This window comes from Photobacterium angustum, from assembly GCF_003026365.1.
Lineage (GTDB): Bacteria > Pseudomonadota > Gammaproteobacteria > Enterobacterales > Vibrionaceae > Photobacterium > Photobacterium angustum.
Window position 1 is genome coordinate 288,358 of the sequence record NZ_PYOM01000003.1, and the last position, 44,088, is coordinate 332,445.

The 44,088-nt window shown below is 37.6% G+C and carries 39 protein-coding genes, 4 tRNA genes and 1 riboswitch; of the genes, 24 read left to right on the forward strand and 19 right to left on the reverse strand.

Annotated elements, in window-relative coordinates:
* Positions 1-31: 31 nt before the first annotated feature.
* Positions 32-1,228 (reverse strand): 3-phenylpropionate MFS transporter, encoded by a 1,197-nt coding sequence (locus CTN01_RS04800; RefSeq protein WP_045083468.1) that lies wholly within the window; start codon positions 1,226-1,228, stop codon positions 32-34.
* Positions 1,229-1,491: 263 nt separating this feature from the next.
* On the opposite strand from CTN01_RS04800, the gene CTN01_RS04805 reads away from it, so the two are divergent.
* From CTN01_RS04805 to CTN01_RS04830, 6 genes are all read left to right on the forward strand, one after another.
* Positions 1,492-1,854, forward strand: coding sequence for a c-type cytochrome (locus CTN01_RS04805; protein WP_045148641.1), 363 nt, complete (start codon positions 1,492-1,494; stop codon positions 1,852-1,854).
* A 27-nt stretch (positions 1,855-1,881) separates the two neighbouring features.
* Positions 1,882-3,315, forward strand: a complete 1,434-nt coding sequence (gene ccoN, locus CTN01_RS04810) for a cytochrome-c oxidase, cbb3-type subunit I (RefSeq protein ID WP_045148643.1) — start codon at positions 1,882-1,884, stop codon at positions 3,313-3,315.
* Positions 3,308-3,916: a cytochrome-c oxidase, cbb3-type subunit II gene (gene ccoO / locus CTN01_RS04815; RefSeq protein ID WP_005368320.1), complete on the forward strand. Its 609-nt coding sequence runs from the start codon at positions 3,308-3,310 to the stop codon at positions 3,914-3,916. The genes ccoN and ccoO overlap by 8 nt, the downstream gene beginning before the upstream one ends.
* A complete protein-coding gene (ccoP, locus tag CTN01_RS04820; protein ID WP_045148645.1) occupies positions 3,913-6,111 on the forward strand; it encodes a cytochrome-c oxidase, cbb3-type subunit III in 2,199 nt (732 codons plus the stop codon). The genes ccoO and ccoP overlap by 4 nt, the downstream gene beginning before the upstream one ends.
* 136 nt (positions 6,112-6,247) lie before the next feature.
* A riboswitch (Lysine riboswitch) is annotated at positions 6,248-6,421 on the forward strand.
* A gap of 82 nt (positions 6,422-6,503) precedes the next feature.
* Positions 6,504-8,087, forward strand: coding sequence for a Na+/H+ antiporter NhaC family protein (locus CTN01_RS04825; RefSeq protein WP_045148647.1), 1,584 nt, complete (start codon positions 6,504-6,506; stop codon positions 8,085-8,087).
* Between the two features lie 113 nt (positions 8,088-8,200).
* Positions 8,201-8,641 carry a VOC family protein gene (locus CTN01_RS04830; RefSeq protein ID WP_005368323.1) on the forward strand — a complete coding sequence of 147 codons (441 nt, stop codon included), beginning with the start codon at positions 8,201-8,203 and terminating at the stop codon, positions 8,639-8,641.
* Positions 8,642-8,702: 61 nt separating this feature from the next.
* Here CTN01_RS04830 and CTN01_RS04835 read toward each other — a convergent pair whose 3' ends face one another.
* The 4 genes from CTN01_RS04835 to CTN01_RS04850 all read right to left on the reverse strand — a co-directional run bounded on the left by CTN01_RS04835 (position 8,703) and on the right by CTN01_RS04850 (position 10,849).
* The gene (locus tag CTN01_RS04835) at positions 8,703-9,353 is read right to left on the reverse strand and encodes a Qnr family pentapeptide repeat protein (RefSeq protein WP_045083472.1); all 651 of its coding nucleotides are present in this window, start codon (positions 9,351-9,353) and stop codon (positions 8,703-8,705) included.
* A gap of 100 nt (positions 9,354-9,453) precedes the next feature.
* Positions 9,454-9,846, reverse strand: a complete 393-nt coding sequence (locus CTN01_RS04840; protein ID WP_045148649.1) for a cystatin domain-containing protein — start codon at positions 9,844-9,846, stop codon at positions 9,454-9,456.
* A gap of 125 nt (positions 9,847-9,971) precedes the next feature.
* Positions 9,972-10,313 carry a 5-carboxymethyl-2-hydroxymuconate Delta-isomerase gene (locus CTN01_RS04845; protein ID WP_005368326.1) on the reverse strand — a complete coding sequence of 114 codons (342 nt, stop codon included), beginning with the start codon at positions 10,311-10,313 and terminating at the stop codon, positions 9,972-9,974.
* A 179-nt stretch (positions 10,314-10,492) separates the two neighbouring features.
* On the reverse strand, positions 10,493-10,849 hold the full coding sequence (locus CTN01_RS04850) for a DsrE/DsrF/TusD sulfur relay family protein (RefSeq protein ID WP_045148651.1): 357 nt from the start codon (positions 10,847-10,849) through the stop codon (positions 10,493-10,495).
* 313 nt (positions 10,850-11,162) lie between these two features.
* On the opposite strand from CTN01_RS04850, the gene CTN01_RS04855 reads away from it, so the two are divergent.
* The 12 genes from CTN01_RS04855 (at position 11,163) to tusE (ending at position 24,988) form a co-directional block, all read left to right on the forward strand.
* Positions 11,163-11,687, forward strand: a complete 525-nt coding sequence (locus CTN01_RS04855; protein WP_045148653.1) for a hypothetical protein — start codon at positions 11,163-11,165, stop codon at positions 11,685-11,687.
* 190 nt (positions 11,688-11,877) lie between these two features.
* Positions 11,878-13,395, forward strand: coding sequence for a PAS domain-containing protein (locus tag CTN01_RS22975; RefSeq protein ID WP_249033673.1), 1,518 nt, complete (start codon positions 11,878-11,880; stop codon positions 13,393-13,395).
* Positions 13,396-13,678: 283 nt separating this feature from the next.
* Complete coding sequence (locus tag CTN01_RS22980) at positions 13,679-14,941, forward strand: putative bifunctional diguanylate cyclase/phosphodiesterase (protein ID WP_052666601.1); 1,263 nt, start codon at positions 13,679-13,681, stop codon at positions 14,939-14,941.
* Between the two features lie 70 nt (positions 14,942-15,011).
* On the forward strand, positions 15,012-15,353 hold the full coding sequence (locus CTN01_RS04865) for a hypothetical protein (RefSeq protein WP_005368330.1): 342 nt from the start codon (positions 15,012-15,014) through the stop codon (positions 15,351-15,353).
* Between the two features lie 653 nt (positions 15,354-16,006).
* The gene (gltS, locus tag CTN01_RS04870; protein ID WP_005368331.1) at positions 16,007-17,233 is read left to right on the forward strand and encodes a sodium/glutamate symporter; all 1,227 of its coding nucleotides are present in this window, start codon (positions 16,007-16,009) and stop codon (positions 17,231-17,233) included.
* A 311-nt stretch (positions 17,234-17,544) separates the two neighbouring features.
* Entirely contained in the window at positions 17,545-18,774 is a 1,230-nt protein-coding gene (locus CTN01_RS04875) for an L-lactate MFS transporter (protein ID WP_045083476.1), read from the forward strand.
* Between the two features lie 586 nt (positions 18,775-19,360).
* A complete protein-coding gene (locus CTN01_RS04880; RefSeq protein WP_005368334.1) occupies positions 19,361-20,389 on the forward strand; it encodes an amino acid ABC transporter substrate-binding protein in 1,029 nt (342 codons plus the stop codon).
* A gap of 108 nt (positions 20,390-20,497) precedes the next feature.
* Entirely contained in the window at positions 20,498-21,697 is a 1,200-nt protein-coding gene (locus tag CTN01_RS04885) for an amino acid ABC transporter permease (protein ID WP_045128264.1), read from the forward strand.
* A gap of 4 nt (positions 21,698-21,701) precedes the next feature.
* On the forward strand, positions 21,702-22,799 hold the full coding sequence (locus tag CTN01_RS04890; RefSeq protein ID WP_045128265.1) for an amino acid ABC transporter permease: 1,098 nt from the start codon (positions 21,702-21,704) through the stop codon (positions 22,797-22,799).
* Between the two features lie 13 nt (positions 22,800-22,812).
* Complete coding sequence (locus CTN01_RS04895; RefSeq protein WP_369917481.1) at positions 22,813-23,589, forward strand: amino acid ABC transporter ATP-binding protein; 777 nt, start codon at positions 22,813-22,815, stop codon at positions 23,587-23,589.
* A 248-nt stretch (positions 23,590-23,837) separates the two neighbouring features.
* Positions 23,838-24,506 carry a Bax inhibitor-1/YccA family protein gene (locus CTN01_RS04900; RefSeq protein ID WP_005368338.1) on the forward strand — a complete coding sequence of 223 codons (669 nt, stop codon included), beginning with the start codon at positions 23,838-23,840 and terminating at the stop codon, positions 24,504-24,506.
* 152 nt (positions 24,507-24,658) lie between these two features.
* Positions 24,659-24,988, forward strand: a complete 330-nt coding sequence (tusE, locus tag CTN01_RS04905; protein ID WP_045148655.1) for a sulfurtransferase TusE — start codon at positions 24,659-24,661, stop codon at positions 24,986-24,988.
* Positions 24,989-25,070: 82 nt separating this feature from the next.
* Here the strand turns inward: tusE and yccX are convergent, their stop codons facing one another.
* Positions 25,071-25,343 (reverse strand): acylphosphatase, encoded by a 273-nt coding sequence (gene yccX / locus CTN01_RS04910; RefSeq protein WP_045128266.1) that lies wholly within the window; start codon positions 25,341-25,343, stop codon positions 25,071-25,073.
* Positions 25,344-25,441: 98 nt separating this feature from the next.
* On the opposite strand from yccX, the gene CTN01_RS04915 reads away from it, so the two are divergent.
* From CTN01_RS04915 to CTN01_RS04940, 6 genes are all read left to right on the forward strand, one after another.
* Positions 25,442-26,848 (forward strand): methyl-accepting chemotaxis protein, encoded by a 1,407-nt coding sequence (locus tag CTN01_RS04915; protein ID WP_045148656.1) that lies wholly within the window; start codon positions 25,442-25,444, stop codon positions 26,846-26,848.
* Positions 26,849-26,983: 135 nt separating this feature from the next.
* The gene (locus CTN01_RS04920) at positions 26,984-28,174 is read left to right on the forward strand and encodes a class I SAM-dependent methyltransferase (RefSeq protein ID WP_005368343.1); all 1,191 of its coding nucleotides are present in this window, start codon (positions 26,984-26,986) and stop codon (positions 28,172-28,174) included.
* 191 nt (positions 28,175-28,365) lie between these two features.
* Positions 28,366-28,989, forward strand: a complete 624-nt coding sequence (locus tag CTN01_RS04925) for a YccT family protein (protein ID WP_005368344.1) — start codon at positions 28,366-28,368, stop codon at positions 28,987-28,989.
* 342 nt (positions 28,990-29,331) lie between these two features.
* Positions 29,332-32,532 carry a chitinase C-terminal domain-containing protein gene (locus tag CTN01_RS04930; RefSeq protein ID WP_045148658.1) on the forward strand — a complete coding sequence of 1,067 codons (3,201 nt, stop codon included), beginning with the start codon at positions 29,332-29,334 and terminating at the stop codon, positions 32,530-32,532.
* Between the two features lie 464 nt (positions 32,533-32,996).
* The gene (locus CTN01_RS04935; protein WP_181318105.1) at positions 32,997-33,632 is read left to right on the forward strand and encodes a murein L,D-transpeptidase catalytic domain family protein; all 636 of its coding nucleotides are present in this window, start codon (positions 32,997-32,999) and stop codon (positions 33,630-33,632) included.
* Between the two features lie 166 nt (positions 33,633-33,798).
* A complete protein-coding gene (locus tag CTN01_RS04940) occupies positions 33,799-34,368 on the forward strand; it encodes a cysteine hydrolase family protein (protein ID WP_045148660.1) in 570 nt (189 codons plus the stop codon).
* A 92-nt stretch (positions 34,369-34,460) separates the two neighbouring features.
* Here the strand turns inward: CTN01_RS04940 and CTN01_RS04945 are convergent, their stop codons facing one another.
* From CTN01_RS04945 to CTN01_RS05005, 13 genes are all read right to left on the reverse strand, one after another.
* Positions 34,461-34,727, reverse strand: a complete 267-nt coding sequence (locus tag CTN01_RS04945) for a hypothetical protein (protein WP_005368348.1) — start codon at positions 34,725-34,727, stop codon at positions 34,461-34,463.
* 90 nt (positions 34,728-34,817) lie between these two features.
* A complete protein-coding gene (locus CTN01_RS04950) occupies positions 34,818-35,471 on the reverse strand; it encodes an HAD family hydrolase (RefSeq protein WP_045148661.1) in 654 nt (217 codons plus the stop codon).
* A gap of 69 nt (positions 35,472-35,540) precedes the next feature.
* Positions 35,541-38,495, reverse strand: coding sequence for a bifunctional diguanylate cyclase/phosphodiesterase (locus CTN01_RS04955; RefSeq protein WP_052666604.1), 2,955 nt, complete (start codon positions 38,493-38,495; stop codon positions 35,541-35,543).
* Between the two features lie 402 nt (positions 38,496-38,897).
* Positions 38,898-39,506, reverse strand: coding sequence for a 2OG-Fe(II) oxygenase (locus tag CTN01_RS04960; RefSeq protein ID WP_045083484.1), 609 nt, complete (start codon positions 39,504-39,506; stop codon positions 38,898-38,900).
* A gap of 137 nt (positions 39,507-39,643) precedes the next feature.
* Positions 39,644-39,973, reverse strand: a complete 330-nt coding sequence (locus CTN01_RS04965; protein WP_045133066.1) for a hypothetical protein — start codon at positions 39,971-39,973, stop codon at positions 39,644-39,646.
* 9 nt (positions 39,974-39,982) lie between these two features.
* Positions 39,983-40,303, reverse strand: coding sequence for a hypothetical protein (locus tag CTN01_RS04970; protein ID WP_045130836.1), 321 nt, complete (start codon positions 40,301-40,303; stop codon positions 39,983-39,985).
* Positions 40,304-40,464: 161 nt separating this feature from the next.
* Positions 40,465-40,977: an RNA methyltransferase gene (locus CTN01_RS04975; protein ID WP_045148663.1), complete on the reverse strand. Its 513-nt coding sequence runs from the start codon at positions 40,975-40,977 to the stop codon at positions 40,465-40,467.
* A 109-nt stretch (positions 40,978-41,086) separates the two neighbouring features.
* Positions 41,087-41,944, reverse strand: a complete 858-nt coding sequence (locus tag CTN01_RS04980; protein ID WP_045148665.1) for a DUF2608 domain-containing protein — start codon at positions 41,942-41,944, stop codon at positions 41,087-41,089.
* A 409-nt stretch (positions 41,945-42,353) separates the two neighbouring features.
* Complete coding sequence (locus tag CTN01_RS04985; RefSeq protein WP_045148667.1) at positions 42,354-43,211, reverse strand: PA4780 family RIO1-like protein kinase; 858 nt, start codon at positions 43,209-43,211, stop codon at positions 42,354-42,356.
* Positions 43,212-43,665: 454 nt separating this feature from the next.
* Positions 43,666-43,750: transfer RNA gene (locus CTN01_RS04990), tRNA-Leu, on the reverse strand.
* A gap of 16 nt (positions 43,751-43,766) precedes the next feature.
* Positions 43,767-43,840, reverse strand: a tRNA-Cys gene (locus CTN01_RS04995).
* 20 nt (positions 43,841-43,860) lie between these two features.
* A tRNA-Leu gene (locus CTN01_RS05000) sits at positions 43,861-43,947 on the reverse strand.
* A gap of 63 nt (positions 43,948-44,010) precedes the next feature.
* Positions 44,011-44,086 (reverse strand) — tRNA-Gly (locus tag CTN01_RS05005).
* Positions 44,087-44,088 lie beyond the last annotated feature (2 nt).

The window sequence follows — 44,088 nt, forward strand, 5'->3', positions numbered from 1 at the left end:
TTTCATTATCGGCTTTTTTTATTTTTGTACATTATGCTGAAGCAAATGCTTCATTTCTCAATGGTTGTTCTTCTTTTTTATTTGGCACAGTGTCTTTTACTTTTAAGAAGATACAAGGTACACCCATCGCAGCCATAAACCAGAACATATTTATTTCAGAATGATGCATTAACCATCCGCAAAGTGCAGATACAAGTGCTAATACAAAACCTGCAGGAATTGCATGGTATAACGACTGTAAAGAAACATAATTATGTTTTCGATTTTCTTCGACATAACGAACAGAAGATAAAATCGTACCAGAGAACGTAATACCATGTAGAATCTGACAGAAAACAAGAACATATATGTCATTTGTCGCTGCAGTTAATCCCCAGCGAAGCACTACAGCAATTGCAGCAAGTCTAAATAATGTTGACACTTTCCACTTAGCGAACGCTTTACGACTAATTAAGTAAAAAACGATCACAGAAACTGTCGATAGACTCCATAAATAACCAATCGTATCTGAGTCTAGTCCCTGTTCTTTCCAGTAGACTGTACTGAAGAAATAATAACCACCATGGCTTCCCTCTAACAAAGAAGCGACCAATAAAAATAACAGTGTTTCTTTACAACATAATACTTTGAAAATATTCTTTCTTTTTTGCTCATCATGGTGGCATACCATAGGTACAGTTGGCTTCATTAGAGTACCTAGTAATGTTGCACCCAAGCCAATAGCTCCCATGATTGGTACAGAACTTACACCAAAGTTCTTAACAACCCATCCCATACAAGCCGACGCAACCGTTAATGCAACCGCTCCCCATAAGCGAGTGTAGCCATAATCTAGTCGATCATCTCGAGCATAGTGATTTGATATTGCATCCGAAATAGCTACCGCAGGACCAATCGCTAAATTAAATAACACCAGTAGTAATGCAAGTACCCAAAATGTTGGCGTAATCGTACCTATCCAGATAAAAGCAATAAAGCCGAGTAAGCTTAAAAACATTGACCAACGAAGGAACGGTATGAGGTGCCCAACTTTGTGAAATAAAGGTGTTAATGTAAAGTTGATTACACAACGAGCGGCAAGTCCAAAACCGATCAACATCCCAATATCGGCATCTGAGATCCCTAATTTTTCTAACCATAATCCTCTAAAGGGTAAATAAACCCCATACGAGAACCAGAACATAAATTGATACGTTGACATCCAAACTGATGGTCGACAATTAAACATTCGCACTATTACTCCTTTCAATGTTTTAGTAACAGTAACGAAAATAGTTATCATTAACAATTTGAAGAAATACCATAAAATATTCAAAAACAGTCACAAGTAATGACTGTTTTTAGAATAAATTGGAATATATTTGGATTTATTCCTTTAATTAATGATGATATTTTTAAAAACTAATGTTGCGAAATTGTAAAATCATCTATCTTTATTAGTGTACGTTTGTATTACGACTTCTATAAATAAAATAAAAAAGGGGGATGAGCATGTCTTTAATCCTATGCATTAAACGTTTTTTGTTTGTGGGTTTAGTTGTAACTCCTTTTATTTCTTCTGCAGAAGAAATGATCCCCGAACAACAATTTGAGATCGGAAAACAAAAAGCCCTTGTTTGTATTACTTGTCATGGTGCCGATGGTATTTCTGCAACAGAAACCTACCCCAACTTACAGGGGCAAAAGCAACAATATTTGGTCGCAGCACTTAAAGCATATAAACAAAATCAACGTGTTGATGGTTTAGCCATATTAATGCAGGGTTATGCAAAAGACTTAAGTGATCAAGATATGAAGGATCTCGCGTATTACTTTAGTAACGTAAAAACAGATACCACTCATCAATCACAATAAACGGCAATAGTTTTTAAGGTTATGTCGATGGATACTCAGTATAATTATAAAATCGTTAAGTATTTTATGATCGCTAGTGTTAGTTGGGCGTTCATTGCAATGTTAATTGGTGTTATTTTAGCAGCACAACTTTATTGGCCTGCTCTTAATCTAAATTCTGAATACTTTCAATTTGGTCGTCTTCGTCCATTGCATACTAATGGCGTCATTTTTGGCTTTGTCGTTAATCTTTTAATGGGGACATCCTTTTATATTGTTCAACGCACTTGTAAAACCCCGCTATATAACAATGCCGCTGCTTGGTCTGTCTTTTGGGGATGGCAATTTATCCTTCTTCTCGCCCTTATCACCCTCCCGCTAGGTTTTACTACTTCGAAAGAATACGCTGAACTTGAATGGCCGATTGATATCTTAATTGCTGTTATCTGGGTGATGTACGCCATTGTGTTTTTTATGACCGTTGCCAAACGTACCGTTCATCATATCTTTGTTGCTAACTGGTTTTACGGTGCGTTTATTATTGTTATTGCGATGATTTTTATTGCTAACAACCTCGAATTGCCTGTCACGATGTGGAAGTCCTATTCTATTTACTCTGGGGCTGAAGATGCCATCGTACAATGGTGGTGGGGACATAATGCGGTTGGCTTTTTATTAACTGCAGGCATCATTGGTATGAACTATTACTTCATTCCGAAGGTTGCTGAACGCCCTATTTATTCTTACCGTTTATCTGTTATTCACTTTTGGGGCTTAGTCGGCTTTTATACTTGGGCCGGCACACACCATCTTATTTACTCTTCTGTTCCTGATTGGTTACAAAATCTCGGCATTGTGATGTCGTTAATTCTATGGCTTCCCTCTTGGGGTGGCGCATTTAATAGCATCATGACCTTGCTTAACAACAAGCAGAAACTTAAACACGACTACATTATGTGGTTCTTCTTTTCTGCCATTGTTTACTATGCATTAGCAACTTTTGAAGGACCTCTATTAGCCATTCGCTGGTTTAATATGATTGCTCATAATACCGACTGGATTATAGGGCATGTGCATTCAGGTGCCTTGGGCTGGGTTGGCATGTCTGCCATTGCCGTATTCTATTACTTTATCCCTCGTTTATATGGTCACGAGCAATTGTGGTCAAACCGTTTAGTTAAATGGCATTTCTGGTTTGCGCATATTGGGATTGTACTATATGCCGTTGCACTGTGGATTGCTGGGATCGGACAAGGCTATATGTGGCTTAAAGAAGATTCTAATGGTTCACTTAGCTATAGTTTTGTCGAAGCGATGAACTTCAGTGCACCGTGGATGTTAGTTCGCTTTATCGGTGGCGCGTTGTTTGTACTAGGTATAGTTTTAATGATTTATAACCTATACAGAACGCTAAAACAGCCAAAACCTAGATCGGTTAAGCACCAGAATGCAGCAACAGAAAAGGTAGATACTCATGATTAATAAAGATTTTACCTCATCTGTAGTGATCCTCATTGTTTCAACAACTTTGGTTGCCGCCTTTTCGTTCTTAGTATGGGTACTTCCTACATTTTTTTACCAAGATAAGTTAATTGCAGAATCAAGCGCGAAACCATTAACCGCGTTAGAGGTCGCTGGTCGAGATATTTATATCAGTGAAGGTTGTCATACTTGCCATACCATGATGGTTCGTCCATTAAATGCAGAAATTAAACGTTATGGACGATATAGCCGAGAAAGTGACGATATTTATGAACATCCCAATTTATGGGGTTCAAAACGAACCGGACCAGATCTCACCAATCTTGGTCGGAAATATTCAGATCAATGGCATATCATCCACTTAAGAAATCCTCGCGATGTTGTACCCACTTCAATCATGCCCTCTTATCCTTGGCTCTTTGAGCAAGTGCTCGATGGTGAAGATATTGATGCAAAACTAATAGCGTTACGTAAGCTTGGTGTACCTTACAGTGATAAGGAAATTAAACAGGCACGACTAGAAGTAAATGGTAAAACAAAGGCACAGGCACTAATCGCCTATCTACAAAGTCTGGGACAAGATCAAGGAGTACGACCATGAGTACTTTTTGGAGTGGTTGGGTCATTATCCTAACCCTGATTTTTCTCGCAATTATGATCGTCGTTGTTGCGTACTACTGGAAGAAAAACAGTGCAGCCAACGCTAATCGAACCGTCGATAGCTTTGATGGTATTGATGAAAACGATGCCGGCGTACCAAATCTTTTACTCCTTTCTTATCTTCTTGCTTTCATTATTGCTGCCGTTTTTTTGGTGCTCTATCCTGGCATGGGAAACTGGCAAGGACTTATGAAGTGGCAATCAAGTAGTGAAGCTGCTTCAACCTCTCCCACCTCGTTAGCCAAGCAAATTAGCCAAGTACCTAATGGAGATACATCATTTCAAGCATTAAGTACTTCGCCTGAAGTTGTGGTCGCGGGTCGTGCTTTATTTCAAACACATTGTGCGGCTTGCCATTTAAATCAAGCACAAGGACAACTTCATTTCCCTAATTTAAGTGATGCTGTGTGGCTCTATGGTGGCAGTGATGAGGCGATCCATCATTCGATTGTGAAAGGTCGTAACGGGGTCATGGCTGGTTGGAAAGATATTCTGACTGAAGAAGAAATTGAGAATGTTTCATATTATGTCGCTTCACTTGAAAAAAACCGCATTATCTCAGAGCCAGCGGTCAAGCTTGAACTCGGTAAAACCGTATTTGATGCTAACTGTACGGCTTGTCATGGCAGTAATGCAAAAGGTAATACTGCGATTGGTGCGCCAAATCTAACTGATAATATCTGGCTTCACGATGGCAGCGTTGAAGGTATTATTTCAACGGTAAAATATGGCTTAAACAATCTTATGCCTGCTTTTGAAGAGCAACTCAGCGATAGCGAAATTCAAGCATTAGGTGCTTATATTCGCCATCAAGGTAATAGACAAAACGAGAAACTCGCAACGCTTGATCCGGATATGGTCAGTAAAGGGAAATATCTTGCTTATGCAGGAGATTGTATTGCTTGTCACACTGGTGAAGGCGGCGAACCGTTTGGCGGCGGTTTAGGATTTTTAACGCCATTTGGTACGCTTTATTCAACCAATATTTCAGCACATCCAACCTATGGTATTGGGGATTACACCTACGATGAATTTTATGATGCGCTACATAAGGGTAAAGGCAAACATGGTTACCTTTATCCAGCTATGCCCTACTCGTCTTATCAGTATGTAACAGATGAAGACACCCAAGCACTTTGGGCTTATATGCAATCGCTTAATTTTGTGAATACTCGTAATGAAGAAAACAAGATGATGTTCCCAAGTAATATCCGGTTAGGACTACTTGGCTGGAATATTGCCTTTCTTAATACCGAGCCTTTGCAATACCCAGCCGATGCCACCGAACAATGGAAACGGGGTAAATATTTAACCATGGGATTAGGACACTGTTCGGAATGTCATACTCCACGTAATGTTGCACAAGCCTTGATAGAAAAAGAGCTCTTCCAAGGTAACTTAATTGATGGCTGGAAAGCCCCGAATATTACCGCAACAGAGCTTTATCAAGATCGGTGGGATGTAAAAACGTTAACTGACTTTTTAAAAACTGGTCATTCAGATAAGGGAACCGCATTTGGTGGTATGGCTGAAGTGGTACAAAACAGTACCCGTTTCTTGACAGAACAAGACGTCGCAGCCATTTCGGAATATTTGATCACTGGCGATAAATATAACGAGTTAGATAGATCGGTTCCACAGCTCAACCCACCTGGTTTTGGTGACTTAGTGCCAGCTAATGTTGATATTCAAACCGTTGAACTAAAACCGTTGAGTAGCAACGATCCTGAAAACGAAGCCAAACTATATGGTTTATATGTTCAAACTTGTGGCGCATGCCATGGTAAAGACGGAAAAGGTAGAAAAGGTATCGCCCCTACACTGCTTAACAACGGGATAATCATGCACAGTGATCCTTACGATACCATTGCCGTTACCATTCGTGGATTATCGCCAAACTTCATGGAACAAGACAGTAACTTTATGCCGATGAGTAGCTTTAACTCGGTGATCAGTGATGCCAACCTCGCTAAGTTAATTAGCTTTGTCCGCAATAAGTTAGGTGATAGAACTGTACCTGTGACCCTAGAAGAAGTGGCTGGGGTAAGAAAAGATTTAATTAAAGGTGGCTATGCTGGAAATATACATGCCACAACAACACCAGAACAAAATCAGCCGAATAGCGTAATAGAATAAGCGATTATCTAAATGGAATATAACGCTTCTAATTGGTTAACATACCATCAAGCGTAACAATATTTACAATTAATATGCATTTTCTGTCTGCTTTTTATTGCCTAAGCAAAATTAATAGGTATTATCCAACTTCAATCCTTTGAGTAGAGGCGCGCTGCCTAAAAGTATCCAGATGGAGGGTGACACCTTTGAAGTCTGGGGAAAGGAGTCGGCGCCGAAGTGTTTGTTGTGTCGTCAACAATCGCTGGGTCTGCATTAAATAAGTGCAGAACTGCCATAGTTATTTTGTCTATGGAGCGCTACCCTAAGGGATAAGAAGTATTTTTTCTCCTGAAATTTGTTTCTCTATCCTTTCGGTAGATCTCCACCTAATATAGGTGTTTAAGAGATCCATGAATCTTGTTCAATATTCTGACTCCCTGTTATCTGTAATACCACCCTTGCTGGCTGTTGTTTTAGCTATCACTACACGACGTGTATTGTTATCACTTGGCCTTGGTATTGTTGCTGGCGCAATCCTTTTAAATGATTACAGCCCTTTAGCTGCGCTTCAATACATTATAAATAAGGTTATTGGCCTTGTTTGGTCCGATGGTGCAATTAACCACAGTAACACAGATATGCTTATCTTCATGTTGTTATTGGGAGGCTTGATTAGCCTTATGACAGCTACAGGGGCAACCAAAGCATTTGCCGAATGGGGTGTTCGCCGCTGTAAAGATCGCCGCAGCGCAAATATGCTAACCGGATTAATGGTTTTTGCTTTCTTTATTGATGACTTTTTCCATAGTTTATCAGTCGGTCCAATTTGTCGACCAGTGACAGATCGCTTTAATATTTCACGCGCTAAACTTGCGTATCTACTTGATTCAACAGCTGCACCTGTTGTTGTAATTACTCCAATTTCTTCATGGGGTGCTTACATTATTGCTATTTTAGGCGGTATTTTAGCAACGAATCATATTACAGATATCAGTGCCATTTCATTGTTTGTTCAAATGATCCCAATGAATTTATATGCTGTATTTACGCTACTAATGGTTATCGTTGTTATTTTCTTCCAACTTAATATTGGTCCAATGCGTCAACACGAAGCCTGGGCTGAAGAAGGAAAGCTTTGGGATGAATCAAAAGGTCACCCTAAAGGCCTTGAGATCACAACTGAATCGCAAGGTAAAGGTACTATGTTAGATATGGTACTTCCTATCCTTACACTTACAGTAACAAGCGTTATCTTTATGATCGTTAGTGGTGCTGAAGTACTAAGTGCTAAAGGTGAGGCATTTCACCTTATTTCTGCTTTAGAACATACAGATCTTGGTGCGTCCTTAGTTAACGCCTCATTATGTAGCCTAGCAGTCTCAATTTTATTAGCGCTTCGCTTAAAGCTATCAATGAAAACTTGGCTAACAGCAGCACCTCAAGGTGTAAAAGCAATGCTACCTGCTATCATTATTCTACTATTTGCATGGACTATTGGTACTGTTGTAAGTGATATGCAAACGGGTCAGTATCTTGCGAGTTTAACGAAAGGTGGTTTTCCTAGTGAATTATTACCTGCGCTAGTCTTTGTTCTTTCATGTGGTATGGCATTTGCGACGGGAACAAGCTGGGGAACTTTTGGAATCATGCTACCACTTGCAGGTGATATGGCTGTAGCAACAGATGCTAGCTTATTAATGCCGATGCTATCAGCTGTACTTGCGGGTTCAGTATTTGGTGACCATAGTTCACCTATTTCAAGTACAAGTATCCTATCTTCAACAGGTGCAGGTTGTCACCACATGGATCATGTATTAACTCAGCTCCCATATGCTATTACTGTCGCTTTTGGCGCACTTCTAGGTTACTTAGCTATGGGTATCATGTCTTCAACGCTTGCGGGTATTGCTGTAAGTTCAGTATGGTTCCTTGCGTGTTGTACCGTTCACCTACGCCGAAATAGAAAGTACCAACAACAAGCTGTTACCGCTTAAATATAGAAATTAGAGCACAATAATCTATCTATCCCCGTTCGTTTTAATACTCAATTGCTTTATGCTAAGTATTAATACAACGGGGATTTTTTGTTTAAACGTTAGGAAATAGAATGGAATACTTACATACCATGGTACGAGTGAGCAACTTAGATGCTTCACTGGATTTTTACTGTAACAAGCTTGGTTTGGTAGAAATTCGACGTAAAGAAAGCGAACGTGGGCGTTTTACACTAGTATTTTTAGCGGCACCTAATCAGGCAGAAACAGCAAAAGAAACACAATCGCCTTTATTAGAACTAACTTATAACTGGGATCCAGAATCTTACACTGGTGGTCGTAATTTTGGTCACCTCGCCTTTGCCGTCGATAATATTTACGACTTATGTGCTCATTTACAAAATAATGATGTTGTTATTAATCGCCCACCTCGTGATGGACATATGGCATTTGTACGTTCACCTGATGGTATTTCGATTGAACTGCTACAAAAAGGCGATGCATTAGAAGCAGCTGAACCTTGGGCTTCGATGCAAAACCAAGGTGAATGGTAAGAATAACATTGTATATGTCGGTATTACTTTATTTAAAGAATACCGACCTTTTTATAGCGCTTTAAAGCACAATAATGCCAAGCTGACTTAGTAATTGCTCTTGTTGCCAATCGCAAATTTTTACACCACTCAAATTCACACGTCGAACATCAACCCCCTCTAAATCCACATGGCAAAGATCTGCGTCTTCTACAACGCATTGACGCCACTGCTCAGAGGAAAACTCACAGCGACTTAAGTCAGATCCTTTAAAGGATGTAGCCAACAAATTAGCTCCGTTCCATCGGTTTTCAAACAGCTCGCATTGCTCTAATTTTATGTCTTCGAAATTGCTATAACGTAAATTGCAGCCAGTTATAAATGCAGAGCAAAAGAATGTGTTATGGGTGATATAATTTGCAAAAGAAGCATACTGAAAATCAACACCTTGGAGATTAGATTGTCGCATTTCTATGCCAAAACACTGCGAATTACGAAAACTTGCCATTGACAAATTACACTGCTTAAAACTCGCATCTTTGAGTTTTGAATAGGAAAAATCGCATCCTTTATCATCTCCGACATCAATAAAATTGCAGTTGATAAAACTCGCTTCAACTAAATTTGCGCGTGAGAAATCACAACGATAAAACTGACAATTTTCAAAAATAGCTTCAGACAATTCTTGTTTAGAAAAGCTTTCATCTTGATAGCACTGACCTACAACATGCATACATTATCTCTTCTCATACTCTGCAACTGATCAAAAAAAAGCGCAATTACTGATTGCTCAATAATAGCGCTCTCTCATTCTATTAGAACTTATTATTTAATTACTTATGAACATCGCAGTTCGAAGCTACTGATGATACTTGTTTTACATCTTTAACATCATAAGTATTCTGTAGGCTACGGAAAACAGTCGCATTGTAGTAATCACCATTTTCAATACTGAATGTAATTGAGTAGTTCATACCTGCAACAACTTGCTGTGTTACATGATAAATTTTACCTAGCTGATGCTCACCAGGGATTGCTTTAACGGCGTCTTTTGCTGCTTGTTCCACTTCAGGTGTTATGTCACCTTGTGCCCAACCACCAACTATTGCTTGAGAAAAATTACAACTTTCTTGCATGTTCGCCTCATCCGAAGTTACGTCTTTTGCAGAATTACATGCAACTAATACAATTGAGCTTAAAGCAATGAGTAAAACTTTCTTATTCATCATCAAATCCTAATTCACATTTTCTGTATATATATCAACAGAAAACGTAATTAAGTGCAAATATACTTTATTCGAACAGTGATTTATTACTATAGGTAACAACTTAAAGCAATTATATTTGCATTTTATATAACATACTTACGATAAGATTGCTGATTAATATCTTCAATCTCTACTGTGACGCAAATATCATTATGAAACATTGCCGCCACTTGGTGCAAGATGACTTCAGATAGATTATCTTTTTGCTTTGGATCTCTACCTGGAAGTACCCTTACGGTAATATGAACAAAAGGCTTTTCGGTTGTCCCTGTACGATATAACTCATAAGGTATGGCACGGGTTTTTATATCTTCTTCATCAAAAAGCCCTGAACTAAACGTCGCGTAATGAGTTGTTGCCATTAACTCATTTAAATTAATCTCTGTTTCAAGATCTTTGGCATATTCAATAATGCAATGCGGCACAGCTTATCTCCTATATATGAATAGCTTTCTTAATGACACTAGCATATATAAATAAGATAACTCTTAGTTTGATCAGCTTTTTGATAATAAATACCTTTAATAACTGAGTTCTTTTGCTTTCTGTGATTCCTGTACAAAAATAGCTCTTTTCTGTTACGTTATCTCATTGAACGCAACGATTAAAACGTTAATACTTTTTCTGCATTTAGCGTCCAATCCGCTAAATCATCTAACGATCCAATTTCACAATCTTCAATGAGTAGTGACTCAGACAACCCACGCGCACAACAACAAGTTTTACACAATTTGACCTCGCCCCCTTGTGCAATAAGAATTTCAAGCATTTGTTGAATATCATAGCCTTCTAGCGGATTTTGCTGTTTCATCGCACACATCACAGCATCAGACATTAAGAACAATTTGAGACTTACAGGTTGTTCTTCCTGTTCATTAAGTTTAATTGCTAAGCGTAATGCATTAAAAGGACGCTCAGAGCCATAAGGAGCGTCATTGATAACGATTAAAATAGTTTGCATCTAGTACTCATATAAAAAATAAATCAATTGCCTTTATTGTCACACAAAGTGAGACTAAAGGTATAAAAAACCGAACACTACTTATCAAGAATAGCAATAGTCAATTAATATCACAGTTCACATTTCTATTGTCTTTAGGTCACTGCACGTCTATAAAACATTCAGTTAGTACACATTATTATCTCAAATTCACATTATATGCATATTCTACTATTCTCAGCTCGAATAATTTGGCACATTACCGCCTCAGTTGATTTAACACGTTTATTCATAGCAGCTGAAGTGTACTTAACCTCTAGAACGAGAACATAAAATGAGTCATCGTCTTCAACTAACCCATGCACCATCAGTCCTATTTTTATTCGGTCTTTCTGGTGCCGGTAAATCTTATGTCGGTGATGTCATTGGTGCTCATGACGATTGGTTTGTTTACCATGCAGATGACGATTTAACTGATGAAATGCGTGAAGTTATTGGTGCAAACAAGCCTTTTACTGATGAAATGAGAGATGATTTTTTTATTCGTATCAGTCAAAAAGTAAATCACTTCCGCACTCTTTATCCCCGTGTAGTGGTTACACAAGGCGCTTATAAAAAACAACATCGTGATTTCCTACGCCAAAATATCACAGACATAGATATGATTTATGTCACTGCAACGGATTCATTGATTCACCAACGTTTAGAGTTTCGTATCAATGGTATCTCTAACGAAAGTGCGGACGCTATAAAGCATATTTTTGAAGCACCAGATCATACTGTAAAAACTATTTTTAATTATGAAGGAAAGACTTCTATTATTGAGCAATTAAATCGATTTTATAGCAGAATTCAATAAAAATACGGTAATAAAGACCATAACTTTTATATTTATAAAATTTAACACTGATAGAAAATAGTTACCTACATTTATAACCACCTTGAAACATTTACCCCATCACGTTTCTCATTAATTTTCCTTAACTATATGAACACTTTGGCATAGACTTATATCTTGTATGTCTATGGATTCATATTAGGGTGTCTGTGTGAATGGGTTAAAACCGTATTTTCTTGCCATTTTAGTACCACTGGTCGCTATGGTGACGATTTTAAGTCTCTATTTTTACCAGAAAGACAGTGTTCAACTTGCAGAACATATAAAAGAAAATGAACTTCGTCAGTTAGAGTCTCTTATACAAATTGGTCACTTACACCTCAATACTATCACTGAAGATTTAAACCGCCTCACTTATCAATTACAGCAAGAGCCTCTTCACGAGCCGTTACGGGTATTGGAAAAGGCCAGCGTTCTAAAACAATTTAAGAGTATACTTGTTAACTCAGATCTCTATGACTCCATTCGATTAATTGACTATAAAAACACCCAAGTTCTTCTCCTTAATAAGGTAAAAGATGGCTTTCATATTGATTACAGTAAAGTCATTGAAGAACCACAAGAATTAAGAAATATTGATCATACATTTTCTCTTAATAATAAAGTAAGCTACATTTATAAGCATCGAAATAAAGTATCACTTTATCAACACTTAAAATTAGAATACAGCAATTGGGTTGTGCAGCTAAGTTACCATCAGCTCCCTGTAAGTAACATTGCAAGTAATAAAGAGCGTACAAATTTTATTATCAACAATGATGCAAAATGGATCACACAGCCTTACTTAAACAAATCACTTAACCCATCAGGACATGATAATACGAGTTCTGATGATGTGCTTTTCTCTGTTACTTATCCTTATTTATGGAATGCTGTAAAACGATTAAACAAAGGACAAACGATCATTGGTGATTATCTCTATACTTATACGCCACTGATATTTAGTGATAACAAACTAAATAAGAATATAGATAAAAACACTTCTGAGTGGGTGCTTGTTTCATCATTAAACTTACATAAAGAGCTGAATAATCTTTATTTTTCTAACTTTACTCGAATACGTTTAGCAGCGCTTTACATCACTTTTTTTGTTTTAATTATTAGTTCAGTAATGTTGGCACGACGATTAATTAAACATCGTAAAAATGAACAGTTATTACGCAAGCAACGTGATGATAATCTTAAAAGATATACGGCGATTATTAAAAACAGCGAAGATGGGATTGTAGTACTTAATAAAAATAGAGTTATTACAGCGATTAATGACGCCGCTTTTAAAATACTTAATATTCACTCTCGCGCTTTACAAAAACCATTCATTGGCCTCTTCAATTCTAAACAAATTCAAGATGAACTCACAACCTTGCTTAATACTATTGATCAATTACCTAATACCGAGCATTTAAAGACCCATATAAAACTTAAATATAAACGTTCAAAACATCTAGAAGTCATTGCAACTAAGCAAGTTGATAATATTGAAGATAACATTTTACTTCATATTGCTGATGTGACTTATTGGGTTAATCGTGAGAAGAAGTTACAAGCCTTATCTCGCGCAGCAGAGCAAAGCGCAGAATCCGTTATCATTACCGATAAAAATGGCTTTATACAATATGTAAACACGGCTTATATAAAAATGAGTAATAAGCCTTTAAATCAGCGGTAGCCACAGCTCAATTTGTATTAATGATTATATCGATGATAAAAATGAACAAGATGAACTCATTAGTAAATTAGTTTCAGGGCAATCAATTCGCCATGTTATCACCAAAGAAAAGGATAACAATATAATCTATATAGATTATACCATTTCACCTATTCGCGGTGATGATGGCAACATTTCTAACTACATAGCAACAAGCAAAGACATAACAGACAGAGTCAGTTATGAGAATAGATTACACCGTCTCGCACACTATGACGCATTAACCCAGTTACCTAATAGAACAATGTTTACTCAAGATATTGCTCACAGTATGAAAGAAGCCATTCGGCATAAAGCTCAAATTGCTATCGTGGTGATCGATTTAGAGTTAACCAAACAGCTTCATGAATCCATGAGCAATGAAGACATCGAAAAAATCCTTTTAATTGTCTCAAAAAGGATTAAATCCAATTTACGAGAAACAGATGTTCTAGCCCGTATCGGTAGTGATGAGTTTGGCATCTTAATTAGATCATTTCACGATTTACAGACAATCACGCAAGTGGCTGAACGATTGCTACAAAATACTAATGCCCCATTATCCATCGATAGCCAAGTGCTTTCCATTTCAACTAACATTGGTATTGCATTAAGTTCAGATGCCGAATCAGACCCTAAACTTATACAAAAATACGCACACATCGCGTTATATCGTGCTAAAGGGTTGTCTGGAAGCAACTACTGCTATTTCACTGAATCAATGGAAGCGGAAAACATTCAGCGTTTAATACTTGAGTCTGACCTACGTAAATCCGTTGGTAGTGATCAATATGAATATTTCTATCAACCTAAGGTGAATGCCAATACACACACACTGTGCGGTGTTGAAGCCCTACTGCGTTGGAAGAACAACAAAGGAGAATATCGTTCACCTATTGATGTAATCCCAGTTTTAGAGTCATCCGAGCTTATTATTGATGCTGGGCGTTACCTGATAAATCAAGCTTGCCTTCAATTAAAATCATGGCAAGACAAAGGACACTTCTTTGACGTTGCCATCAATATTTCTGCAAGACAGTTATTAGAAGCTGACTTAGTTGAAACAATAACACAAGCAATTAATAATACAGGCTGTAACCCTCATTACCTTGAACTTGAATTAACAGAAAGCGTACTCATGTGTGATGTTAATTTTGCTTTAAAGCAGCTTAAATCTTTACGTGAACTAGGTATTAAAATTGCTATTGATGATTTCGGCACTGGTTACTCTTCCCTCGCTTATCTTTCGCGCTTTCCTATAAACATTCTAAAAGTCGATAGAGAGTTCATCAAAGATCTACCTTCTAATAAAGACAGTATTATGATTTGTCGTTCTATTATAGAGCTTGCTCATAATCTAAATTTAACAATCGTCGCTGAAGGTGTTGAAACAGAAGATCAACTTAAGTTCTTAGAATCTCTAGGCGTGGAAGAATTACAAGGCTATTATTTTGATAAACCATTACCATTATCAGTTTTTGAGAATAAATATTTAGCCACAAATGAAATAAGACCAACTTTAAGTTGAAAACACGGTTCTCATCATTCCCAATGTGTCTTATTATTATGGTAATAGAATTGTTATGTAGGATGCTTTGATGAGCTTTGATGACCACTTAAATAACTTTATCAAGCAGCGCGATCAATTTGGTGGCACAGTCCAACAACGACAGCAGAAACGTAATAGCTATGTCGTTGTCGATGCAACGGATCAAAGTAAAGCCCGTGAGTCGATGGCTCGTGAACAAGAATTAGCTGCAAAACGTGCTGAATTTGAAACCAAACAACACCATGAACGCGTGAGTGGTCGTTGTGTTTTACCTGATGAAGCACAAACATTAGAAAACAATAAATTACAAGCACGACCGGCAGATCCTAGCCGCATCGCATATATACAACAGCTTAAGAAAGATCTAAAACTCAAAAAATACAGTAACTGATCTTATCTTCATTCATCAAAAGGAAGCTATCTCAATAGCTTCCTTTTTTCTTATTGTAAATAACCAAATAAAATTACAATAAATTTTAGTAGCAATAAAAATAACACAAAAAACAACCACAAATTACAGCATTGAATACTATTAAAGTGTAAAACACTCAGTTTTTTCAAATTTTTATCCAAATAATTCAAAAAATATCTGTTTAAAAAACAACCAATCTTACATTGTGAGAAAATTCCGTTTTTTTTCAATTGCATTCATAATAACTAAAATTTCATTTTAACCTTCGTATTACAGTGCACATTTCGTTATAAATATGTCTCAACTTATTGATTTAGCCAAAAATAATAAGATAAATATATGTTTTATAATAAAATTTAAATTTTAAAGATGATATTTATGTAAATTTTATTTGCAGTTTTAACCTTCGAAAAATAACAACCGTCAACGCATAAAAACAAAACAATTTAATAACAATAAAAGCACCAAAAAGTTACTTAATTTACTTTTTACAGTGGGTATATTCGATATTTTATACAATATCATCACTTAATGCTTAATTGGCTACTACATTATAATTAGAATAGCAATATGGTCAGAATACCTTTTAAACGTTAAAATTAGCATCAAAGAAGTACAATAGAAGATTATCGATGAACACAACTATTCAAATTAATGAGCTCGAATCATTGCTCATAGCAATAATCGTGCTTTTTCTAGGTTACTTTATTAATAGTAAAGTTGCGATTTTAAGAAAATATAACATTCCAGAGCCGATTGTTGGTGGCTTAGTTGTTGCTGTTATTATAACAATTTTTCATTTCCATGGGTTTGATATTAGCTTCAAGCTAAGTATGCAAAACGCATTAATGGAAATGTTTTTCTCAACAGTAGGTCTTGCTGCTAGCTACAAACTTTTAGCTAAAGGAGGATCACGCGTATTCTTATTCCTAGCCTTAGCAACGGTATTCATTGTTATTCAAAATGCTGTTGGTGTTAGCTTGAGTAAGCTACTTGGTCTAGATCCATTACTAGGTCTTGTTGTTGGCTCGATTACATTATCAGGTGGTCATGGTACTGGTGCCGCTTGGGCACATACCTTCTCGACTGACTACGGCATAAATACGCTTGAGTTATCGATGGCTTGTGCAACATTTGGCTTAGTCATGGGGGGTATTATTGGAGGACCTGTCGCACAGCGTCTTATTAATAAATACAACCTAAAATCAGATTTTGGTGAAAGCGGTAATCACCATATTGATCACCCAGATCTTGTAACTTACAGTGATAAAGAAGAGGATCGTATTACTTCTAAGAATACGATTGAAGTGTTATTTATTCTTCTTGTATGTGTTGCTGGCGCATCACATGCTAAAGAGTTTGTTGATGGCTTCGGTATTAACGCACTTCGTATTCCTGAATTTGTTTACGCACTTTTCATTGGTGTCTTCATTACTAACTTTTGTGAAGGAACTAAGTGCTACAAAATCAATAAGGAAACCGTTGATGCTTTAGGTACTATTTCGTTATCCCTATTCCTTGCAATGGCATTGATGAGCCTGCACTTATGGGAATTAATGGATCTCGCATTACCTATGTTGGTGATTCTTGTTGTACAAACCATTGTGCTCGCACTATTTACTTATTTCGTGACTTTCCGCGTAATGGGTAAAAATTACGATGCCGCAATTATTGCTGGTGGTCACTGTGGTTTCGGTATGGGCGCAACACCAACAGCTGTAATGAACATGGGTGCGCTTGTATCGAGAAATGGACCATCACCACAAGCATTTATGGTAGTGCCTATTGTTGGTGCTTTCTTTATTGATATTACTAACCTACTTGTACTCCAGGGCTATATGAGTTTCCTTGGTCACTAATAGTAATCACATTTCATGCTTATAAAGGGGAAAGAGTTGTGCTCTTTCCCTTTTTTATTATTCTTTTAAATACTCAATATTACCTCAATAAAATAACACCATAGTTACATCCTCCCCTCAATTAAAACGCTATTCAAATTCAGTTACACTCTAACTTCCATACTTTCGACTCATTTGTAACAAACAATTTCTAGCCAATTTTAAATTTAAATAATCTTGATAATATTCGCGCACTTTAAAAATCCCATTTAGATATAACATTATCTTTGTTGGCAAAGTGATCTGCTGACATCGTCTTAATTGAGAGAAGTATGAAAAAATTTGATAGAGCAATGCAGATCTTACTTGCTGGATTCTGCATTAATTTGTGTATGGGTATTCTTTACGCATGGAGTGTTTTCAAAAAAGCACTTGTTGTTGATTTAGGCTGGTCAAATGCCGACGCTTCACTACCTTATACTGTTGCTATTATTACCTTCTCATTATCATTATTAGTGGCAGGTATTCTGCAAGACCGTATGGGTCCACGTCGAGTGCTCATCCTTGGCACAGTGATGGTTGGTCTAGGTATGATCATTTCAAGCTTTGCTACCACTCCTATGCTACTGATCGTAACATTCGGTATCTTAACGGGTAGTGGTATCGGTTTTGGCTACGCGTGCCTTAGCCCGTCAGCAATGAAATGGTTCCACCCTTCGAAGAAAGGTCTAGTTAATGGCTTAATTGCAGCAGGCTTTGGTTTAGCAGCTGTATACTTAGCACCGCTAACATCTTTCCTAATTAATGAAGTAGGAATAAACACAAGCTTCTTAATTTTAGGTATTGCAGTACTTATTATTGCAGTACCTCTTGCTTGTACCATTAATAATCCCCCTGCAGGCTATATACCAGAAGTACCTGCTGGCTACGATGTAAATAACAAATCAGGTAATGCAGCAGATCTAAACTGGCGTTCAATGCTAAAAACACCACAGTTTTACTCTCTTTGGGTAATGTATGCATTTGCTTCGGCATCAGGTTTGATGATCATTGGTAACATCACCTCTATTGCAGCCACACAAGCAAACATCGCAGATGCTGCATACCTAGTTGTAATCTTAGCAATATTCAACTCTGGTGGTCGTGTAGCTGCTGGTATCCTATCAGACAAGATCGGTGGCATTAAAACCCTCATGATTGCCTTTATCATGCAAGCAATCAACATGGTAATGTTCGCAACGTTTAAGTCTGACTTTACGTTAATTATTGGTGCAGCAGTTGCAGGTATTGGTTACGGCACACTGCTTGCGGTATTCCCATCAATCATTGCTGATTTCTATGGTTTGAAAAACTATGGTGCAAACTATGGCGTACTTTATACTGCTTGGGGCGTGAGTGGCTTTATTGGTCCTGTCGTAGCGGCTTTCGCTGTTGATACAACAGGTACTTACACACTGGCATATACTGTGTGTTCTATCATGCTTGGTATCGCGGTTGTTCTTTCTTTTGTGACTAAAAAAGTAGATTCAGTCGCACTGGCAGCAAAAGCTACAAACGCATAACGAACTAAAATATACGTAAGAAAGACTCAATTTTTTGAGTCTTTCTTGTTTATAAGACAGTATTTTCCAACTTGCAACAAATTCACAACACTAATTCAATAAATATAAAGATATTAGACTTAAACACTTTATTAACTGATTTCTTGCAATATTAAAATTCAAAATATAACAAAATTTCGAATAATTTAACCACAAGGAGCCACCACCACGTCATTGCATAAAAAATCACACTTATGCATATCCAATATATTGAAACCTCTCACCTTACTACTTACACCGCATTATAATTAACTTTAAACACCCGTTTAAATAAAGCCACCGCACAATAAAAACGCCAATAACCCACTATTATCACCATCCCTAACACTACACTTTTAAAACCAGCCATCATGAATAATTAGTCACATATAGTAATGATTATTATTTTATTCTAATTTTCATCTTGTTAGCTTTTCGTGATCTACATCTTTTCGTTCACTAGACCTTTTGTTTTCTCTTCCTATAATTAACAACTGTTAACATGTTGTTAAAATTATTAACTATTGCATTTTTATTTTCACATCAAGACCAACAAAGGAAGGTACAAATGGCTAATAAATTATCAGTGGTATTTGCGGCGTTAGCCTCTTCAACTGCCCTTTTTGCTGCAAACGCCAATGCTGAAGCTACGTTAGACAAAGTGATGAAACAAGGTTATGTCCAATGTGGCGTAAGTGCTGGTCTACCTGGTTTTTCAAACCCTAATGCAAAAGGTCAATGGGAAGGCCTTGATGTAGAATTCTGTCAAGCCATTGCGGCAGCAACCATAGGCGATAAATCAAAAGTTAAATACATCCCACTGACAGCAAAAGAGCGTTTTACTGCACTACAGTCTGGTGAGATTGATGTTTTATCGCGAAATACTACATGGACACTCCACCGTGATACCTCATTAGGCCTCAACTTTACTGGCGTTAACTATTACGACGGTCAAGGTTTTATGGTTAAAAAAGACATGGGTATAAAAAGCGCTAAAGAATTAGATGGTGCGGCAGTTTGTGTCCAGTCAGGAACGACTACAGAGCTCAACCTTGCCGATTACTTCCGTGTAAATGGTATGACTTATAAGCCAGTTGTATTTGATACAGCGCCTCAAACATCTAAAGGTTTTGATTCTGGTCGTTGTGACGTATTAACAACGGATCAATCTGGACTATACGCTCTGCGTTTAAACTTAAAAGATCCTAATTCAGCTGTTGTACTACCAGAAATTATTTCTAAAGAACCTTTAGGCCCTGTCGTTCGTCAAGGTGATGACCAATGGTTCAACGTCGTTCGCTGGACGCTCTTCACTATGATCAATGCTGAAGAATTCAATGTGACTTCTGCTAACGTTGATAAATTAGCGAAAGAATCGAAAGATCCAAATATCCGTCGTCTTATTGGTTTAGATGGACCAAAAGGTAAAGGTTTAGGACTTAAAGATGATTGGGGTTACCAGATTATCAAACAAGTGGGTAACTACGGTGAGAGCTTTGAGCGTACTGTCGGTGAAGGCTCACCACTTAAAATTAAACGTGGTTTAAATGCACTTTGGACTAACGGTGGTATCCAATACGCACCACCAATTCGTTAATTTCACGCATAGATATTTATTTAAAGAAACATAGTACAACGTAGCACTATATAGGGATTCGGTAACGGGTCCCTACTTTTACATCTCAATAGGAACTGAGGTTGTTGTATGGCTCCTACACCACATACATCGGATGTATCTAATCCAAAGTCCAAACAGAATATTTTTTATAACCCTACTTTTAGGGCTGTTATTTTTCAACTTATCGCTGTTATTGGGCTAGTCTTCTTTTTTTACTCAATCGTAAATAATGCCCTTACCAATTTAGAGTCACGAGGTATCTCGACAGGCTTTGATTTTCTTAGCCAAGAAGCGGGATTTGGTATTGGTTTAACACTGATTGATTACGACGAAACTTACACTTATGGGCGAACTTTTGTTGTTGGATTATTAAATACTGCGTTAGTCGCGGTATTGGGTATTATCCTTGCAACAATCATCGGCTTTATCATGGGCATAGCTCGTCTATCTTCAAATTGGTTAATCAGCCGTTTAGCCGCTGTTTATATTGAAGTATTTCGTAATATCCCACTCTTACTGCAAATCTTTTTTTGGTATTTTGCGGTACTACAAGCACTACCTTCGCCACGACAAAGTGTCAGTTTGGGTGAAGCCATCTTTCTTAATGTTCGTGGATTATCGATCCCAAGTCCTATCTACGGTTCGGGCTCAGAAATTATCGGCTGGTGTTTAGCTATTGCGGTGATGTTATCGATTATTTTCTATCGTTACGCTAAAACGAAACAACAACAAACAGGACAACAACTGCCAGTTTTATACACTGTTGCTGGACTTGTTTTAGGTTTACCTTTGGTCGCATTTTTCGTCACAGGCATGCCTATCACACTAGAATATCCAGAGCTCAAAGGCTTTAATTTCAAAGGTGGTATCACCATCTTGCCAGAGCTGGCAGCCTTGTTACTGGCATTAAGTATTTACACAGCTTCTTTTATCGCAGAAATTGTACGATCTGGTATCAACGCGGTTAGCCATGGGCAAACAGAAGCAGCCGAAGCATTGGGTTTATCCAAAAGTAAAACGTTACGTCTTGTAGTGGTGCCGCAAGCACTACGTATCATTATTCCCCCACTCACGAGCCAATACTTAAACCTCACTAAAAACTCATCGCTTGCGATGGCAATTGGTTATCCAGATCTTGTATCAGTCTTTGCTGGCACAACCCTAAACCAAACAGGACAAGCGATTGAAATCATTGCTATGACTATGGCGGTGTACTTAACACTCAGTTTATTAACTTCGTTATTGATGAATATCTATAACAAAAAAGTTGCATTGGTAGAGAGGTAACACGATGAAGAAGCATGAATTTCTACCAGACTTGCCTCCACCAGCAAACACTGTTGGTATAATTGGTTGGCTACGAACGAACTTGTTTTCATCAATTACTAACAGTATTGCAACTCTTCTACTGGGCTATTTTGCTGTACTTGGGATCTGGTACACCATTGATTGGGCATTTATTAATGCTGATTGGTCTGGCGTCAGCCGTGATGCCTGTACCAGCAGCGGTGCTTGCTGGACATTTATCAACGTACGCTTTGATCAGTTTATGTATGGCTTCTATCCAACAGAAGAGTTATGGCGACCACAATTATTCTACGCCACATTAGCTATTTTCATTGGCTTGTTGGCCTACGAAAAAACACCGTACCGTGGTTGGATTTGGTTGTTCTTCGTTAACATCTACCCATTTATCGCAGGTTTCTTACTTTACGGTGGCGTATTTGGCCTACCTATTGTAGAAACTCACCTTTGGGGTGGATTATTAATTACCTTAATCATTGCCATTGTTGGTATTGTCGTCTCACTTCCTATCGGTGTCGTATTAGCCTTAGGTCGACGCTCTGAAATGCCAATTATCCGTAGTATTTGTACGGTATACATTGAGTTATGGCGGGGAGTACCACTCATCACCGTACTCTTTATGGCATCAGTGATGTTGCCACTATTTCTATCATCAGAAATGGAAACCAATAAATTGATCCGCGCCTTAATGGGTGTTGTGATGTTCAGTGCCGCTTACATGGCAGAGGTAATACGAGGTGGCTTACAAGCGATCCCTAAAGGACAATATGAAGCAGCTGACGCACTTGGGCTCACCTATTGGAAAAAGATGTACCTCATTGTACTGCCACAAGCGCTGAAAATTACTATCCCATCGATTGTGAATACTTTTATTGGCTTGTTTAAAGATACCAGCCTTGTTCTCATCATCGGTATGTTTGATGTGCTTGGTATTGGACAAGCAGCGACGACCGATCCTGAATGGTTAGGCTTTGCAACCGAGAGCTATGTATTCGTTGCACTAGTCTTCTGGATCTTCTGTTTTGGGATGTCGCGTTACAGTATTTATTTAGAAAACAAACTACACACTGGGCACAAACGTTAGCAAGGACAGCATTATGACGAGTAGTACTTCAAAACCTAATACGGATAACACAAGCTCTGATCTTATGATCCAGCTAACTGATGTGAATAAATGGTATGGTCAATTCCATGTCCTGAAAAATATTAACTTGCAAGTAAAGAAAGGCGAGAAGATCGTAATTTGTGGTCCTTCAGGATCAGGTAAATCAACCATGATCAGATGTATTAACAGCCTAGAAGAACACCAAAAAGGACAAATTATTGTTGGTGGTACAGAGCTAACTGATGATTTGAAAAATATCGAGTTGGTACGAAAGGAAGTCGGCATGTGTTTCCAGCACTTCAACCTCTTCCCTCATCTAACGGTATTAGAAAATTGTACCCTTGCTCCTATTTGGGTAAAGAAAATGCCAAAGAAAGAAGCAGAAGCTTTAGCGATGAAGTACCTTGAGCGTGTTCAAATTACCGATCAAGCAAATAAATTCCCAGGACAACTTTCTGGTGGCCAGCAACAACGTGTTGCTATCGCTCGCTCACTTTGTATGAACCCGCAAGTTATGCTTTTTGATGAGCCTACATCAGCACTCGATCCTGAAATGGTTAGAGAAGTGCTTGATGTAATGGTCGAGTTAGCAAATGAAGGCATGACGATGCTTTGTGTGACTCACGAAATGGGTTTTGCACGACAAGTCGCTGATCGGGTTATATTCATGGATCAAGGTGAAATCATTGAAGAAAATAATCCTCATGACTTCTTTGATAATCCAAAATCTGATCGTACTCAACTGTTCTTAAGCCAAATATTACATTAATTCGTATAATTTGAATGTTTCAAAGAAAACAATTGATTAGTACTACAGATCATCGTTACTTTGAAACATTTACTTACACATTAATCTGACTTTCATCGCTACGGTTAAGTAATATACGAGCTAAGTGATGATAACGTGCTTCAGTACAAATATTTTGATGTTGAGTGCTTAGTTAAACTTGCTTTTATGGTAATTTAGCCTCATATATAAATTAATAGTCTCAATATAACTACCCTAAGGGGATTTTTATGAACGATCGTATAGTTAATCGTGACGGTGGTTACGAAGGCTTACTATCTACCAACAAGGTTTTACGTAACACCTACTTCCTACTTTCGTTAACTTTGTTATTTTCTGCAGGTATTGCAGGTGTAGCGATGGCAATGAATGTACCGCCAGTACACTGGATTGTATTACTTGTAGGTTTCTATGGTTTAATTTTCTTAACTGAACGTAACCGTGATAGTAGCTTAGGTTTAGTTTTCGTCTTCGCACTGACTGGATTTATGGGTTATACCTTAGGTCCAATTCTAAACATGTATGTTGGCGCGGGTATGGGGGATGTTGTAATGACAGCCCTAGGTGGTACAGCGGTAACTTTCCTTGGCTGTTCAGCTTACGCACTAACAACTAAACGTGACCTATCGTTCTTAAACGGTATGTTAATGGCAGGCTTTATCGCAATTCTTGTTGCAGTGGTTGCTAATATCTTCTTGAAGATGCCAATGCTGTCACTTGCTATTAGCGGTATGTTTGTTCTGTTCTCATCAGCTGCAATCTTACTGACTACACAGTCAATTGTACGTGGTGGTGAAACAAATTACATTTCAGCAACAGTAACGTTGTACGTATCAATCTACAACCTGTTCCTAAGTTTGCTGCAAATTCTTGGTGTTATCAACAGCGATAATAACTAATATCAACCGCTATTCTAATGCTAAATGCCCGCTATCTTGCGGGCATTTTTATATCAGAAATAGTCAAATACATGAACATAGTGAACAGTTTTACTTGCAGCACCGTACCACACTCACTATGCTTTGAGCCGTAATGAATACCGAGGCTCACCATGCTTGAATTTAATAAAAAAGAAATCGAAACAGATGCACAAGGCTATCTGAAAAATGTTAGTGACTGGTGTGAAGAACTTGTCCCTTTACTTGCAGAAGAAGAAGAAATTGATCTTTCTGCTGCGCACTGGGAAGTGATCCATTTTGTACGCGAATTTTATTTAGAATTTAATACATCACCGGCTGTCCGTATGTTGGTTAAAGCAATGGCGAAAAAATACGGCGAAGAAAAAGGAAATTCTCGTTATCTTTATCGCCTATTCCCTAAAGGGCCAGCAAAACAAGCAACAAAATTAGCAGGGTTACCGAAACCAGTAAAATGTATTTAATTCACTACTGTTACTAATCCTCTGTGGTCACAGGGTACGCGTTTACTTGGTATCTTGTGACCCTCTGTTATTGACAACATTGCTACTTAATCGTAAATCCATCAACATGCCGCCATTCCAACTCTTCCGTTGTTATTGACTTAACATCAGCGAGCTTTACCCCACTCCCTAACCAAAGTAATAACGCATCTATATTTTCTTTTTCACCACAAGCTAAAATTTCCACACTGCCATCAGGTAGGTTTTTCGCATAACCTTTTAAACTGTATTTCAACCCTTCATGAGCGGTGTGAAAACGAAAGCCCACCCCTTGCACACGGCCTGTAACATTCGCTCTTATACATAACTGTGACATTCATCACCTCAAGTTCTAAGTAATTTTGCCGATGTATATATAGTTCCACCACCAATGTTATCTCGCAACCACTTATCTATGCTAATTAGGATGTAAGTATGAAAGAAGTCGCTTTTCGATGGATCGATAAATACCTTATACATTTAAAAATTACAGAAAAATTTTACTTACTTTTTCTTCTTCCGTTTGCCGCTATTATCTTTGTTAGTGCTATTTTAGTTGATGCCGCCTCTCAACAACGCTTAGAAATAACACAGCAACAACTAAAACTGACCGCTAACATCTTCCAACAACAAAATATCTCTTCTACGGATGCTGCAATTTTACTGCAAAATAGCGCAATAAAAGTGACAAATTCATCATCAGATTCTGTATTAGTGAGTGGCCAAAATTATAGTTTACAAGCTGTCACACAGACTGGATTATTTGATTATTTATCAACAACACAATTAGTTATAACTGGTATTCTACTCGTTATTATTCTTGCTTCTGTGTACTACATCATGACCTTCATTGGCGGTGCGATGTTTAATATGCAAAAAGCACTACAAAGTTTAGCCGACGGCGATCTAACGAACCGATTAAATTTCTTTCCTGTTCGAGATGAATTTAGCCTGATTGCTATCACAATTGATAAAGTCGCAGAACGTGAACAACAGTTAGTACTCGCAACACAACAAGCTGTAGCGCTTATGCAACAAATAAGTGTGGATTTACATCGTCGCAGTGATAACAGTGGTGATTTATCACAATCTCAACAAAGTCATTTAGATTCACTCGCAAGTGCGACTGAAGAAATGGCAAGCTCAATTCGTGAAGTTGCTACCCACGCCCACGAAACATCACTGCAAACTCAAGAAGCACAATCGGTGAGTGAAAATGGTCGTGTAAAAGTAAGTGAGACAAAAAATGCCATTTCAATTCTTTCTAATGAAATTAATTCCGCCGCTCAAGCAGTATCTGCGTTAGATAGCAATGCGGCAAAAATTGATGACGTTGTCACAACCATTAATGGTATTTCAGAGCAAACTAACCTGCTTGCACTAAACGCAGCAATTGAAGCTGCACGTGCGGGTGAGCAAGGGCGTGGTTTTGCCGTGGTTGCAGATGAAGTACGTACCCTTGCTGGGCGCACCCAAAGTGCTACTGTTGAAATTCAGCAAATGATTGAGTCACTACAACAAAATAGCCAACAGCTAATTGCAGTTATGAAAAACACCGTTGATAACGCCATTAACAGTGAACAATTAATGGATTCTGTTGATAGCGAAATTGGCCAAATTAACGAACGTAACCAAGGGATCTCTGATCGTAGTTCTGAGATAGCAGCGGCTGCAGAACAACAAGGTGCTGTTGCTGAAAATATCGCAAGCAGCGTTGAACAGGTTCGTACCCAATCCAGCCAGATAGCACAGATGATCAGTGAATCTAGTAATGAGATTGAACAACTGAGCCAGCAAGCACAAACCCTTGAACAGTTAATGAGTGGTTTAAAAGCTTCATAACCAGTTCCATTTCTTAAATCCCCTTTTATGCCGCTATCTTGTTTGTATCCGATAAGATAGCGGCTTTTTCATTTGATTTTATATGCCTAGCGAAAGATAATACGCCCCCACTCGAATTCCATACTGGGCATGTTCATGACAGCTTCTATTTATTTGGTAAAAGGCCGCGAAAAATCACTACGTCGTCGCCACCCTTGGGTTTTCTCTCGCGGTATTGATCGCATTGAAGGTAAACCAGGCTTAGGCGAAACCGTCGATATTTACGACAACAAAGGCGAATGGTTAGCAAAAGGCGCTTATTCACCACAATCACAAATTCGCGTTCGCGTATGGAGTTTTGAGAAAAACGAAAATATCGACGTTAACTTCTTTATTAAACGTCTAAACCAAGCACAAGGTTTGCGTGATATTTTAGCTGCGCGTGATGGTTTAACTGGTTATCGTTTAATTGCAGCAGAATCTGATGGCCTACCGGGCATTACGATTGACCGCTACCAAAACTTTTTAGTTTGTCAGTTACTCAGTGCTGGTGCTGAAGCACAACGTGATGTACTGATTGAAGCACTTCAACACTGCTACCCAGACTGCAGCATCTACGAACGTTCTGATGTTTCTGTTCGTAAAAAAGAAGGCTTGAAACAACGTACAGGCGTTCTTCATGGTGAAGAGCCACCTAAATTTGTAATGATTGAAGAAAACGGCGTTAAAATTAACGTTGATATCGTTGGTGGCCATAAAACAGGTTTCTACCTTGACCAACGTGACAGCCGTGAAGCTTCGGTTAAATACGTTAACGGCAAACGTGTCCTTAACTGTTTCTGCTACACCGGTGGTTTCGGTCTTTATGCACTGAAAGGCGGCGCTAAAGAAGTGGTTAACGTTGATGTGTCTCAGCACGCGCTGGATACTGCATTACAAAATGCACAAGACAACGGCTTTCCTGTTGAAAATGCTCAATTCTTAAATGCTGATGTCTTTAAACTGCTACGTGAGTACCGTGATCGTGGCGAGCTATTTGATGTTGTTATCATGGATCCACCAAAGTTTGCTGAATCTAAATCTCAGCTTGTTGGAGCATGCCGTGGTTACAAAGACATCAATATGTTAGCAATGCAGATTCTTAAACCTGGTGGTACACTGCTCACCTACTCTTGCTCTGGTTTGATGGATAACGGTTTATTCCAAAAAATCATTGCCGATGCTGCACTTGATGCTAAACGTGATGTTCAATTTATTGAGCGCTTTAGCCAAGCGGCTGATCATCCATTAGATAGTGCCTATCCAGAAGGTTTCTACCTAAAAGGATTCGCGTGTTACGTTAAGTAATCACCAAATTAGCACTAATTAATACCTAATTTAACGAAAGCCCAATGAACATAATTCATTGGGCTTTTTATTTTTTATCTGTCTATATGCTTAATTACAAACAGACATTATTTGTCATTGGTATTAATAAAAGAATACAATATGAAAATACCAATAGCGTATTTTGCTATCGACAAATACAAGGAATTAACATGAAACTTCGTACAGCACTTTTAACTCTAGCCGTCTGTGGTGTGAGCTTCTCATCTTTTGCTAACGTTTCACTTACTCTACCCGACTCAGCTGATCTTGTGCTTGTTAATGGATCAAAAGCAGAAGGCAACGGCCCGCTTTCATTGAAAGATGGTGATAACCAAATCGCTTTTCGCTACGAAACTAACTACCGTGAAAACGGCGATACTCACCTATTCAAATCTGAAGTTGTAATCGTCACTTTCGATGGTACAGATGCAAATTACACATTAAACCTGCCTAAAATTCATAGCCAATATGAAGCTAGAACATTTAACAAGCAACCAAATGTTGTGATAACAGACAAGCAAAAGAATAATATCGCCATTAAGCAAGACGTATTAATCAAAAATGGTGTTCAAATTGGACGAGATTTTCAGCAAGAAATCGCTAAGTATAATTTAAGCAACGCACCGGCTGCTCTAGCCACTGCTATTTCAGTTTCTGTACCTCAAGTACAACAAATTGCTGTCGAAAAAAGTGGAGAAGTCGATCAAGCCTACGTAACCAAGATGCTTAATTACTGGTACAAAAAAGCAGACAAAGCTACACAAGAACAATTCAAATCAGCTATTAACAAATAAGTAATTTATAAAATTAAACCTAATCAATAGGATAGCTTACAACTTGTAGCTATCCTACATATTGCATTATAAAATCACTGCGCAAAAAAAGCACTTACCCACCACTCATCCGACCACATTAAAGCCCTAAATACTGTTGAAGACTTGCTTCTAATTCAATAAAAGCATTTTTATTTACATTTTATTTACATCTTTCCGAGAGCATGTCTGAAGATCAATACATCGCATCGTGCAAATTTAGCTGTCAGCATTATAGTTTTTTTACGGCACTCAAAAAGATTCATACAAGAATAACGGACAAACTGAGTGTTGCTTATTTTACTGAAACTAAAAGGATACCTAATGGATAATGGTAAACATGGAACGATGAGGAAAGGGATTTTCACTCTTAGTACTCTAACTATGTCATGCTTATTTGCATTCAACGCGCAAGCTGCTGTTGATTGTACTGACCTTACAGAATGGAAAAGTGATAGCGTTTATACTGGCGGCGCTCAAGTCCAACAGGCAGGTGTTGCTTATAAAGCTAATTACTGGACACAGAATAACTCACCGAAAGACAACAACGGTCCGTATTCACAATGGGTTCAACTCGATCTTTGTTCTGGTGGCGAGCCACCTATCGACCCACCAATTGATCCAGTGGAAAATGCGGCACCTACAGCAAGTATTACTGCGCCAACAGCGACAACTGCTATTACAACAGGTGAAACTGTTCTAATCAAAGCAAATGCAACCGACACTGACGGTACTATTACTAAGGTTGACTTCCTAGTCGACGGGCAAGTTGTTGGTTCAACAACAACAGCACCATACGAGTTTTCATGGACAGCAACAGAAGGCGTACATAGCCTTTCAGCGATGGCTTACGATGATAAAAATGCAGCAAGTAGCCAAGCAAGTGTTAGCGTTGATGTCGCACCTGAAGGACCAGTTAACGAAGCGCCTACCGTTTCGGTTGCTGTTTCAGCGACAAGTGTTGAGTTAGGTGAAGTTGTTACTATTACTGCTGACGCAGCAGATACTGATGGTACGGTAGAAAAAGTTGATTTCTACGTAAATGGCGCACTGGTTGGCACCGCAGCTACAGCCCCTTATGCTCTTGAATACACAACGGTTCAAGCAGGCAATGCAAAAATCTTTGCTCGTGCAACTGATGACCAAAACAAAACATCTGATTCAGCCGTAAGCTCTGTTGCAGTTAATGGCGCTGTTGTATCAAATGGTTGTCGTCCTGACGGTTTATACCAAACTGAAGGCGTAAATGTGCCTTACTGTTCAATCTATGATGAAGATGGCCGTGAAATGATGGGTGCTGATCACCCTCGTCGTGTTATTGGTTACTTTACTAGCTGGCGTGCAGGCGATGATCCTCAAAGCAGCTACTTAGTTAACGATATTCCATGGGAACAGTTAACTCACATTAACTACGCATTCGTGAGTATTGGTGAAGACGGTAAAGTTAATATCGGTGACACATCAGATCCAAGTAATGCCGCTGTAGGTATGGAATGGGATGGTGTTGAAATCGATCCAGCACTTGGCTTTAAAGGTCACTTCGGTGCACTTGCAACAGCAAAAGCGAAACACGATGTTAAAACATTAATCTCCATCGGTGGCTGGGCTGAAACAGGTGGTCACTTTGGCACAGATGGTGGCCGTGCAGCTGATGGTGGCTTCTACACTATGACAACAAATGCTGATGGTTCTATTAACCATGCTGGCATTGAGAAATTCGCCACATCTGCTGTTGAAATGCTACGTAAGTACAAGTTCGATGGTCTAGATATTGATTACGAATACCCAACGTCTATGGCGGGTGCAGGTAATCCATACGATAAAGAGTTCATGGAACCGCGTCGTCCATACCTATGGGCTTCTTACCAAGAACTAATGAAAGTACTTCGTGAAAAACTGGATGTTGCTTCTGCAGAAGATGGCATTCACTACATGCTTACGATTGCTGCACCATCATCTGGTTACCTACTACGTGGTATGGAAACATTTGATGTAACGAAATACTTAGATTATGTAAACATCATGTCTTACGACTTACACGGTGCTTGGAACGACCACGTTGGTCATAATGCTGCGCTATTTGATACCGGTAAAGATTCAGAATTAGCACAGTGGAACGTATACGGCACTGCAGCATACGGTGGTATTGGTTACCTTAATACTGACTGGGCTTACCACTACTTCCGTGGTTCAATGCCTGCTGGTCGTATCAATATCGGTGTTCCATACTACACCCGTGGTTGGCAAGATGTTAAAGGTGGCGATAACGGTCTATGGGGTCGTGCAGCACTACCTAACCAGTCTGAGTGTCAGGCAGGTACAGGTGAAGGCGAGAAGAACAACTGTGGCTACGGTGCTATCGGTATCGACAACATGTGGCACGATCTTGATCCAGATGGTAAAGAAATGGGTGCCGGCTCTAACCCAATGTGGCACGCGAAAAACCTTGAGCAAGGTATCTTTGGTTCTTACACAGCCGCTTATGGCTTAGATCCTGTTAATGATCCACAAGATAAACTTGTTGGTTCGTATACCCGTAATTATGATGATATCGCTGTTGCACCATGGCTATGGAATGCAGAGAAAAGCGTATTTATCTCTACAGAAGATAAAGCATCGGTTAGCGTGAAAGCTGACTACGTAATCGATAAAGAAATCGGTGGTATCATGTTCTGGGAGCTTGCTGGCGACTATAACTGTTACTTATTCGATGCAAACGGTAAGCGTACTAACACTATTGACGCAACTGAAAAGGCATGTGCTTCTGGTAACGGTGAGTACCACATGGGTAATGCGATGACGAAAGCTATCTACGATAAGTTTAAGTCAGCAACTCCATACGGTAATACAATCGCAACAGGTGCAATCCCAACTCAAGCAATTGATATTGCAGTTAACGTTAGCGGCTTCAAAGTTGGTGACCAAAACTACCCTATCAACCCAACTGTAACCTTTACCAATAACACAGGTACTGATTTACCAGGTGGAACTGAATTCCAGTTTGATATTCCAGTATCTGCACCAGATAACGCGAAAGATCAATCTGGTGGTGGCCTGAAAGTCATCTCATCTGGTCATACTCGTGGTGATAACATTGGTGGCCTAGACGGAACAATGCACCGTGTTGCCTTTACTCTGCCTAAGTGGAAAACACTACCAGCAGGTGAAAGCTACGAGTTAGACTTTATTTACTACCTACCAATCTCAGGTCCTGCTAACTACTCAGTGAATGTTGATGGTAATGAGTATGCGTTTAAGTTTGAGCAACCAAGCCTACCTATCGGTGATTTAAATGCCGGTGGTGGTAATAACGGTGGCGGCGATTCGGGTGGTAATAATGGCAGCTGTGATTCAGATGGACTAACGACTTACCCTAACTGGCCTCAGACTGATTGGCAAGGTACACCAACTCATGCTGGTAGCGGCGATGAAATCATCCATGATGGTGCAGTGTACAAAGCTAACTGGTGGACATCATCAGTACCTGGAAGTGACGGTAGCTGGACTAAGGTTTGTAATATCTAAATCAACCTCTTATTAAAGCCCTAAAAGCAGGTAGTTCGCTACCTGCTTTTTTTATTCGCTAAAATCTAGAAAAATAGGCATTTACACAGATACAATCGTTTACATGGTTATTTTTCGCACGAAAATTAATTTTTTCTAAAAAAACTATTATTTTTATCTTGGCGAAAACGATTTTTAATTTTAGTTTTTTAAAACAGTTACTTAGCAATCGTTCAACGCCTAAATTTGAAAATTACACATTCCAGATAAAACTGATCTCTATAAATATAATTAAATGCTGTTCTTTTTTATAACACACTGTTATTTAATATTTAAGTTTTGCTATTTATAAAACAAATGCTGCTTAACCTATCCTGGATAGGTATGGCCTTACATTCCCACTACCTATTAATTCGTTATTTTTATGCTAAAGTTCAACCCTCCACACTTCCCCGTAAGCGTTGTTCGATGGTAGTACTGACTCAATGAAAAAAACGATATGTCTAATAATTCTGATCATGTGTTCTTTGTCATTTCAAACCTCAGCACAAGCTCTCCACACTGAAAGAAAGAATACTGATATCGTTGTAGATTATGTTTACCAAAAAGCACATTTGAAAAACAAAATTAACTACGACGTATTTAAACAAGCTTTCATTGCGTATAACAAAACCAAAGGCAAAAAAAAGTCGTTACTAACAATCATTGATTATAGTAAACCATCAACACAAAAAAGATTTTATGTAATTGATTTGAAAAGAAACAAATTACTTTACAAAACATACGTATCACATGGAATGAATAGCGGTCTGCTTAAGGCCGATGAGTTTTCTAATAAAGTAAATTCTCACAAGACATCACTGGGTACATTTTTAACCGAATCGACTTATATCGGTGGAAATGGTTATTCTCTTAAACTAAATGGTTTAACTCGTGGTAAAAATGACAATGCACTAAAACGCTATATCGTTATTCATGGTGCAAAATATGTTTCTGAAAAATTTATTAAACGTAATGGTTATTTAGGTCGAAGCTGGGGCTGTCCAGCACTACCTGAAGCAATTGCAAAGAAAATTATTGATACTATCAAAGGCGGTAGTGTTATTTTTGCTTACGCTTAATAAAATCTAAAATTAGAATACTGTTAGTATTTAGCTTAAAAAGTTAAATGCTAGCAGTTTTTTTTGCCTGATTATTACTGCTTTAAATTTATCTTTATAACTCAATCAATTATTAATCTTGGATTCATTTACTATCACTATAATAGTTTTATTTAGCGAGGTAATTATGAAACGGTCACTGATTATTATTGATTTCATAAATGATATTGTTGACTCCCAAGGTAAGATTCCTAGTTGTGCTCAACAAGTCATAGTTAACAGTACGATTGAACATGCTAACCGTGCAATCTCATGGGCTCGTGAAAACGACATTCCCTGTATTTTTGTCAAAGTTGGCTTTCAAAGTAATTATATCGATCTTCCTCGACACTCCCCTATTTTCGGTAAAGTAGATACAATTGGTGCATTAAATCTCAATGATTGGGGTACACAATTTCATCAAGATCTCGCCATTGATAAAAATGATCTGGTGATCTGTAAGCCACGTGTTAATCCATTTCATAACACCCAATTGGATAGCGTATTAAGCGCAAACAATATCACTGATATTTATTTATGTGGAGTAAGTACTACGTGGGCGATTCAGTCTGCAGTAAGAGATGCTCACGACCGAGATTATCAAGTACATATCATTTCAGATGCATGTGCCGCAGCGACAGAAGAAGAACACAAAAACTCATTAACAATGTTATCTCGTTTAGCAACATTACATAAATCAAATGAGCTGAATGCATAAGACTTATTATTATCGAAATAAAACCGCATCCCTTTTTATTGGCTTTAATTAAAAATCTCAACAAAAGAAAATGCGGTTCATTTAGTTAATGACTAGATATCGTCTTCCCAAGGCATCTCAGGAAGCGCTGCTAAGTTTTCGCTATAACGCTTGAGATCAAATTTACCGTCGTTTTTCATAACATCGAAAACTTCAATGGATAATGCACACGCCATCATTTGAATTGCTTCATCTCGTGGTGTACCAGTCATCACAAGACGCATCAGCGTTTCTTTAACAACTAACGGCTCACCGTCAGCAAGTTGATTTTCAACCGTCTCAACAAGCATATCGCCTGTCATGATATCTTCGTTTTCCATTCTTTATACTAGCCTATCTAAAATTTGGACATATTCTAGCTTAACTCGTTAGGTAATAGCTAACCTAGACCATTAAGCTACACAATATGTTTAATCATTAACCTTAAGCAATGATAACAAGGCAGGTGTTGCCTCTTTCATTGATGTAAACGAATGCTGAGCGTGAGCGGGTAACTTCATATTATGACTATTTACAAAAACCGCATGAATATTAGCACTCAGTGCTGACATTAACCCAGTACGGCTATCTTCTACTGCAACCGCGTTTTCAGGCAGAACATTCATTGTTTTACAGGCTTGTAAATATACATCTGGCGCAGGTTTATTACTCGCCACTTCATAACCACTAAATACATGCTCAAAGAGTGAGAGCCAGCCATGTTGCGCCAAAACACCTTGCACGTAATCTTTTGGAGCTCCTGTAACGACAGCCATCGGGACTTTACCCGATAAGGTTTTTAGCAATTCATCGACGCCAGGCATCGGTGGTATGCCTTTTTCAATGATCATCGTCTCTGTTAATGCTTCCATCTCTTCAATCATTACCATTTCCGTTACCGGTATATTATATTGAGAGATAAAGTGCTCTGCGATCTGAGGCCAAGTAACACCAGCGTACTGAGACATGAAGGTATCAGTACTCAATTCTACGCCATGGTTAGCTAAATACTGACTCCAATTCACAGCATGAAAGCGTTCAGAGTCAACGAGTGTCCCATCAAAATCAAAAAAAATCGTTTGCATGTACTACCTGAAAAATAAGAATAACTCTTACTTTATAGCACGACTATGATTATCCATGTAGCTTGGTGGTTAAACATACGCAGGAATCGTACAAACTTCATTCTGTTCAAGTAATCTCATTGCCTGTTCAATTTCAACAGCAGGGCTAAAATAGAAACCTTGTATATAATGGCAGCCCATTTTAGATAAAATACGGACTTGAGCTTCAGATTCAACGCCTTCAGCAACAACATCTAAGTTTAGCTTTCGGCTCATATCCATAACAAGAGAAATTAAAATTTGGCTTTCAACACTATGTTCTATATCAATAATGAAACTTCTATCAATTTTAATGACATTTGGTTTATTGGCGATAATAGCTGACATTGATGAATAACCTGTGCCAAAATCATCAATCGCAATAGATATCCCTTTTTGAGAAAATTCAGATAATAATTCTAAAATATTATTACCTTCATCTAATGCTGCTGATTCGGTTATTTCAATCATGATTTTATCAAACGGTAAGTTATATCGTTCAATAATATCGTAGATATATTTTTGATCACAGTTTGAGAATTCACGAACAGAACGATTTATAGATATACAAATATCAGTAAACCCCTGCTGACGCATATCTGCAAGATCACAACACGCTTTATCAAAAACTATTTTACCCAGATCACCAATCAGGCCATATTTCTCTGCCATCTCAATAAAAATGACTGGTGAGATATATCCTTCTTCTTCATCAAACCAACGCGTAAGAGCTTCAAACTTACATACTTTACCTGTTTCAATATCAATAATTGGCTGATAATAAACTTGTATTTTATATTCTGATATAGCTTTAATTAGACGATCTTTCAACCTTAATTGACGTAGATATTCCGCTTGTAATTTCCCATCATAAATAGAAATACCATTGCGTCCATTACGCTTTTGTTCATACATTGCATAATCAGCATTTTTTAATAAATCTAGATGTGTCAAACCACTTTCTGGATATGTTGAAATACCAATACTGATTGTAATATCCAATTTAATCGTGTCGATATAAATCGGTCGAAGCAATACGCCTATTAAATCTTCAGCATATTTTTTAGCTTCAGAAGATGAGTGGCCTTTGAGTAAAATAGCAAATTCATCACCACCATATCGACAGACTAAACTGTCATCATTACAATGTTTTAATAACGTTTCAGCAATATATTTTAGAAGTTTGTCGCCAACATCGTGACCATATAAATCATTTATTGCTTTAAAGTCATCAAGATCAATAAATAGAATCGAAAACTCCTTGTAACAACTAACGTCTGCTTTGTTGTCATTAACAAATACGAGCTCTTTTTCTACCATTTCACTAAAGCGACGACGATTCATCAGCGTAGTTAACGCATCATTATTCGCATAAAAACGCAGTTGTCTTTCTGTTTGTTGACGTACGCTAACATCATGAAAAACACCAACATAGTTAACGACTTCGTGGTTATCATCTTCGATCTTATTTATTGACATTTCTTCAGGAAATACATGACCATTTTTACGGCGATTATATAACTGCCCTTTCCATTGGCCTGTAGTTTCCACACTGTGCCACATGTTTTCATAAAATGATTTATCATGCATACCAGACGATAATATACTTGGGTTTTTACCAACCACGTCATCTTTTATATACCCAGTCACTTCTTCAAATGACTTATTTACCGTAACAATATTATTGCAGCTATCAGTGATAATAATACATTCAGAAGTATTATCAAAAACAGTTTTCGCTAAATTCAACTGCTGAATAGTTGATATCGAATCCGTAATATCAGTTAATACTCCAGCTATTTTTTTATTTTTTCCAAAGGCATCAGCGTCAACAACACGCCCTTCACATTTAAACCAACGCTCAGCTGAATTATTATCAACTAAATAAGGATTTTTTCTAAATTCAAAACTAAATGACTGACAATTATTACCTTTAATTTTTTTAAAAGCATTAATTACAGCTCTTCTTTCATCTTTATGAATAATGTATATCCACTCATGAAAAGTATTAACTTTAGCACTATCGACTTTTAATAAATCCCATATTTTAGGTGATGTTATTTTCTTATCACTTGAAAAATGATATTCCCACACACCCTCAATTATTGCATTATAAGTAACATGTAATTTATTTGATGTTTTCGATAGCTCTGATGATAAATGATAAAATTCAGTTATATCTTGAACAATACCGCGTACTTGAACAGTATTTCCGTTATCATCTTTAAATATTATCGATTCATTTCTGATATATTTAACTTTACCATTAGGCAATAATATACGATATATTATATTATAGCTTGAATGTGATGACTTTATAATATTATCCATAAAGTGGATAACACGCTCTCTATCTTCAGGATGAATGTATTCTTGAACTAATTTCAAATTAGGTGTGAGCTGATGTTCAATTTCATATATACGGTATACTTCTTGGCTCCAAGTAATTGTATTTGTCTGTACATACCATTGCCAATTACCCAACTTTGCCACACGTTGAGATGATTCCATCTCACTTAACAATAACTCTTGCTCTGCTAGCAATGCTAAATACTGAAGCTCTGAACCCAGTTGTTGACCAATGCTCTCACACCAATCCAATTGTAGAGGTGCTAAAGTTATAGGTTGATCAAACAAACAAACGAGAATTCCTATCACATCATCATATTGTGAAAAAATAGGAATACCTAAATACGCTTCAAAACCATACTCAACCAGTAATTTATCTTTAGGATAAACAAGATGTGCTTGAGAACTCAATAAGTATATTGCACCACTTTCTAACACTTTACGGCATGGTATCTCATCTAGCATATAGCTAATATTACTGACTTTTTTGTTACCATTAACGTAATAAGCTAATGACGTTGCTTTTGTACCAGTTTTATTAAAATAGGCTATATAAAAATGATCTGGCTTTAATTCATCATATACCGATTGCATGGTATTACTGATAAAATCTTTACCATATTGGTTTCGTTTTAATGCTTTTAGTCCAGTAACCATTAAATGTTCTAACCTAGCTGATCTGAATTTGGTATGTTTAAAAGGTATGATGTTTGAATATACAGCATGCTTTTATTGAAAAACAGTTTCTAGACATAGATGCCTAGATTTATTAAACCTACTTTGATTTAAATCAGATTACGTATTAGCTTTTAAACAATAATCCTATGTTTTATTGTGTTTTTAAAAATAAGCATATGAAACTTGCTCTATAAAAATTTAGCCTTTAGGACTTTTATCCTAAAAGAAATATCATCTTACTGATTTAAATATCTTACTATTTATAATCATAGATACATTCAATATTAATAGTTTCTATTTTAATTTAAATTTCAATATTTAATTCTAATATATTACATATTGAAAATATAAAAAGGAGCCACAGCTCCTTTTTATCATTAATTAACGAGAAATATCTAATTGATTTCCAGTTACCCCGTTAGTACGGAACCAACCCGCGATACTAAAACGACGTTGTGTTGCTGGCAGTACTTCATGAGGAAACATTTCAGATAAGAATACAACTAAGCGACCAGCTTTTGGATCTAATATTGCTAATTCATTATCATCTAAATCATACATTTTTAGACGACCGCCATGTTCTGGTAGCCAATCATCATTAAGGTAAAATACCGTTGTTAATTTACGATTTTCTTGTCCACGAAAACAATCTAAATGCTTTTGATAGAAATCACCTTGCTCGTATTTAGCAAAATGTGCTTCGTATTCAAATAAGCCAAGGAAAAAGTGACGATTCACCTCTAAACGAATTTCGTTCATTCGTTTTAAAAAATTGGCAACAGGCTCTCCCATCTCAGCCGAAAGCCATTGAATTTTATCACTTCGAATAGATTTTTGGGTGGTGTATTCATCGTTTCGGCCAATACCCGCTTGGCTCCAATCATCGGGAATACAAGCTTTAAGTGCTTTAACCTCATCCTGAGCTAAAAAGTCATCCCAGACAAACCAACCTTGCGTGAATAAAGCATCAATAAGTTTGTCGTAATTCATATTCGTTCCAATCGAAATAAAAAACGATTTATATCGCCTGTTGGTATTTAAGACAAATCAGAAAATTTATACTCAAATGCAATTTTTCTACTGCTGTGATGTTTTGTTACACCATTAATAAAAAACAATATTTCTAACTAAAATAAATGGTATTGTGTTTGTTGGTTTTTGCTTAATTCATCAATCGAATCTACCCCATGGAAATGCTCAATCCATGCAATATTACTTCGCGGAAACTCTATTTTAATGGCTTTTTTAATGTATTTTTTTAATGTGCTAGACTCAGATATAATATTCTGATCAATGTAGCCAAACTGCTTAAATACATAATCTGTTGATGACTGTTTCAATACTTTAAAACCACGATCCTTTTTAAAGGTCAGGACTTCAAATGCATCACCAATCTGCATCGACTTTAAAAAACGTTCACAACCTGATTCAACCTGAGAAATATGTAACTTTGACATCGCAATCCCTTAATCAAGTAAATCTGTTTTCGCTATCAGCTTACAAAAATGTGCTTTAATGAGTACTTCACTAATAAAAATCACTGTAAGCACTTCATCCTTAACTGTAAACGCGACCCTAAATGCTACATCTGATTTCACAATAATCTTATATTCTAAAACTCGTAATTTAGAAAAAAAAGCGTGAGGCACAGATTTAATTTTACCATTATGTAACGTTAATAAGATCGGTAATCGTTCACGAAAATCACACATAATCGCTTCTTCATAACAAGCATGTTGGTGAAAAAACTTACGTAAGTGTCGGTTGTTATCTATACAAATATTCATGCTTCTTTCTTTTTATATAATAATTTAAAAGCATACGCTGCAGACTAATAGTTAGAAATATAAATATTTTTAAGGGAGGGTTAAGTGATAGTTAATCTCTAGAAGCTAAATGATAGCCCTCAAGATAGGGCATACCATTAAGTGTTCATTTTTGCTATACGTTATTTAACCGTTACACGCAGATTATTTTTATTATCTCTATTTTGGCGAATATGCTCGTCACTTTGAACGATATTCTCCTGCTTAGCTAGGCGATCATATAGCACAACATTGACGGAAGCGGCTAAATTCATGCACCCGACAGTAGGAACATAAACAACATGATCGGCTTTATCTGCAATATCTTGTGCAATTGAACCATCTTCAGGGCCAAAGATGTAAATCGCTTTTTCTGGATGCGTAAAATGAGGAAGTAATGTTGCGCCTTCTGCAAAGTCGACACACACAACTTTCATATCTTCGGGTAGATCATCAAGCATTGACTCTACACCAGTCAAGGGGATCGTCTGTAGCATTTGTTTCGTATCAGTTTGAAACTTTGCCGCTTTATCATAACGAATTCCTGTATATATAACTGCATCCGCCTGATAACACCCAGCAGCTCTAAGTACCGCTCCAACATTTGTAGGGCTTTTAGGATTGCTCAATCCAATAATGACTGACGTATCTTTCATTTTTCCTGTGTACCTTTTATTACCTTAACAGCTTAAATTAAATTTATTCGTTAATAAAAAAAGCCGTAAAAAACTAATTTTACGGCTTAAAAAGGGATAAGAGTAGTGGTTATTTACCTAAGCAAGTATCTCCTGATCTTGCTGGAGCAATTGTCTTTAATACAGCATTTAATTGTTTCCAATCACTTGCCATTTTATCCGCTTGCTTCTGAGTCAATACAGTTCCATTGGCCTTAATACGATCGTCTTCTACTTTGGTATAGTGGAAAATAGTCATATCCACTTCTGGATTAGCTTTGTAAGCATTTTCCATATTAACAACATTCTTTTCACTATCATCCACAAAGATGATCTCATCATATTTTTGATTTGTTTTATCAAGAATATATTTAAGCATCGTGCCTTTATTCATACCAGTTGTCATCATTATGCCATTGATATAGCTAAGAGGGCGATCTAGCTTATCAATATAAACAGGTGTTTTATCTGCCCCTTTTTCTTTCAAAGGAGAGATAGTCATATCATAGTGGTTACGATACATCTCTCTCTCAGTAGCATAACGGTAATTTGGCGAGCGCGATGTTAGTGCAATGACAGTTAGCCCTTTATCTTGCCAACCTCGAACAGTTGAAGGTACCTTCTGTTCAATAGATTTCATAGGCATAAGTTCGTACAGCATACCGATTGAATCTTCAAAAAGACAATGAACTTTCTCGTCCTTAGTTGGTTTTACATCAAGTTTTCCTCTTTGCCATTGGTACCATATATCACCACCAATATCAGAGGTTGACGTTAACAACGTATTATCAATATCGATAACAATAAGGGGGTTTTCTCCTTTCGACGTGAGCTCATCTACCTTAACAGCAACATCTTGGAATTTGTCTGTATCTTTTACGACTACATCAGCAAATGTATTTGTTGAAAAAGAAAATACGCATAGAGCAGCTAACGTTTTTAGATTCATTATCTTTCCTTAATTGATACTTCAAATAGTCTGAAATACTGACAAGATCAACCACTGATCTTGAACAATTCAACATATGAAAATTTAAGGGCAGAATTATCGTTAATTTTTGAAAAACTAAATACCTCATAGATCACACATATATATACATGTATATTGCATTTCTTTTACATATGGGGCGAATATCACTTTGATAGCAGATGTTTTATTTTTATTGGATATTATTTTTACAATCAAGAATGTTTATATTTACCTGATATTAAAATCACAAATAGCATTATATTGCATTGGTATGACTATATTTATAAAGTTCAATAGATAAAAAGGGCTGTAATAAATTTAAAGAGATAAATGACGCCAAGAATGATCCGAGCGTCTTTATTTGAAAGGTTAGAAATATTTCAAGTCGTTAGTCTACTTGTTCTTGCTCTGCTATACGCGCACGACGAAGTGCAGCTTCTTCCATCACAGCATTTATTTCCGCCATCACGCTATCAATATCTGCATTGGCATCACTTTCAGTATAAATACCCGTTAGTTCAGTCTCTGGCTTTAATGTACCCGCTTCAAATAATGCCCACATTTCTCTTGCGTATTGTGTATCAAGCAACTCAGGTACATATTGACCATAATAGTTAGCCATATTTTTAACATCACGCTCAAGCATCCATTTGGCGTTATTATTTGCTGAAGCATCTACTGCTTGAGGTAAATCAATAATAACAGGGCCATTGGCATCCACTAACACATTGAACTCTGATAAATCACCATGAATAAGGCCGATGCATAGCATACGTTTAACGTAGTTAATCATTAGCTCATGGTGGTGTAGTGCTTGATCTCTAGTTAGCGTGATATCGTTGAGTCGAGGTGCAACATTGCCATTTGCATCGGTGATCAACTCCATCAATAATACGCCATCAAAACAGCCATAAGGAACAGGAGCCCTTATATCGGCTTTAGCTAATAACGATAGTGCGTCAACTTCTGCTTGCTGCCACACTTTTTCTTGCTCATCACGGCCAAACTTTGAACCTTTTTCCATCGCTCGTGCGCGACGACTATTACGTACCTTTCGCCCTTCTCGATATGAGACTGCTTTTTTAAAACTACGTTGATCTATTTCTTTATAAACTTTTGCGCAACAGATCTTTCCACCACTGCGAACAACATATACGGAAGCTTCTTTGCCACTCATTAATTGAGATAAAACATCATCAATAAGGCCATCCTCTACAAGAGGTTGTAATCGTGGGGGTATCTTCATTGCACCTACATTAATTAATTACAGAGTAAAGTTTGGAATTTTGTCGCATTATCACTCACTTTGAATTTTTAACAAGTATTGAAATCAATTCATTCTTATTCTCTGCAAAATGATTTAATTTCTCAGTATGACCTTATCGTATTTCAGAACGATGTTAGTTCGGCTTTTTAAAGTAGCGTCACCCTATATCAGCCACATCACCACCAAATAATCTCTTGACGTACAAGATATGGACATTTAAACGTCCTAAAAAGCGCTAGATTATGTTGGAATTTGCAGGACAGTAATCGGCTATGAATTTTCAACACGACCAGATATGAGCAGGAACGGAAGTTTTACGAAGTGGTTTTAATGAAATGAGACAGAACGTTGACCAGAAGAAAACAGGACTAAATTTTTGATTAGCCTAGAAACAACAAAGCCCCAGCGTGAGCTGAGGCTTTATCGTTTGTACTGGTGCCCGAGGACGGACTTGAACCGTCACTCCCGAAGGAAACGGATTTTGAATCCGTCGTGTATACCAATTTCACCACTCGGGCTTAAATTCTTAGATAATGGAGGCGCGTCCCGGAGTCGAACCGAGGTCCACGGATTTGCAATCCGCTGCATAGCCACTCTGCCAACGCGCCATTTTTACTTCTCAATTAGATGGTGCCCCGGGCCGGACTTGAACCGGCACAGCGCGAACGCCGAGGGATTTTAAATCCCTTGTGTCTACCAATTCCACCACCAGGGCACGCAATTTCTTGCGATGGTTAGACACCATCTGTGATTACCGCTTTCGCCATAATCTTTAATTTGGAGCGACACACGAGGTTCGAACTCGTGACCTCAACCTTGGCAAGGTTGCGCTCTACCAGCTGAGCTAGTGTCGCAT

What these genes read in the sequence shown, in the direction of transcription:
- CTN01_RS04800 (WP_045083468.1), bottom strand. Translation starts at nt 1,228, where the DNA reads ATGTTTAATTGTCGACCATCAGTTTGGATGTCAACGTATCAATTTATG.
- CTN01_RS04805 (WP_045148641.1), top strand. Translation starts at nt 1,492, where the DNA reads ATGTCTTTAATCCTATGCATTAAACGTTTTTTGTTTGTGGGTTTAGTT.
- ccoN (WP_045148643.1), top strand. Translation starts at nt 1,882, where the DNA reads ATGGATACTCAGTATAATTATAAAATCGTTAAGTATTTTATGATCGCT.
- ccoO (WP_005368320.1), top strand. Translation starts at nt 3,308, where the DNA reads ATGATTAATAAAGATTTTACCTCATCTGTAGTGATCCTCATTGTTTCA.
- ccoP (WP_045148645.1), top strand. Translation starts at nt 3,913, where the DNA reads ATGAGTACTTTTTGGAGTGGTTGGGTCATTATCCTAACCCTGATTTTT.
- CTN01_RS04825 (WP_045148647.1), top strand. Translation starts at nt 6,504, where the DNA reads ATGAATCTTGTTCAATATTCTGACTCCCTGTTATCTGTAATACCACCC.
- CTN01_RS04830 (WP_005368323.1), top strand. Translation starts at nt 8,201, where the DNA reads ATGGAATACTTACATACCATGGTACGAGTGAGCAACTTAGATGCTTCA.
- CTN01_RS04835 (WP_045083472.1), bottom strand. Translation starts at nt 9,353, where the DNA reads ATGCATGTTGTAGGTCAGTGCTATCAAGATGAAAGCTTTTCTAAACAA.
- CTN01_RS04840 (WP_045148649.1), bottom strand. Translation starts at nt 9,846, where the DNA reads ATGAATAAGAAAGTTTTACTCATTGCTTTAAGCTCAATTGTATTAGTT.
- CTN01_RS04850 (WP_045148651.1), bottom strand. Translation starts at nt 10,849, where the DNA reads ATGCAAACTATTTTAATCGTTATCAATGACGCTCCTTATGGCTCTGAG.
- CTN01_RS04855 (WP_045148653.1), top strand. Translation starts at nt 11,163, where the DNA reads ATGAGTCATCGTCTTCAACTAACCCATGCACCATCAGTCCTATTTTTA.
- CTN01_RS22980 (WP_052666601.1), top strand. Translation starts at nt 13,679, where the DNA reads ATGTTTACTCAAGATATTGCTCACAGTATGAAAGAAGCCATTCGGCAT.
- CTN01_RS04865 (WP_005368330.1), top strand. Translation starts at nt 15,012, where the DNA reads ATGAGCTTTGATGACCACTTAAATAACTTTATCAAGCAGCGCGATCAA.
- gltS (WP_005368331.1), top strand. Translation starts at nt 16,007, where the DNA reads ATGAACACAACTATTCAAATTAATGAGCTCGAATCATTGCTCATAGCA.
- CTN01_RS04875 (WP_045083476.1), top strand. Translation starts at nt 17,545, where the DNA reads ATGAAAAAATTTGATAGAGCAATGCAGATCTTACTTGCTGGATTCTGC.
- CTN01_RS04880 (WP_005368334.1), top strand. Translation starts at nt 19,361, where the DNA reads ATGGCTAATAAATTATCAGTGGTATTTGCGGCGTTAGCCTCTTCAACT.
- CTN01_RS04885 (WP_045128264.1), top strand. Translation starts at nt 20,498, where the DNA reads ATGGCTCCTACACCACATACATCGGATGTATCTAATCCAAAGTCCAAA.
- CTN01_RS04890 (WP_045128265.1), top strand. Translation starts at nt 21,702, where the DNA reads ATGAAGAAGCATGAATTTCTACCAGACTTGCCTCCACCAGCAAACACT.
- CTN01_RS04895 (WP_369917481.1), top strand. Translation starts at nt 22,813, where the DNA reads ATGACGAGTAGTACTTCAAAACCTAATACGGATAACACAAGCTCTGAT.
- CTN01_RS04900 (WP_005368338.1), top strand. Translation starts at nt 23,838, where the DNA reads ATGAACGATCGTATAGTTAATCGTGACGGTGGTTACGAAGGCTTACTA.
- tusE (WP_045148655.1), top strand. Translation starts at nt 24,659, where the DNA reads ATGCTTGAATTTAATAAAAAAGAAATCGAAACAGATGCACAAGGCTAT.
- yccX (WP_045128266.1), bottom strand. Translation starts at nt 25,343, where the DNA reads ATGTCACAGTTATGTATAAGAGCGAATGTTACAGGCCGTGTGCAAGGG.
- CTN01_RS04915 (WP_045148656.1), top strand. Translation starts at nt 25,442, where the DNA reads ATGAAAGAAGTCGCTTTTCGATGGATCGATAAATACCTTATACATTTA.
- CTN01_RS04920 (WP_005368343.1), top strand. Translation starts at nt 26,984, where the DNA reads ATGACAGCTTCTATTTATTTGGTAAAAGGCCGCGAAAAATCACTACGT.
- CTN01_RS04925 (WP_005368344.1), top strand. Translation starts at nt 28,366, where the DNA reads ATGAAACTTCGTACAGCACTTTTAACTCTAGCCGTCTGTGGTGTGAGC.
- CTN01_RS04930 (WP_045148658.1), top strand. Translation starts at nt 29,332, where the DNA reads ATGGATAATGGTAAACATGGAACGATGAGGAAAGGGATTTTCACTCTT.
- CTN01_RS04935 (WP_181318105.1), top strand. Translation starts at nt 32,997, where the DNA reads ATGAAAAAAACGATATGTCTAATAATTCTGATCATGTGTTCTTTGTCA.
- CTN01_RS04940 (WP_045148660.1), top strand. Translation starts at nt 33,799, where the DNA reads ATGAAACGGTCACTGATTATTATTGATTTCATAAATGATATTGTTGAC.
- CTN01_RS04945 (WP_005368348.1), bottom strand. Translation starts at nt 34,727, where the DNA reads ATGGAAAACGAAGATATCATGACAGGCGATATGCTTGTTGAGACGGTT.
- CTN01_RS04950 (WP_045148661.1), bottom strand. Translation starts at nt 35,471, where the DNA reads ATGCAAACGATTTTTTTTGATTTTGATGGGACACTCGTTGACTCTGAA.
- CTN01_RS04955 (WP_052666604.1), bottom strand. Translation starts at nt 38,495, where the DNA reads ATGGTTACTGGACTAAAAGCATTAAAACGAAACCAATATGGTAAAGAT.
- CTN01_RS04960 (WP_045083484.1), bottom strand. Translation starts at nt 39,506, where the DNA reads ATGAATTACGACAAACTTATTGATGCTTTATTCACGCAAGGTTGGTTT.
- CTN01_RS04965 (WP_045133066.1), bottom strand. Translation starts at nt 39,973, where the DNA reads ATGTCAAAGTTACATATTTCTCAGGTTGAATCAGGTTGTGAACGTTTT.
- CTN01_RS04970 (WP_045130836.1), bottom strand. Translation starts at nt 40,303, where the DNA reads ATGAATATTTGTATAGATAACAACCGACACTTACGTAAGTTTTTTCAC.
- CTN01_RS04975 (WP_045148663.1), bottom strand. Translation starts at nt 40,977, where the DNA reads ATGAAAGATACGTCAGTCATTATTGGATTGAGCAATCCTAAAAGCCCT.
- CTN01_RS04980 (WP_045148665.1), bottom strand. Translation starts at nt 41,944, where the DNA reads ATGAATCTAAAAACGTTAGCTGCTCTATGCGTATTTTCTTTTTCAACA.
- CTN01_RS04985 (WP_045148667.1), bottom strand. Translation starts at nt 43,211, where the DNA reads ATGAAGATACCCCCACGATTACAACCTCTTGTAGAGGATGGCCTTATT.